This window comes from Stenotrophomonas sp. STEN046 (genome assembly GCF_056759755.1).
In genome coordinates, this window is sequence record NZ_JBRRDR010000003.1 from 55,188 (window position 1) to 112,858 (window position 57,671).

A 57,671-nucleotide genomic window follows, 5' to 3' on the forward strand; every position below is an offset into this window, starting at 1 on the left:
TACAGGTGACCGGCGATGGCGTCGGAAATGCGTTGCAGCACGCGGTCGACGCCGTGGCAGCCAAGGCACCTACGGTCTGTGGCGAGCGGCTGCGCGGGGCGGCTGGCAGTGGCGGCGCTCTGGTGGCCATCGATGACTGAGATGAGCGCGCCGCCCATTCGCTACGGAATGCGTCGCTACGCATTGATTGACCGCGGCCAGGAAATGACCGTTGCCGAGGGACAGGCATGGACGCCGGTGGTGCCGCTCTGGCTTGCCGAGGTGGCCGCGCAGCTGCCGGTTCTGCTTGAGATCACGCGCCTGGAATCGCAGGCCAGCGTCGCGCTGGAATGCTGGACCGAACAGGCGCGGAAGTCCGATGGCGGCTGTGGCATCACCCTGCTGGACACTGCGGTGTCGGGCGAGGTGCTGCTGGAACATCTGTGCGGCAACCTGCTCTGGCCCGGTGCCGATGGGCGCCGGCACCTGCTGCGGTACTTCGATGCACGCGTGATGGCACAGCTGGAATGGCTGTTGACGGGCAGCGCGCTGGATCGCCTGCTGGGTCCCATCTGCGAATGGCATCTCGCCCTGGATGGTGGCTGGCACACGATTGCCGCCGAGGGCAGCCGGCCCTACGTGCCTCCTCCGTCAGGAATGGACACCTGCACGGCGCTGGCTTGGATGGATGTCATCACGCCAGCGATTGCCGAGGCCGGGCCCACGAACGTGAAACAGCGCCAGCGGATGGCGCAGCGGGCGTATGAACTGCTGTGGACGGCGCAGCGCCGTTTCGGTCTTCGCGACCGGATGGACCTGTCGCTGTTCGTGCAGCACGGCCTGTGCCTGCACCCGCAGTTTCATGACCATCCGCTGGTGCGGCGCCCACTCGAGCAACAGCACGGCAGCGACTTCTGCTACCGCCTGATCGCTGCGCAGTGGGGCGCTGATGCGCTGCAATGTGTCCGCGCCGACCTGATCCATCTTCGAGGAGAGTTGCAATGACCGCCGCCGCCACGGAAGACAGCCTGCGCCTGTGCCCGGAAACCTGCCCGCACCACCGCGTGGGCCTGCCGATCTACCCGGTGCGCTACGCGGTGATGCCCGGTGATCTGCCCGTGCCAGCAATGGATGCCGCGTTCAAGGACGCCAACACCGCCGTGGATGTCGGCCCGGCGCGCTATGCGCTGCGCAAGCTGCGGGAAGGCTATCTGTATGTGTATGACGAAGCACTGGACGCGTTCGAAAGCTACGTTGTGGACGTGAATGGCGTGCTGTACCGGGCTGGCCCGACAGCGCCACGCAGGCAGCATGCGTTGAGTGAGCCCTGCAGTCAGGCCGGCCACCGTGCTGCGGCCATGTGCATCACGCTGCCGTTGGCACGACATGCTACCCGGGTATGGGTGGCCTACTCCGAATCGCCATGGACCCCTGCGGTGTGCCGGACGCACAAGGAAGATGCCACATTGCGCAAGCGCAGCATGCGCTGCCTGGATGTGAAGCAGTGGCTGGCGTCGCAGAGCCATCCGGCAGCATTGCCGGTTTCGCGGGTGGGCGAGCAGGTGGCCGAGTACGCCGTCTACGGGCCCAAGAAGCGAAACTGGTTGAAACAGGACAGCGACTGGTTCACCTGGAGCACGGCCGAACCGACGCGGGTGGACAGCGCAGCCGGCATCCTGCAGGTCGCCGAGCATCTGATGCCCGGCAAAGGGGTGATGCTGGCACTGCCAGACCCGGTTGGGGTGCTGCGCGATCTGGCGGCGCTGGCGACGCTGCGCAAGCGCAGATTCTACGAACATCCTGCAATCAAGCGGCAGGCGGCGGTGTCCTCGGCGATCGTGATGATCAAGTCGGCGGTGATCAATCAGTTCGAGCTGGAGGAGTCTGCAGCGTCGGAAACAATGATCAACGATCTGCGCTATGGCGGGCCGACGTTGCAGGACCATATGGGCCAGGGCGATGCCCGGGCGGCGGAGGCGCTGCGACGTGTGGTGGAGGTCCCCGGTCGCCTGGAACAGGCGGCCGAACGACGTTGGGGCACCTATACCGCCAAGTACGACGAACCTGCGCGCGCCGAATGGCAACGTGCCATTGATGCGAAGTGGCAGTCGTTCCACACGGCGCAGATCCAGCCGCTGGCCGAGGCGCATGCGCGGTGGCTGCAAAGCCCGCTGTTGGGCGAACTGCTGGATGCACATCATGATCGCGACAATGCTCGCAGCGGCCTGGACTATGCACAGCAGGTGCTGGGCTGCATCGCCGGGATGCAGGAACATCCCAGCTGCTTTGATGCCATGCAGGCACAGCTGTTGCGCAACAACCCCGATGAGGCGGGCAGCGTGCTGCTGCGTGCGCTGTACTTCAACCAGCGCAAAGTATCGGCCCAGATGCGTGCGGCATTGGACAGCGGTCTGGACCTGCGCAGCCTGCCGTGGGATGGCCCGATTGGCGCCTACGCCTCGGTGGTCGAGGCGCTGGGAGAGGGGGCCAGCGGCGCGGCAGCAAAGCTGATCGAGCAGCTGATGGGGCCACTGCTGAGGACGCTCAACTCGGCCTTCGATGGCAGTGCCCAAGCCGCGATGCTGGCGCTGGGGCAGATTGCCGGAAGGGCCTTGGTACCGGTGGAGGTGTCTGGCCCGAAGTGGCGGTTTCGCGAACGGGTAATCCGCGAACTGCTGGAGCGCAGCGACGTGCCGCTGCGGCGGCATGACGTGGAAAAGGCCGTCAACGCGGAGATGCGCCGGCTGAAGCTGAAAGGCATCGAGCTGGACGGCCGCGGCCGGGCCCGCTGGATGGCGCTGCTGGACCCACAGAAGGCGCGTGCCGGCGAACTGAAAGGGCTGCTGAGCCTGGAGCAGGCCGAAACAGTGGAGCTGAAGAAGTGGCGCAGCACGATCAACGTCAATGTGCGGCTGGGCACGGTGGGCGGAGTGCTGCAGGTGGCGGCGTTGACCAAGCTGTGGTCGGACGTGGACGAATCGATGGAACACGAGCGGATGGAAGCGAAGCTGCGGCTGTCGGCGGGGATTGGAGCGCTGGCCGGGACGACGGCGGAGACGGTGGGGAGGGCGTTGGAGAATTACTTCAAGGCGAATTCTAAGATGGCTTCGCGAGGAGCATTTTTGGCGGGGGGAGGAAGGTTTGCTTCTGTCGCAGCGGGCGTGGTGATGGCGATGGTAGATCTGACCAAAGCGCTGGTTGAGCGATCAGAGGGCAACTATGTGATGTTCTCTCTCTACTCGACATCGGCAGCAATAGGGGGATTTCTTGCAGTTGCCTCTTACGCTGGCGCATTTCCTGTATGGGGGTGGGTTGCTGCGGTTCTTCTGATTGCGGTGGCGATTACAATCGAAGTGCTGAAGGACAACAAAATTCAGGATTGGCTGGAACGCTGCTACTGGGGAAGACTGGATTCCAAGAAGAAATACCTCCATCTGGAAAGCGAGATGCGTGAATTGCACGTCGCCATCGGGAGGCAAGCATGAGCCTCCTGGGGCTTATCAAGAAGTTTCCCGTGAACAGAAATTTAACTCAAGGGGAAAGGGCACTTCGCTTGGAGAGGCACCGTAAGCTAGAGAGGGAGCCACTCGCACAACTCAGTGTGATAAGTATCAATTCTTCTTGTCTTGAAGTGGTTGATAAATTCCACGTTGGGAAGGGATTCGCAACGTTCTGTTCTGTTGCAATTATTATTCTTTCTGTCTTGGCGGTTGTCGCCGTAGGGGTCCAGGGCGAAGAGCTTAGAGCGAGCGTGTACAGGGATAAAGAATACATGCTCCTTGTAGAACTAGCTTTTGTGGCGATGCTCGCGATTGGCGTTTCCTTAATTCCTGTGGTGTGCATTTGGCAGGAGGCTCTCAACTACACCCATTATCCGATCCGACTCAATCGGATGAGCCGGATGCTGTATGTGCATCGTGTCGATGGCTCAATACTACGGATGCCGTGGGATGAGGTTTACTTCACATTGGTGAAAGAGCCTGTTTTTCCCTCGGGTATGGGGGCGAACTGGGCAATCCACGGTCACGTTCTGGACGCGGATGGTGTGACCGTCCGGGAGACCTTCGCCTTCAGCGAGGTAGAGATTCCAGAGATCGTTACCGCGCACTGGGAGTTCCTGCGCCGGTATATGGAGGAGGGGCCAGAGGCGGTGGTTGGCTGCATCAACTACTACATTCCGGTCAGCACATGCGCGCGGCGGGAAAGCCTACGCGAAGGATTGCGTCTCCTGCGTATGCGTTATGGCCAGTTCGCGGGTGTTGCACTGATCTACTTCCCGTTCGACTTCGCCAGCGCGTGTGCGCGCTGGGTCGCCATGCGCACAGGAAAGGTCCCTGTCTGGCCAGAGGACGTGGAGGCCGCGTGCGCTGTGGCCGATGACGATCCGTGGGTGCGCGATGCGCGCAATAACCCGGCCAAGTATCGATGACTCACGCGTGCGTCGACGCGGAGATGCGCCGACTGAAGCTGAAAGGAATCGAGCTGGACGGCCACGGCCGGGCGCGCTGGATGGCGCTGCTGGACCCACAGAAGGCGCGTGCCGGCGAACTGAAAGGGCTGCTGAGCCTGGAGCAGGCCGAAACAGTGGAACTGAAGAAGTGGCGCAGCACGATCAGCGTCAATGTGCGGCTGGGCACGGTGGGCGGAGTGCTGCAGGTGGCCGCGTTGACCAAGCTGTGGTCGGACGTGAATGAATCGATGGAGCACGAACGGATGGAAGCCAAGCTGCGGCTGTCGGCGGGGATTGGAGCGCTGGCCGGGACGACGGCGGAGACGGTGGGGAGGTCGTTGGACAACTATTTTTCGCAGAGGCCAGGAGGCCTGTCTGCCGCCAATCGACTGGTGATGGTGGGAAGGGTCTCGTCTGTTGCAGCGGGTGTGGTGATGGCGGGAATGGACGCGGCAAGGGGTGCCCAGGAGTTTCAAGAGGGAAATCATGCCGTAGCCGCCCTCTACTTCATATCGGCGGGGTTGGGTGCCGCAGTTCTGTACCTCGCTGGTGCTTCATCGACTCTGCCCGGCGCTGGATGGATCGCGGCGGTTCTGCTGATCGGAGTTGCAGTTCTGATAGAGCTACTGAAGGACAACAAGCTTCAGGACTGGTTGGAGAGGTGCCTTTGGGGAAATCTCAGCGCTGAGAAGCGGTACCTCCATGTGGAGACGGAAATGAAAGAGCTACAGGTCGCGCTTGGATATGAGCAATGAGCTTATTGGGTTTGACGGCGAAGTTCAGGGTAAATCGCATTCTTACTGGACGAGATAAGAAGTTGCGTCTAGATCAGGGCAGGCGATCAAGCGCGAGCCCACTAGCCCAGATAAGCGTCATCTCGATCAACTCCTCCTGCTTGGAGCTGGTCGACAAGTATTTTGTAGAGAAAGGTCTCTGCACGCTTGTCGCTGCAGTCGGTTCGGCGCTTTCGATTGGCTCAATGATTGCGGCCCCTATCGCAGGCCTTAGCCACAGGACCAGGGTTCAGGATCATAATGACCTCTCGCTAGCGTTGGCATTGACGGTGACGTCGCTGGTGATGGGAGCGACAGCCTACTGGGGTTTATGGCTCTTACGTCAAGAAGCCTTTCGCTACACCCACTACCCGATCCGGCTCAATCGGCTGAACCGCATGGTCTACGTGCATCGTACTGATGGCACGATCCTGCGTATTCCCTGGGATGCGGTGTACTTCACCTTGGCCAAGGAGCCGATGTTTCCCTCGGGCATGGGCGCCAACTGGGCCATCCACGGCCATGTCCTAGATGCGGACGGTGAAACGGTGCGTGAGACCTTTGCCTTCTCCGTGGTCGAGATCCCCGAGATCGTCACTGGGCACTGGGAGTTCCTGCGCCGGTACATGGAAGAAGGCCCGCAGGCCGTAGAGGAGCACATCGAGTACTACGTCCAGGTAAGTACGCAGGAAAAGCGCGAGACCTTCAGGCATAGCATGAGGTTTTCCCTTTGGCGCTACGGTGGCTTCTCACTGGCGCTGCTGCCACTGCTTCCCATCGACTTTCTTGTCGCGTGTGCGCGCTGGGTCGCCATGCGCACGGGAAAGATCCCTGTCTGGCCAGAGGACGTGGAGGCCGCGTGCGCTGTGGCCGATGACGATCCGTGGGTGCGCGATGCGCGCAACAACCCGGCCAAGTATCGATGACTCTCGCGTGCGTCAACGCGGAGATGCGCCGACTGAAGCTGAAAGGCATCGAGCTGGACGGCCATGGCCGGGCGCGCTGGATGGCGCTGCTGGACCCACAGAAGGCGCGTGCCGGCGAACTGAAAGGGCTGCTGAGCCTGGAACAGGCCGAAACAGTGGAACTGAAGAAGTGGCGCAGCACGATCAACGTCAATGTGCGGCTGGGCACGGTGGGCGGAGTGCTGCAGGTGGCGGCGTTGACCAAGCTGTGGTCGGACGTGGACGAATCGATGGAGCACGAGCGGATGGAAGCCAAGCTGCGGCTGTCGGCGGGGATTGGAGCGCTGGCCGGGACGACGGCGGAGACGGTGGGGAGAGCGTTGGACAACTATTTTTCGCAGAGGCCAGGAGGCCTGTCTGCCGCCAATCGACTGGTGATGGTGGGAAGGGTCTCGTCTGTTGCAGCGGGTGTGGTGATGGCGGGGATGGATGTAGTGAAGGCGCTCGATGAGCGATCAGAGGGCAACTACGGAGCATTTCTTCTCTACTCCGTATCCGCAGGGCTGGGTACGTTCGTGACCATTGCAGCCTATACCGGTGCATTGCCCATATGGGGATGGATAGCGGCGGTGCTCCTGATTGCAGTGGCTGTTGCAATCGAGCTCTTGAAGGACAACAAGATCCAGGATTGGCTGGAGCGATGCTATTGGGGAAAACTGGATTATGAAAAGAGATATCTCCACCATGAAAGTGAGATGAGAGAGCTGCATGTCGCCCTCGGGAGATCGACATGAGCCTGCTGGGGCTTATCAAGAAGTTCCCCGTGGATCGAGCGCTCACTCACAGGGACAGGGGGCGTAGCCTTGACCCGCATCGCAAGCTGGACAAAAGTCCACTTGCGCAACTCAGTGTGATCAATATCAACTCTTCGCACGTCAATCTGGTTGATAAGTTTTACATCGAGAAGGGCTTTGTGACCTTCTGCTCTGTGCTAATTCTCAGCTTGGCGATAGTGGCCGTTGTGGCGGTCGCGTTACAGGGGGAAGCCTTAAAGGCGAGCGTCTACAAAGGCAAGGAGCACGTGCCGCTGCTCGAGCTCGGGTTCGTGGCCATGATCGCGCTGGCTACGTCTGTTGTTCCTGTGTTCTGTATACGTCAAGAAGCCTTCCGTTACACCCATTACCCGATCCGGCTCAATCGGCTGAACCGCATGGTCTACGTCCACCGCATCGACGGAACCATCCTGCGCATTCCCTGGGATGAGGCGTACTTCACGCTTGTGCAGGAGCCGATGTTCCCCTCCGGCATGGGTGCCAACTGGGCCATCCATGGGCATGTGCTGGACGCCGACGGCGAGACGGTGCGCGAGACGTTTGCCTTCTCCGTGGTCGAGATCCCTGAGATCGTCATCGGACACTGGGAATTCCTTCGTCGCTATATGGAGGAAGGCCCACAGGCTGTTGAGAAGTACATCGAGTACTACGTTCAAGTGAGCACGCGGGAAAAGCGGGAACCCTTTAGGCACAGCATGCGGTTCTCGCTTTGGCGCTACGGAGGCTTCTCACTGGCGCTGCTCCCACTGCTTCCCATCGACTTTCTTGTTGCGTGTGCGCGCTGGGTCGCCATGCGCACAGGAAAGATCCCTGTCTGGCCAGAGGACGTAGAGGCCGCGTGCGCTGTGGCGGATGACGATCCGTGGGTGCGCGATGCGCGCAATAACCCGGCCAAGTATCGATGACTCACGCGTGCGTCAACGCGGAGATGCGCCGGCTGAAGCTGAAAGGCATCGAGCTGGACGGCCACCGCCGGGCCCGCTGGATGCCGCTGCTGGACCCACAGAAGGCGCGTGCCGGCGAACTGAAAGGGCTGCTGAGCCTGGAGCAGGCCGAAACAGTGGAGCTGAAGAAGTGGCGCAGCACGATCAACGTCAATGTGCGGCTGGGCACGGTGGGCGGAGTGCTGCAGGTGGCGGCGTTGACCAAGCTGTGGTCGGACGTGGACGAATCGATGGAGCACGAGCGGATGGAAGCGAAGCTGCGGCTGTCGGCGGGAATTGGAGCGCTGGCCGGGACGACGGCGGAGACGGCGGGGAGGGCGTTGGACAACTATTTTTCGCAGAGGCCAGGAGGCCTGTCTGCCGCCAATCGACTGGTGATGGTGGGAAGGGCCGCTTCTGTTGCAGCGGGCGTGGTGATGGCGGGGATGGATCTGGTGAAGGGGGTGCGGGAAGGATTAGAAGGGAATCTCTTCGTCTCTTCTCTATATTTGGCCTCGGCCATACTCGGCGGTTCGATTATTTACCTCGCTTTGGCATCGTCGACATTTCCTGTTCTTGGATGGATAGCGGCAGTGCTGCTGATTGGAATCGCTGTCCTTATCGAACTAGTGAAAGACAACAAGCTGCAAGACTGGCTTGAGCGCTGTTACTGGGGAAATTTCAATGAAGCTGAGCGGTACACGCACCTAGAGACCGAAATGAGGGAGCTCAATATTGCTCTGGGTGATGGGCGATGAGCTTGATGGGACTTACATCAAAATTCAAAGTAAATCGCGCCCTGACTACTCGTGATGTGCAGCTTCGTCTGGATCAGAGAGCGTGTCTTGATGCGCGTCCGCTCGCCCAAATCAGCGCTATTCGGATGAACTCGTGCTTTATCGAGCTTGTGGACAATTTTTTCGCAGAAAAGGGTTTTTGTAGCGTATTTTCATTCATTGGTTTTTCAATGTTCACTGTGGCGATGGTTGCAATGCCGATTGCCGCTCTGTCTCATCGAAATCGCGTCCAAAGCAGCGATGACGTTTCTCTGGCTATCTGGATCATATTTGTAGTGGCAATCGCCGGTGCAGCAGCCTATTGGGGCCTGTGGCTCTTACGGCAGGAGGCCTTTCGTTACACCCATTACCCGATCCGTCTCAACCGGCTCAATCGCATGGTGTACGTGCACCGTATCGATGGCACGATCCTGCGCATCCCGTGGGATGAGGTGTTCTTCACTCTGGTCCAGGAGCCGATGTTTCCCTCGGGCATGGGCGCCAACTGGGCCATCCACGGCCATGTGCTGGATGCGGACGGTGAAACCGTGCGCGAGACCTTTGCCTTCACCGAAGTAGAGATCCCCGAGATCGTCACTGGACATTGGGAGTTCCTGCGCCGGTACATGGAAGAGGGGCCAGAGGCCGTTGTCGATTGCATCAAGTACTACGTTCCGGTCAGTACATGTGCGCGGCGGGAAAGCATGCGCGAAGGGTTGCGTCACCTGCGCATGCGTTATGGCCAGTTCGCGGGCGTCGCACTGATCTATTTCCCGTTCGACTTGGCCAGCGCGTGTGCGCGCTGGGTCGCCATGCGCACAGGAAAGATCCCTGTCTGGCCGGAGGACGTAGAGGCCGCGTGCGCTGTGGCCGATGACGATCCGTGGGTGCGCGATGCGCGCAACAACCCGGCAAGGTATCGATGACGACCACCGATAGCAGAGAGACCTACACGATGCGCAGGCTCCCCAAAACCCGAATGCGATTGGCAGTCAAGAATCTCGCACAGTTGGCGATAGGCAACAGTCATTACCACGTGTTTGATGCCCTTGGTGGCAGCGTGGGCAGCAGCGAGGTGTGCTCGTGGCGCCTGCAGGCACCTGGGCACAGGATTGCTCCGTTGCATGTAGAAATCGGCTACCAGGACGGAGCCTACGTAGTGCTTGACGCCTGCGGCGCGACCTATGTCAACGGAGACAGCCGGCCATTGGGCCGAGGGCGGATAGTATGCGTATCCAGCGGCTTCTTCCTTCAGGTTGGCCCATACGAGCTCAGCGTAACGGTCTTCGATGGCGAAGATCTGGAACAGGCCGATCCGACGCACCCGCATGAAGATATCGACACGCTTCTGGAGCGATGGTCGAAGATGGGTGTGAGCGACCTCGGGGCACAGTTCGGAGACCTCCTCGGAAAGTCGTGAGGGCTGAATCCGGGGGGCGAACGGGAGGCTGCCAGCTCCACCAATTGACAGATCCCCCCGCAGCGCCTGAATCTGCGCCGCTATGCGCGGGTTACGCGCTTTACCGGCAAGTCACATGCAGCGGGAAGGGAAGCAGGCAATGCAGAGACGAAACAGGATGATCGGCGCCGCGCTCTGTGGCTGGATGCTGGCGGCCACCGCACACGCACAGGCCTTTGATCCGGGCGCGCACAAGGGCCCGCAGCAGGGCGTACAGAATGAGGTTGCGGTGCTGGGCACCACGCATCTTTCGGGCATGCCGAAGACGTTCGATCCTTCAACGCTCGGCGCCCTGATCGACCGCCTTGCCGCGTGGCAGCCGAAGGCCATCGCGATCGAGGTGGTATCGGGCCTGCAGTGCGACACCCTGCGGCGTTACCCCTCGCGCTATCGCTTCAACATAAGCGACTACTGCCCCGATACAGCGGTGGCCGGGAAGGCTACCGGGCTGGACGTGCCGGCGGCCAACGCTGCGGCCGAAGCGATGCTGGCCACCTGGCCTGTGCACCCGACGGCGGTACAGCGGCGTGCACTGGCTGCCACCTTCCTGGCGGCCGGCGAGCGTGATTCTGCGCTGGTGCAATGGTTGCGCCTTGCCGAGGCGGATCGGCATGCAGATGAAGGCCTGGACCAGGCCCTGGTGGATGCGCTGGAAGCGCTGCGCGTGAGCCGCAACGAGACGACCTTGGTCGCTGCGCCTCTTGCTGCGCGACTGGGGCATGAGCGGCTGTGGCCGATGGATGATCACAGTGCAGACCGCTACGGCCCTGACCCCAAAGCCTATGTGGCAGCCATCAGGAAGGCGTGGGACAACCCGGCCACCAAGCAGCGCGGCACGATGTTCGGCGAACTGGAAGCACAGGCGGATACGCCGGAGAAGATGCTGGCCCTGTACCGCCGCTACAACGCGGGCGATCTGGCGGCAATCGCCTTCGAAAGTGACTATGGCGCTGCACTGGAAGAACCCTCGGCGCAGGGCTATGGACGCCTCTATGTCACCTCGTGGGAAACGCGCAACCTGCGCATGGCCGCCAACATCCGCGATCTGATGGGGCCGACACCGGGCATGCGCACGCTGGTGATTGTCGGCGCATCGCACAAGGCGTATCTGGATGCGTATCTGAAGCAGATGCACGATGTGCGGATCGTGGATGTGCAGCCCCTGCTGAAGTGATGGGCCAGCACCAGGCATACAGGGATGGGACAGCATGACCCACATGCCTGAGGAGGCGGTTTACGGCTTCGTCTACGTGGGCGATGACGAACAGGGGCCGATGTCGGCCGCCGCACCAGGTGCCCGCATCGGCGACCGGGTGGACCGGCGGCCCTGGATCGTCGTTGACCACCATCCCTGCTCGGTGACACTTGCCACCTGGCCGGGCCGGTTGTGGAGGGTCCGCATCATTCACAAGGCATCAGAGCAGCCGGCAGCCTATGCCGGCTACACGCGGGCGACCGCCGTGGATGTACTGGATGAGGCGCCCCTGTCGGAGCTGTTCGGCGCTGGCGGCGAGGCGGTGGTGGATCTGCTGCGCAGTATTGCGCATCTGCCGCTTGCAGTGATCGACGCGCTTTCCCTGTCCAACGACGAACAGGCCGCACGCTGCTGCAACGCCGTGTGGGACCGATGGCTTGCAGACGTCGATCCCGATTCGCCTTTTCTGGGCGATGACCATGCAGGGATACTCGCAATGGGGCCGACGGTGCCGCGATCACCGGTAGGTGCTGCGCCGAGCGTGCTGCATGCCGAGCTGCGCAAGCGTGCGCTCGCGCTCGTCGGCGGCGCCGCGTTCGTGGTGGACGATGAGGAGGAGGGTTTCAATGCGGCGTGGTCACGTGCTGCCGCCTCCCTGCAGCATGCGCTGTTCGCGCTCGGCGCCGACGCGCGCTACGTCAGCGCTGCAGAGCGGGAGCAACTCCAGTGCGCATGGCAGGCGGCTGCAGCCATCGGCTGAGCTGGCACGTTGGCAGGCGGCTGACGGCCGGCACGCGACGGCGCACTGGCTTATGATCGCCGCATTCCCCGGCACCGGCATCATGGACAGATCCCGTATGCACCCCACGCGGCAAGCGCGCTCCCTGGCCAGGACCGTGACATTCACGCTGCTGCTCTGCGTCGCGCCCTCGTTCGCGCAGACGGCACGCAAGCCCTCGCCCTATGAATACCGCCCGGGCACCGAACAGCCCCCGCCGCCGCCATCGGCGGGCCCCGACGCGCTGGCGCGGATCGACAGCCGCGAACAGTTCATGCAGCTGGCCCGTGTCTACAACGCCGGCACCCCGCTGGAAATGCCGCACCTGATCTTCGTGATCGATCGGCACGATGCCGGGCGCATCTACTACATCAACACTCCCCGCCATGCGCTGCACGAACAGTTCGTGCGCCAGCGGCTGGGGCGGTCGATGGACAAGGCCACGCTCAACGCGCAGTACCGCGACCCGCAGCGGCGGTTCCTGTTCGGCACCTTGGCGTGGCAGCGGGATCTGCCGGGCTACACCTACGAGTTCTGGGAAGGCGACAGGATCAGCGCTGCATTGCTGCGGCAGACCGATGACATCGTGCGGAGCTCGTTCTACGATCCCATCCGCTTCAAGACCAACGCCACCGGCCATGAGCAGGTGGCCAGGGCCATGGGCCTGGCGTATGTCAGCCAGGAGGCCCTGCTGCGCGAGCAGCGTTTCCTGCCGTTGAACACAGGCCGCGCCGAGGGACGGCTGCGGATCGTCCGCTCGGACGCACAGCTGCGTACGTTGTCGCCCACTGATATTCCGGTGCTGGATGAGGTGCCCATCGCGCTGGCACCGGTGGCCGGCCTGGTGACACAGCGGCCTTCGACCTTGCTGTCCCATGTGAACCTGCTGGCCAAGGGCTGGGGCATTCCCAATGCCTACGTGCGCGACGCACAGACCGCGCTGCGCCAGTACGACGGGCGCTGGGTGGCGCTGGAGGTCAGCAGCAACGACTACCGGGTGACCCCCATTGCGCGCCCGGCGCGGACCCCATCGGCCACGGCCGCGCGCCCGGTGCAGCGCAATCTGCCACGGCCGGACCTTTCGGTGGTGGCGCTCAAGCCGTTGGCGGCGCTGCGTGCGCGCGACAGCAGCCACTGTGGCGTGAAGGCAGCCAACCTCGGCACGCTGAAGGCAGTACTGCCTCCGGCTGCACGGGTACCGGACGGCTTCTGCGTTCCGTTCTCGCACTACCAGGCCATGCGGCAGCGGCTGAAGATCCCCGAACGCCTGCGCGCACTGCAGCAGCGCCCGGGCTTCGGCACCGATCCAGAGGTCCGCCGCGCTGCGCTGGCCGGGCTGCGCGCGGAGATCACCAACGCAGCGCCCGATGCTGCCTTCGTGCGGTCGCTGCAGGCGCAATGGCAAGGTCAACTGAAAGGCGCTGGGGTATTCGTTCGCAGTTCGTCCAACTCCGAGGATCTGCCGGGATTCAGTGGTGCGGGGCTGTACACCACCGTCCCCAACGTGACCCGCGCCGATGCCGTCGCGAAGGCGGTGCAGACGGTATGGGCATCGATCTACAACTTCGAGGCCTACGAGGCGCGCACGGCCGCAGGCCTGCAGCAGGATGCGGTGGCGATGGCGGTTCTGGTGCAGGTGGCCGCGCCGTCGGACAGTTCCGGGGTGATGATCACCCGCGACCCGTTCGATCGTGCGCGCCAGCATGTGACCTACATCTCGGCCAAGCGCGGGCTGGGTATCCGTGTGGTGGAAGGCAAGCGCCAGGCCGAGCAGGTGATGTACTCGAACTGGTCCAAGGCGGTGCAGGTGCTGAGCCGGTCGGCGGAAGACACCCAGCTGGTGGCCAAGGCCGGCGGTGGCGTGCGTGAGGTGCCCATCACCGGTTCGCGGCAGGTATTGACCGATGCGCTTGTCGCGCGGCTTGCGAAGATCGGTGCGGCCACCCGACAGGCGCTGGGGGGTGTGGACCAGGACATCGAGTGGGCGGTGGTGGGTGACGAGGTGCTGGTCCTGCAGTCGCGGCCGTATGTGGATGGCAGCGCGCGCTAGCGGGTTCCCGATGCGCAGGTGCTGTGTTCACCGATGGGCGGCAAGCGGCCGCAGCGCGATGCTGGGGTATGCGCGTTGCATCGTTCTGCCTCTCTGCCGTGTCGCTGCAGGCGATGTTCCGCCTGCTGCTGCCCTTGCGTTGCCTGGTCTGCAATGCGCCCGGTCACGATGAGCTCGACCTCTGTGCAGCCTGCCTGGCCGAGCTGCCGTGGGCCGGCCGGGCCTGCTTGCGCTGCGCGCTGCCACTTCCCGCGGATGCCCTGCCCATTTGTGGCACCTGCCGCGATGAGCCGCCGCCGCAGACGGCCACCCACGCGAGCCTGCTGTACCTGCCGCCGGTGGATCAGCTGCTGGTGCGCTACAAGTTCCACCAGGACCTGGCCGCTGGGCGCCTGCTTGCGCAGTTGATGCTGCGCAGTCCGCCGCCGTGGTCCTGCCTGCCGCTGGTGCCGGTGCCGTTGCATCGCCGGCGGTTGCGCCAGCGTGGCTACGACCAGGCGGCCGAGTTGTGTCGCCTGCTGCGAATGCCGATGTGGCGCGGCCTCTACCGTCGCCGTTACACCGCGCCGCAGTCCGAGCGCAGTGCCGAGCAGCGTCGCGAAAACCTGTTCGACGCCTTTGATGTGCGTGGTGCGGTACCGCCGCAGCTGACCGTGGTGGACGATGTGATGACCACCGGCAGTACGGTGCTGGAGATTGCCGACACGCTGCGCCTGGTGGGTGCAGAAGAGGTGCGGGTGTGGGTATGCGCACGGGTGCCGTGATCGCAGCCTTCATGCCCGGGGATTACGATGAGCGTGATACCGGATCGAAGGAGTGGCCATGAATTCCCCCCTGTCTCCCCTGTTGTCGGCCGTTGGGCGCAGCTGGTGGATCCTGCTGCTGTACGGGCTGGTGGCGCTGGGCTTTGGCATCGTTGCCATCGGTTGGCCGATGTCGGCGGCCATGGCGCTGGCGTGGACGCTGGGCGTGATGGCGATCGTGGAAGGCGTCATCAGCCTGCTTGCGCTGATCAATGGCGGCAGTGGTGCCTCGCGCGGCTGGCTGCTGCTGTACGCGCTGGCCTCGCTGGGCTTTGGCGTGCTGGCGGTGATCAATCCGCTGGCCACGGCCAGCGTGCTGGTGGTGTTGCTGGCCGCCTGGCTGCTGGTGGCGGGCATCTACCGCATCGTGTTCGCCCTGCGCGTGCGCAAGCAGATCCAGGGCGAGTGGCTGCTGATACTCAGCGGTGTACTGGCCATCGTGCTGGGGCTGCTGTTTGCGGCCAACCCGTATGCGGGCGTGGCGGTGACCACGTTGTGGATCGGCATCGGCAGCCTGCTGTACGGGGCGCTGCAGGTACTGGTGGCGTTCAAGCTCAGAAAGCTGCGCTGAGGGCGGCGCTGCCGCGACGGCACCGAGGATGGAGTCGACGGTCAGTCGACTCCCGCGCCGGACGTTCGCCGGCGCGGGAGTTCGCGGTCTCAGCCGCGCTTGCGCGCAAAGCCGGCCTCGATCTCTTCCAGTGAGCGGCCCTTGGTTTCCGGCAGCCAGAGCGCGGCCACCAGGAAGAACACGAACGTGCACCCGGCCCAGAACAGGAACATGCTGGCGTAGCCGTAATGCCCCACCGTGGGCAGGAAGATCGCGGCGATGGTGGTGGACACGAACTGGTTGATCAGCAGCGCGATGCTCATGCCGTTGGAGCGGATGCGGTTGGGCATCAGCTCCGACAGTGCCAACCACACGCACACGCCCGGACCGACCGCGAAGAAGGCCACGAACACCAGGATGCAGGCGGCCACTGCCCAGCCATGCGCGGGTGGCGGGATGGGCCCGATGCGCGCCTGTTCGATGCGCAGCGGTGCCTGCGCGGCACTGGCCGGATTGGCGAAGGGATTGAGGTGGATGGTGCGGAAGAACGCGCCGATCACGCTGTCCGGCCGCACTGTGCCGTCGCGTTCGATGCGCAGCTCGCGGTCGCTCAGGTTGTCGCTGCGCAGCGCGCGCACGTTGGTGAAGTCACCATAGGCGTAGGACACGGTGAGCTGCAGTGGGCGGCCTTCGCTGTCCACGCTGCCGGCCAGGCGTTGCCACTGGGTCTGGTCCAGCACCAGGTGCAGGCCGTCGCCGGTTACCGACGCCTGCAGTTGCGGCTGCACGTCGGTACGGCCCCGCTCGGCCTGGAAGAACAGCGTCGCCGCTGCCAGCAGGGCCACGCAGATGCCGCCGCTGCCGAGCATCAGCAGGAACTTGCGGCCCTTGCGGTCGACCAGCAGCAGCGCGACCACGGTCATTACCGCGTTGAGCAGCTTGATCGCCACATCGGCGCCGTTGGCCACCGAACCGGAAAGGCCCGCCTGGTTGAGGATGTTCACCGCATAGGCCAGCACCGAGTTGATGCCGGTAGCCTGGGTGCAGGCCAGCACCACGCAGGCCAGTACGAACGGCACCACATAGCGGCGGCTGAGCAGCGGGTCGCGCTTGCCGCCGCTGCTGCTCGATTCCGGTGCCTGGATCTGTGCCAGCGTGGGCTCCACATCGGCGGCGGGCAGCACACGCTGCAGGCTGCGGCGGGCATCATCGATGCGACCGCGACGCACCAGCCAACGCGGCGATTCGGACAGCCAGAAGATGCCGGCGCAGAACAGCAGGCCCGGCGCCAGGCAGGTCCAGAAGATGGTGCGCCAGGCGTGGTCCTTCACTGCGAACAGCTCCTGCGCCTGCTGCGCGACCGGCAGCGAGCGCACCGCTTCGGTGGCCGCATCCACGGCATGGGCGTGGTAGAGGCCGATCAATGCCGCCAGCACCAGGCCGACGGTCAGCAGCAGCTGGAACATCGCCGCGCCACGTCCGCGCCGTTCCGGGCTGAGCACTTCGGCCAGGTACAGCGGAATGACCACGCCGATCAGGCCGCCACTGACGCCCTGCAGAAGGCGACCCAGCAGCAGCGGGGTGTAACCCGAGGCCAGCGCCATGATCGGGATGGAGGCGGTGAACAGGACACCTGCCAGCAGCATTGCACCGCGACGACCGATGAGGTCGGCGATCATGCCGGCGAACAGCGAAGACAGCACGCTGCCGAGCAGGACTGCAGCCACAACGAAGCCGAGCTGCTGGCTGCTGAGCTGCCAGGCATGGCTGGCGGTGGCCTCAAGGTAGGGCAGGGCGCCGGCGATGATGCCGATATCGATGCCGTAGAGCAGGCCGCCAAGGCCGCCGATGAAGAGCAGGTAGCGTACGGGCCAGCGCGGAGCGGTGGAAGCGGGTACGGCAGGTGCAGTGGCTGCGGTCATCGGCGTATTCCTGGAATAACGGGGATGGTGCGTGGCTGAGGCGTTGCGCTTGCGCGTCACATGTAGAGCCGAAGGCAATGGCTCCTGCCATTGCCTTCGGCTCCACAGGAAGTGCATGCGGCATCCGGGCCGCATCGTGTGTGTCAGTCCAGATCGATCAATCGACCGCCCACCACGACCTGCTGCAGGCGCAGCTCGGCATCGAGCACCACCAGGTCGGCACGGGCGTCAGGCGCAATGCGGCCGCGATCGTCCATGCCGAGGTAGTCGGCGGGGAAGGTGGAAACGCGCCGGGACGCATCGGCCAGCTCCAGCCCCACCTGCACCAGGTTGCGCAGTGCCTGGTCCATGGTCAGCGCGCTGCCGGCCAGCGAGCCGGTGGCCAGGCGTACACAGCCGCCACACTTGTGCACGCGCTGTTCGCCCAGTGCGTATTCGCCGTCGGGCATGCCGGTGGCGGCAGTCGCGTCGGTCACCGCGTACAGGCGTGGAATCGCGCGCGCGGCCAGGCGGATCACACCCGGGTGGATGTGCTGCAGGTCGGGAATGATTTCGGCGTACTGCGCATGTGCCAGCGCAGCAGCGGCGATGCCCGGGCGATAGTGGTCGACGCCGGTCATGCCGTTGAACAGATGGGTGAAGCCGGAGGCGCCGGCCTGCAGTGCGGCCACGCCTTCCTCGTAGGTGCCGGCACTGTGGCCGAGCTGCACGCGGATGCCGAGTGCCGACAGCGCAGGAATCAGCGCGGTGTGCTCGCCGATCTCCGGCGCCAGCGTCATCACCTTGATCGGCGCCAGCGCGTGCAGCTGCTGCACCAGTGCGATGGTTGCCTCGAGGGTGCGGTTGGGCTGCGCGCCCAGGCGCTGCGGGCTGATGAACGGGCCCTCCAGATGCACGCCGGCAATGCACGCCGCATCGGCATCGGGTGTGGCCATCGTTGCGGCCACGCCCCGCAGCGCGTGCTCGATCTCCTCCAGGCCGGCGGTCATGGTGGTCGCCAGCAGGGTGGTGGTGCCGAAGCGCGCGTGGGTGCGGGCGATGGTGCGGGCGACGTCACCGCCCTGCATCAGGTCCACGCCGGCCGCGCCGTGCACGTGCAGATCGATGAATCCCGGCAGGATTACCGGCAGCTGCGGGTCGTCGCCACCACTGTGGTCATCCACCTGCAGCTGGCGCACGTGCGAATCGAAGTGGATCTGGCCGCGACGCCACCCCAGTGGGGTGAGGATGCGGCCGTGCAGGGTGCGGATCTCGGTCATGCGGGCGGCTCGGCGATGATCACTTCGATGCCCAGCCGCTGCAGCCCCTCGCGGGTTGCCTCGTCGATGCCGGCGTCGGTGATGATGGCGTGGATCTGATCGAGGCGTGCGATGCGGTGCAGGCTGACGCGGCCGAACTTGGAGGCGTCGGTAAGCACTACGATGCGCCGCGCACGTTCGACCATGCGGTGGTTGAGGCGGGCTTCGGCCTCGTCGTGCGTGGTCAGCCCGAACTGCAGGTCCAGCCCGTCCACGCCCAGGAACAGGGTGTCGAAGCTGTAGGAGTTGAGGCTGGCCTCGGCCTGGCTGCCCTGCAGCGACAGCGACTGCTGGCGCAGCAGGCCACCGGTCAGCAGCACGTTCACACCGGTGGCATTGGCCAGTTCCCAGGCGATGTTCAGGCCGTTGGTCATCACCGTCACATCGCGGTGCCCGCGCAGATGGCGGGCCAGGGTCATCGTGGTCGAGCCGGAGTCGATGATGATGTTGTCACCGGCCTGTACCAGGCGCGCGGCCGCCGTGCCGATGGAATCCTTCAGCGGCAGGTTCAGTGCATCTTTTTCGTGGATGTCCTGTTCCTGCGGCGGCGTGCGCACCAGGGTGGCGCCGCCATGGGTGCGCGTGGCCAGCCCCTGCGACTCGAAGTGGGTGAGATCGGCACGGATGGTCACCGCCGACACGCCGAAGCGCTCGACCAGATCGGCCACCTGCACCGAGCCGTGCTCGATCAGCAGCTGCAGAATCTGTTGCCGGCGGGAGCGGGTATTGCGCATGGCCATTCTCGGTTTCGCGGGGAAAGGTAGAGATTAGCCGTTCGCAAGAACGGTGGCAGGCGAACTTGCGTTCTGCTTGCGGGTTCCGGCCTGGTTGCCGCTGCAGGCGCGGGCGTACTCGCCCAGGCACAGGCCGACGCGATGCTGCACCAGCGCGCCTGGCGTATTGGCCAGGGTGCCTTCGCGCACGGCGCGGTACTGCTCCGGCAGGAACTGGCTGAGCAGCACCAGCGGTGGCGCATGCTGTTCCAGATTGGCAAACAGGGTCTGCACGGCCTGGGCCAGTGCGGGTTCGCCCCAGTAGTAGCGGCAGCGGTCGCTGAAGGAATAGCTGCGCAACAGGCGCAGGGTTGCCTCGTCGCCCTGGTAGTAGGACTGCCAGGATTTCGGATTGGCCAGCATCACCTCGTCCAGTACCTGCGGCAGGCGCGAGCACTGCGCGGCCGGCAACAGCTCGGCTTCGATCGCCGCCAATGCAAACAGCGCTTCGCGGTAGGCGAAGGTCGCCGCCGGGCCGACCTTGAGGATGGCGAAGTGGTCACGCACCAGCGCGTGCAGGCCACTCTCGCGCTGGTAATCGGTGGAGTGCGCCTCGAACACGATGCGTGGTTGCTGTTCCAGGAAATCGGCGAGCGCACCGGCAGCGGCCGCATCGTATTCGTGCACGCTGCTGTGGTCGAAATCCACGCCCGGCTGCACCACCATCGCGATCACACGCTGCCACGCATCGCGCAGCTGCGGCGTATCGAAGGCCTGCTGGTGGATGGCCAGGGTCTGCGCGGCCGCGGCCGGGGTGGTGACCTGCAGGCCGCCCGCCAGCGAGGCTTCGCCGCCGGGAATCGGCACTTCGGTACCGATGACGTACACCGGTGGCGGCAGGCCGTGTCCGGCGGCAGTGCGCTCGGCGATTTCGGCCAGCTCGGCCGACCGCGCAGCGACGATGGCGTCCGGCAACGGCACCGGGTCATCGGCGCAGGACATGCTGCAGTCCAGGTGGATCTTGTGGAAACCGGCAGCGACGTAGGCTTCGATCAGCACGCGCGCGTGGGTCATTGCTTCGGCGGCGGGGCGCCTCTGCCAGGCATTCGGACCAAGGTGGTCGCCGCCCAGGATCAGCCGTTCGCGCGGGAAGCCTTCCTCATCGGCCAGGCTGCCGACGTAATCGCGGTACTGCGGCGGGGTCATGCCGGTGTAACCGCCGAACTGGTCGACCTGGTTGGAGGTGGCCTCGATCAGCAGCACGGTGCCATGTGCCAGCGCCACGTGCATGGCTGCGCGCAGCACCTGCTCGTTGCTGCAGCAGACGCTGTACAGGCCGACGTTGGCGCCGGCGCGGTGGGAAGCAAGCAGGGTCTGCAACGGGGACATGGTCAAGCTCCGGACATCAGGAAAACGAGGGTTGGCAGGCGAGCAGGGCGGCACCGCGGGCGCCACCGGCATCGCCGAAGCGTGGCGGCACGATGGGCGGTACCTGCACGCCGTTGAACAGATGCGCGGCGATGGCCGCAGGCAACTGCTGGTACAGCGGTGCGTACTGCGAAAGACCACCGCCGAGCACGATCACGTGCGGGTCCAGGGCCAGCACCAGCGCAGCCAGGCTGTGACCGAGCAGGTCGCGGTGGATATCCAGTGCCTGGCGTGCACGTGCATCGCCGGCTTCGGCCAATGCGATCACCGCGCTGGCGTCGGCGGCAGTACCACCGAGGTGGCGTTCGATCATCGCCACGCCGCTGCCGGACACATAGCGCTCCACGCAGCCCTGCAGGCCACAGGCGCAGTCGATCAGGGGCAGGCCGTGGCGCTGCAGCAGGTGGCCGGGAACGCTCCAGTGGCCCCACTCGCCGGCCAGGCCGTTGAAGCCGGACAGCAGGCGGCCCTGCAGGCAGAAACCACCACCGGCACCGGTGCCGAGGATGGCGCCGAACATGCTGGGATAGCCGTCGGCAGCACCGCCGTGTGCTTCAGACAGGGCAAAGCACTGCAGGTCGTTGCCGAACTGCAGCGGACGCTGCAGGCGTGCCTGCAGGTCGGCCGCAACACTGTGGCCGGTCAGTGCGGGAACATTCGCGCTGAGCTGGCGGCCGCTGCGGCGGTCGCGCACGCCGGGCAGGGCGATGCCAATGGCGGCATCGGTGCGGCCGAGCGCCGCATCGGCCTCGGCCACCAGTTCCACCACCGCCTGCAGGAAACCGTCGTAGTCGCCCTGCGGGGTCGCGACGCGGCGGCGCCAGCTGACCTGCATCGCCGCATCGCAGGCCACCAGCTCGATCTTGGTGCCGCCGATGTCGATGCCGTAGCAGGCGTGGGCGATCAGCTCAGCCATGGTGGATGGTGACGCCCTTGACGACGCGGTTGACGGTGCCGTCCGGGAACGGGTTGTCCGGGGTCAGGCCGAGTGCGGCCGAACGCTGCAGCGCGTAAAGCTGCGCAAAGCCCAGCCACACCGGCGCCAGCCAGGGGTCGTCCAGGGCAGGAACGGTGAGGGTGTAGTCATCGTCGGCACCGATGTCGGCGTGCGGTCCCATCGACAGTACCTGGCCGGCCACGCCATCGCGGCGCAGTTCTTCCAGCAGGTCCTGTTCGTAGCGTCGTGCCAACGGCTGCACGCTGCGCAGCATCACCACCAGGGTGGACCCGTCCAGCGTGGACTTGGGACCGTGGCGGAAGCCGAGCGGGGTGTTGGCCAGCGCCAGCACGCGGCCGGCGGTCAGCTCCAGCACCTTCAGCGCCGCTTCGCGTGCCAGCGCTTCCAGCGGGCCGCTGGCGAGGTAGATCACCCGGTTGAAGGGGCGCTGTGCGAGCGCGGCAACCGGTGCATCCCATTGCGCCTGCCCTTCGCGGGCCAGGCCGGCCACCTGCTTCAGGCGCGCGATGCGGGCGTCCCAGGGTGAACGGTCGAACACGGTCAACGCCGCCAGCAGCATGCAGGTCAGGCTGCTGGTCATGGCGAAGGCGCGATCGCAGCTGGCCATCGGCATCAGCAGGGTGCAGGTGTCGGCGCGGCCGGCGCCACGGCGGGCCAGTTCGCCATCGGCATTGCAGGTGATATCGAGGAAGCGTGCGTCGTCCACGTCGCTGCGCACGCGGTCCACGGCGGCAACACTTTCCGGGCTGGACCCGCTGCGACCGAACGACACCAGCAGGGTGGGGCGATGGCGCTGCAGGTACAGGTCCGGGTGGGTCAGCAGGCTGGTGGTGTGCACCACGCGCACCTCGGCCGGCCACTGCGCGTTGATGGCGTCGGCCACCATTTCGGCAATGAAGCCGGAGCTGCCGGCGCCGGTGAACAGCACGCGCTGGTTGGGATCGTTGAGGCTGTCGCCGAGGAAGGCCTGCAGGCGGTCGCGGGCACGCGACAGATCCTGTGCAAGGACTTCCCACAGCGCAGGCTGCTGCGCGATTTCGGTAGCGGTATCGGCTCCGCCTCGGCGCTGCCAGGCGGACACATCGGAAAGCAGGGTGACGTCCATTCGGAGGTTCCAGTTGGGCCAGCGCACCATCTGCGTTTTCTTTCGAAATGTCAAATACCGAAAGTAAAAAGAAAGATATTGCTGTGTTGACTTTCCCTGCGGCGATGGCCGGTTGAAACGAAAGAATGCGCCGAATGCCGTATCGCACAATGCTTAACAGGGGCCTGCAAGCGGTTACACAAAGTATTGCAGCGCAACAACTTTCGTTTCATCTAAATATATCTTCCTTTTTCCTTTCAATTTGTTGACATCTTTCGAATCGCTGCCCTAGAGTCGGCCCAACCGCTTTCGAAACGCCCGGTGAACGGGTTGGGAGTACGTGTGGAAATCTGCGTTCGTCGCTCACCACTGCTGCTGGCCCTGTTGCCGGCCTTGATGCTGGCGACCACCACTGCCCAGGCTGCACCGGTTGGCAACCTGCGCTCGGTCAGTGCCAGCGCTGGCAGCGAGGGCGTGCAGGGCTGGGACCTGCAGACCGACAACGGCGCACGCATCCGCATCGAACTGCCGGCCGCCGACATCATCCGCGTACAGGCCGGCCGCAACGGCAAGCTGACCGGCGCCGGCGACAAGGCCGCGCCGATCGTGCTGCCGCAGCCGAAGGCCAACGTGCGTGCGCAGCTGGAAGAAGACGCGCAGGAAATCCGCGTGCGCACCGACGCACTGGTGCTGCATGTGCAACGGCAGCCGTTGCGCATGCGCCTGGAGCGGCTGGACAACGGCCAGCCCACCGCGTTGTGGCAGGAGCTGCAGCCGCTGGATCTGGATGCCGCGCAGAGCGTGCAGGTGTTGTCCTCGCAGGCCGACGAAGGCTACTACGGTGGCGGCCAGCAGAACGGCCGTTACCAGTTCAAGGGCCGCGAACTGGAAGTGTCCTATTCCGGCGGTTGGGAAGAGGGCGACCGCCCCAGCCCGGCCCCGATGCTGCTGAGCAGCCGCGGCTGGGGCATGCTGCGCAACACCTGGAGCGATGGCAGCTACGACCTGCGCGAGGCCGACCAGGCCACGCTGCTGCACCGCGAAGACCGCTTCGATGCGTACTACTTCGTCGGCGCCGACCTGCCGAAACTGATCGAACGCTACACCCAGCTGACCGGCCGCCCGAACATGGTCGCGCGCTGGGCGCTGTCCTACGGCGATGCCGATTGCTACAACGATGGTGACAACAGCAAGAAGCCCGGCACCGTACCCGAGGGCTGGAGCGATGGCCCGACCGGCACCACGCCGGATGTGATCGACAGCGTGGCCAAGCAGTACCGGGCCAATGACATGCCCGGTGGCTGGATCCTGCCCAATGACGGCTACGGCTGCGGTTACAAGCAGCTGCCGGAAACGGTGAAGGGCCTGGCCAACTACGGTTTCCGCACCGGCCTGTGGACCGAGAACGGCGTGGACAAGATCGCCTGGGAAGTGGGCAAGGCCGGCAGCCGCGTGCAGAAGCTGGACGTGGCCTGGACCGGCAAGGGCTACCAGTTCGCGATGGATGCCAACCGTCAGGCATTCAACGGCATCCTCGACAATTCCGATTCGCGCCCGTTCCTGTGGACGGTGATGGGCTGGGCCGGCATCCAGCGCTATGCGGTGGCCTGGACCGGCGACCAGAGCAGCAGCTGGGATTACATCCGCTGGCACGTGCCGACCCTGGTCGGGTCGGGCCTGTCCGGCATGGCCTATGCCAGCGGCGATGTCGATGCGATCTTCGGCGGCAGCGCCGAGACCTTCACCCGCGACCTGCAGTGGAAGGCGTTCACGCCGGTACTGATGGGCATGAGCGGCTGGTCGTCGAACGCGCGCAAGCATCCGTGGTGGTACGACGAGCCCTACCGCAGCATCAACCGCGACTACCTGAAGTTGAAGATGCGCCTGACCCCGTACATGTACGGGCTGGTGCACGAGGCCGCGCAGACCGGCGCGCCGCCGGTGCGTGGCCTGATGTGGGACAACCCGCGCGATCCGCACGCGCAGGATGAAACCTACAAGTACCAGTTCCTGCTCGGCCGCGACCTGCTGGTGGCGCCGGTGTACCGCAGCCAGGCCGCGAGCCGTGGCTGGCGCCGCGACATCCATCTGCCCGCGGGTGGCTGGATCGACTACTGGGATGGCCGCCGCGTGCAGGCCGCTGCCGACGGCCGCCAGCTGGACCGCCAGGTGGACCTGGCCACGCTGCCGGTGTTCGTGCGCGCCGGTGCGATCCTGCCGATGTATCCGTCGATGTTGTTCGACGGCGAAAAACCCCTCGATGAAGTGACGTTCGACCTGTATCCGCAGGGCGAATCGCAGTACACGCTGTACGAAGACGACGGCAACACCCGCCGCTACCAGCAGGGCGAGTCGAGCACGCAGCTGATCCGCGTGCAGGCACCGGCGCAGGGCAGTGGCCCGGTGCAGGTGCAGATCGACGCAGTGCAGGGAACCTACAAGGGCCAGCTGGCGCAGCGTCGTTACGGCCTGCGCGTGCTGAGCCGGCAGGCGCCACGTACGGTGCAGGCCGCAGGTCGCGCGCTGCCGGCCCTGGCCGATGCCGCTGCATTCAACAGCGCCAGCGAAGGCTGGTACTTCGACGCCGGTGAACGCCGCGGCACGCTGCATGTGCGCACCGCCAGCCAGGACATCCGCCAACCGCTGCAGCTGCAGCTGGACTTCGCAGTCGCCGCCGCTGCCGCCGACGATGCCTACCCGGCCGCGCCGGTGCTGGGCCGCGAACTGCCGGCCGACAGCCTGCTGGTGGTCAACCGGCCGGCCGAAGAGCCTGGCCATGCGCTGGAAAACGCCTTCGACGATGACCCGGGTACCTGGTTCCGCAGCGTGCGCAACCAGGCCGTGCGCACCGGTGCCCACGAATGGGTGATTGGATTCGGCGAACGCAGGATGATCGACGGCATCGAGATCGCGCCACGCAATGACAAGAACTGGAAGCATGGCCAGGTGCGCGACTACGAGGTGTACCTGGGCGACAGCAACGGCGAGTGGGGCGAGCCCATCGCCCGCGGCCACCTGCAGCTGAAGGAGGGCGTGCAGCGCATCGACTTCCCGGCCCATGCCGGCCGGCTGCTGCGCTTCCGCGTACTGAGCGTGCAGAACCCCGAAGGCGACGGCGCCAGCAGCACCGATCCGATGGTGACGGCGGCGCAGGGCGCTGCGCGTGCATTCGATGCGCTGCAGCCGCGCGACGTCGGCCCGATCGCGCTGTCCACCTTCCACATTCTCGAACACCAGGAACCGGAGCGTCCGGCCCGGCAGCGCTATCTCTCCGAGCTGCCGGTGCCGGCCGCGCTGGCCAGCCAGGTGCGTGCCGACAAGGCCTTCAGCGGCGATGCCGGCATGCGCATGAACGGCCTGCAGTTCCGCCGTGGCCTGGGTGTTGCTGCCAACAGCCGCATCGACCTGCGCCTGCAGGGTGGCTGGCGCCTGCTGCGCGCCGACCTGGGCGTGGACGATGCCTGCCGCAGCGCCGGCGGCCTGCAGTTCCAGGTCTGGGGTGACAACCGGCTGCTGTACGACAGCGGCCTGGTGAAGGCACCCGGCGTGGTCAAGCCGGAGCTGGACATCCGTGGCCTTTCCACCCTGAGCCTGCGCACGCTGGGTGCGCAGGGCAGCCAACCCGCCCAGGTCTGCGCCAACTGGGCCAACGCCGTGCTGATCGGCCAGGAGGGCGACACCGCCAGCTTCGTCGCCCCATGACCCCCTCGTAACACCGCTCCTCCCCCGCCCATTCCGACCACGGCTTTCGAGCCGTGGCCCGGGAGCGTTTTGCCCGCCAATCGCTTTCGTGCTGCCTTCCGCGCCGCCACCCCTGCCAGGAGAGAACCCCGATGTTGCCCGCACGCCACCACCGCCCCCCCTGTCGTTCCATCGCCCCGCTGTCGCTGGCCATCGCCGGCGTGCTGCTGTCGGTCGCCGCCCCCGCCTTCGCCCAGGACAGCAAGGACAAGGACAAGGCCACCGACCTGGCCCGCATCGAGGTCACCGGTTCCAACATCCGCCGCACCGACGTTGAAACCGCCTCGCCGGTACAGGTGATCAGCAAGCAGGACATCCAGAACATGGGTGCGCGCACGCTGCTGCAGGTGCTGGACAACCTGCCGGCCGCGCGGCCGGCGCAGCAGGATGCGCGCTCGCTGTTCACCGGTTCCGACGGCGCATCGCAGGCCAACCTGCGCGGCCTCGGCGCACAGGGCACGCTGGTGCTGCTGAATGGCCGTCGCCTGTCGTACTACGGCGCACCGGCGGGCTTCCAGACCCAGTTCGTCAACATCGATGCGATTCCGGCTGCGGCCATCGAGCGCATGGAAGTGCTGACCGACGGCGCTTCGGCCGTGTACGGCACCGACGCGGTGGCCGGCGTGATCAACGTGATCACCAAGCGCAACTTCCAGGGTGCGGAGATCAGCTTCAGCAATGACACCTCCTCGCGCATCGACTCCTACGGCGAGCGCCAAGCCAGCATCACCGCCGGCTTCGGCGACCTGACCGAAAACCGCTTCAACATCTACGGCGCAGTCAACATGTACCGCCGGGATGCGATTCCGCTGGCCGACTTCTATGACAAGCGCCCGGACCAGTACTACGTCAACAACCCCAACTACCTGAACAACCTGCGCCTGGGCGTGGGCAGCAAGCCGGGCCAGTTCAACCCGGGCAGCTACTTCGCCTTCGACCCGGTCACCGGCCGCCGCGTGCAGGAAGCCGCACCGGGTTGCCAGAACGTGCTGCAGGGTGAAGCGGCCGGCCCGCGTTGCGTCTGGGAAACCTGGATGAACAACGAGATCGATGCCGGCGCCAAGTCCGAGCGCAACACCGCCTACCTCAATGGCACCTTCCTGGTGGGCGACAGCACCGAGATCTTCGCCGAGGCGACCTACACCGACATCGACCTGCGCGCCAACGGCGGCACGCCGCGCAGCTACGGCACCACCACCGGCAACCCGACCAGCTGGTTCTCGCGCGATACCGGCACCAACGTCAACCAGTTCCTGTATCCGTTCCTGGGCCCGAACAACGAATACAACCATGCCAGCCCGGAACTGAAGGCGATGATGGGAGGTGTGGTCGGCCTGCAGTACCTGCTGCAGGATGCCGGCGCCAACTACTTCGGCCAGCGCAACACCGACAAGAGCTACCGCGTGCTGACCGGCGCGCGTGGCAACGTCGGTGACTGGAACTGGGAAACCGCGTTCGCCACCGCCGGCACCCACTCGACCACCTACCAGACCATCAACGTCAACGTGAAGGGCTTCGAGAAGGCCTTCGGTCCGTACAGCATCGATCCGGGTACCGGCCGGGTGATCATCTCCGACCACCCGGCGTACAAGTTCGGCGAAATCAGCGAAGCCAACGGTGCCCTGATCCGTGAGGCCTTCCCGACCTTCGACATCCAGTCGTGGACCCGCCTGCACACTCTGGACGGCAAGATCGAAGGGCCGCTGTTCCAGCTGCCGGCCGGTGAGATGCGCGCCGCCTTCGGCTTCAATGCCAGCCGCGAAACCTTCTATACCCCCGGCAACGCCGATGCGGCGGCGGGCCTGATCACCCAGCAGGGTGGTTCGTGGTTCGACGGTGCACGCAACACCTATGCGCTGTTCACCGAAACCGTTGCACCGATCACCGACAAGCTGGAGCTGGATGCCGCGCTGCGCGTGGACAAGTACCCCAACTTCAGTGCCAACGTCGCCCCGAAGATCGGCTTCAAGTACCAGGCCTTCGAGCAGCTGATGCTGCGCGGCACCTACTCCACCGGCTTCCGCGCCCCCAGCCTGGCCGAGTCCGGCAACGGCGGCGTGTTCGCCCAGCTGGGTGGCTACCGCGATGAAGTGCGCTGCGCCGAGACCAATGCGATTGCCAACCTGCTGCTGAAGTCTGCACGTGGCGGCGATGTCGACCTGGGCAAGAGCCTGCTGAACGTGGACTGCAGCCGCACCGTGGCCCGCATGACCCAGCCGAACAAGGACCTGAAGCCGGAGAAGGCCAAGATCACCACGCTCGGCTTCGTCTACGAGCCGGCCAGCTGGCTGTCGGTGTCGGCCGATTACTGGTTCATCTATCGCGACAACGAGATTGTTGCGCCGGACTACCGCCGCGCCGAGGACATCATCTCGTCCACCCGCTCGCCGATCACCGACAGCGACCGCGCCAACCTGGCCGCGCTGGCGGCGATGTGCGGCGATCCGGCCAGCGGCGTCAGCTGCCCGGGCGCGCTGCCCGGCTACAGCGTGGGCAACGTATCCAGCGTTGTGGGCCAGTACAAGAACCGTGGCAAGACCCTCATCGATGGCTTCGACATCGACGCCCGCAGCCGCTTCTCGCTGGGTGAGTGGGGCGGGCTGAACATCGGCCTGGCCGCCACCATCGCCAACCGCAACCGTTTCTACATGGACGAGCAGAACGGCTGGTACTACGGCGACGTGGTGGGTTACTACAACAACCCGCGCCTGCGTGCGACGCTGAACGCCGATTGGACCTACAAGCAGGTGACCACCAGCATGTTTGTCAACTATGTGGGCGGCACCAAGTGGGCCACCGACCAGATCGACGCAGAAAGCAACAACAAGGAAACCTGCACCGGCGGCTACCTGGCCCTGCAGGAAAGCAAGTGCGACGGTGCGCCGTCGTGGTGGACCGCCAACATGAGCGTCACCTGGCGCCCGGATGATGCCTGGAACCTGAGCTTCACCGTCAAGAACCTGTTCAACCGCCTGCCGTTCTACGATCCGAACAGCTTCCTGGGTGACTCCAGTGACTACGCCACCATCTTCGGTCGTGGTTACAGTGTGACCATCGGCTACCGGTTCAAGTAATTCCGTTTGCGTGAACTGGCGCACCGGCCAAGGCCGGTGCGCCTTCAAGAGGAGAGTGTTTGCCATGAAGCGTAGGGAATTCATCGCGGCCAGTGCCGCTGTTGCCGCCAGCAGCCTGCTGCCACAGACGCCTGCCTGGGCCCGTGGCCGCACGATCCGCCTGGCGGTGATCGGCACCGGCATGCGTGGCCTGGTGCTGCTGAAGGAGCTGGTGCGCCGCGACGACGTGGAGGTCGTTGCCCTGTGCGATATCGAGCCGATCATGCTCGGCCGCGCCGTGGAGATGGTGACCAAGGCTGGAAAGCCCGCGCCGAAGACCTACGGCCAGGATCGCGACACCCATGCCTGGAAGCGCCTGCTGGAACAGAAGGGCATCGATGGCGTGATCATCGCCACCCCATGGGAATACCACGCGCCGATGGCGATTGCCGCGATGCAGGCCGGCGTGGCGGTGGGCTGTGAAGTGGTGGCCGGTATTACCCTGCAGGACCATTGGGACGTACTGAAGACCCAGCTGAGCACCGGCACCCCGTACATGCTGCTGGAAAACGTCTGCTACCGCCGCGATGTGATGGCCGCGCTGCAGATGGTGCGGCAGGGCCTGTTCGGCGAACTGGTGCACCTGCAGGCCGGTTACCAGCACGACCTGCGCGGCGTGAAATTCAATTCCGGCGACCCGAAACAGCCCTACGACAGTGGCGTGGAGTTCGGGCCCAAGGGCTGGAGCGAAGCACGCTGGCGCACCGAGCATTCGGTGGAGCGCAATGGTGAGCTGTACCCCAGCCACGGCATCGGCCCGTGCGCGATGTACACCGGCATCAACCGTGGCAACCGCTTCACCCACATCAATGCATTCGCGACCAAGGCGCGCGGCCTGCACGAGTACACCGTGGCCAAGAGCGGCGGCACCACCCACCCGAGCACCAAGGTGAAGTTCAAGCTCGGCGACATCGTGACCACCACGCTGGCCTGCGAGAACGGCGAAACCATCCTGCTGCAGCACGACACCTCGTTGCCGCGCCCGTACTCGATGGGCTTCCGCGTGCAGGGCACCAAGGGCCTGTGGATGGATGTGAACCATTCGATCCACATCGAGGGCCGCAGCCCGCCGCACCAGTGGGAAGAGTTCAAGACCTACCAGGACCAGTACGAACATCCGCTGTGGAAGCAGAATGCCGACACCGCCGCGAGTGCCGGTCATGGCGGCATGGACTGGTTCGTGATCCACGCATTCGTGGAAGCGCTGAAGGCCAAGGCGCCGATGCCGATCGATATCTACGATGCGGTGACGTGGAGTGCGATTACGCCGTTGAGCGAGCAGTCGATCGCCAACAGTTTCCAGACGCTGGAATTCCCGGATTTCACTGCCGGTGCGTGGAAGCAGCGCAAGCCTATTTTTGCGTTTGATGGAAAGTACTGAGTTCTGAAACCCCTTCCATGCTGTAACGGTAGCGCCGGGCCATGCCCGGCGTTGCTGTTTGTGGAAGGCTGACTGGCCGACGCGGGTTGGGCTAGTCTGTGAGGCCTGTGGATCTGTAGCGAGCCGATGGGCATGAACTACAGCAATGACAATGATGAGGTCTGCGCCGTGCGTGCAGGGCCATGACCACCATCGATCCTCTACCAGCCGAACCGCTTTCCCGGCTCCGTGTCGACACGGGCTCTGGTGATGCGAGGCTGATCAGGCACGTACGTGGCCCGATCATCCGGGCTACGCCGGATTCCAGCCCATGATCCGGTTGGTCATTCTCATCCTGGCCGCGGGCCTGACCGCGTGCGCATCGTACCCGACCGCTGCCGTGCATTGGCCCCAGGTCGCGATCAGCTACATCGGCAGTGAAACCTTGGATGGCGTGGCCCAGGGCCGCTTTCAGATCACAACGGAGGGGCCGCAGTCACTGCGGTTGCCACTGGCCAACGTGGATCGCCAGCTGTATGCACACGCGGCAACGACCGATATCCGCAAGGAAAGCGGGGCGAACTGGCACCCCTTCAGTGCGGTTCTGGAGGAGGTCAAACCGCCCGTTGCGTATCTGGTAGTGGCACCCGGTGAAGTGGAGACCTTCCTGTACGACGGCACAGGCGCTTTCCTGCCCGGTGCCGTGCACCAAGGGCAGGAGTTGTCCATCGTCGTTCGCGATCTTCAGGCCTGTGTGCATCGCTCGTCGTCGTTCGCTCCTTATCGACGTTGATCTGCAAACGCAAGCGATCGGTGATGCGATGGAACCCGCCACGTTCAGCACGATCGGAACACAGTGGGTCTTTGCGTGTGCTGAAAAGGAGCAGACCGGCTGGTTCCATGTGTGGAGCAAGTAGCTCTGGTTTCACCTTCGTGGCACCACAGGTGCAGGCGGTGGCGACTGCGGGCGTTGCGGCCGCGTTGAAACACCAAAGCTGTTCCCCATCCGCTGCTGCGTAGCCGCACGGTGGGCCACGCCGAGCGCGGTTGGCGCCTGCCGCACCCGCTGCTCGGAAGCCGGCATCTCCGGCATGGGCTTGCGCGACGCGGGCGCCAGCCGTTCGCTCATGCATACGTAGTCCGGGATGCGCTCGCCGTTGACCTCCACCTCGATGCAGGCAGTGTCGGCCGGCGCAGGCGCAGCCTTTGCCGGGCCGCCCCACGCGTACGGCGGCAGCAGCAGAAAGACGCCTGTAACAAGCCAGCGCAGGAGATGCATGGGTGTCACCAGGTTGCAATGAAGCCGACCTAACGTGACCGGCTTGGCGTTGTGATGCTGGCGTGTCTTGCATGCAGTTTGATGACACCGGAGCGCAGGACGGGGGGCCGGCAATGCGGGCGGGAAGGCGTGATCGCTGCATCCGCAGTGTTGCCTGGCTGTTGTGCCTCGCGTGGATGCTGGCGCCGGCTCTGCTGGCTTGGGCCGGCACGGTTGCTGCGCCCGAGGCGTCTACCCACCTGTTCGACATTCCAGCCCAACCGTTGCCACAGGCGTTGCAGTTGTACGGGGAGACCACGGGGGTGGCGGTACTGATCGATGCCCGCATGCTGGGCGGCCTGCGCTCGACGGCAGTCAGTGGACGCCATGCGCCATTGCCGGCGCTGCAGATGCTGCTGCAGGGCACGGGCTTGACCCCTCGCTTTGTCGACGGTGGCGGGTTCACGCTGGTAGCGGGTGAGACCCCGGCGTCCAGTGGTGCAGGCCCGGCCAATGCCGGTACACCCTCTGCAACAGACCCCGCTGGGTCCCAGCGCCGAGCTGCGCGTGTCATCCAGCATTCACTGGAGACAGCACTGTGCGGCACGCGCTCAACCCGCCCGGGCGGCTACCGGGTGGTGCTGCAGCTGTGGATGGACCCCACCAAGCATCGGGTGAGCCGTGCCGAGGTGCGGGAAAGCAGCGGCGACCCACGCCGTGATGCCGCGATTGTCCGGCGGCTGAGTGACCTGGCAATGCCCGGGCTTCCGGCGGACCTGCCGCAGCCGGTGACGCTGCTGTTGCTGCCACATACAGCAGGCCGCACGCCACCCTGCAGGGCCGAGCGATGACGGCGCTGCGCGGGCTGTTCCTCGATCACTATGAAGCCTTCCGCAAGCGTCTGCGCCGCCGCTTGGGCTCGGACGACCTGGCGCTGGACGCGTTGCAGGAAACCTGGCTGCGCGTGGAACGGATGGGCAACATCGTGCCGCAGCGCAGCCCGGTGGCTTATCTGTTCCGCATGTCGATCAACGCCGCCAGCGACCAGCGACAGGCCCACGCACGGATGCTGACCGGCACCGAGCTGGATGCGCTGATGGACGAGACCGCCGACCACCTGGATCCGGCCACGGTGACGTTCGGCCAGGTGGAAATGGCGCAGCTGGAGCTGGCGCTGCGCGAGCTGCCCGAGCGCCAGCGCGCGATCCTGGTGGCCGCGCGCATCGAGCAGCTGCCGATCGAGACCATCGCCCTGCAGCATGGGGTATCGGCGCGGATGATCGGCAAGGAACTGAAGAAGGCCCTGCAGCACTGCGCGGGCCGGCTGGACCGGCCGTTGGTGCAGCGGTTCGGTCCTGGCGCCGGAAAACCGTCATGACTGATATGAAGACGAATATGGCCTCCCCACCGCCGGCGGACGTACAGCAGCAGGCCCAGGACTGGCTGCTGCGCCTGCACGGTGCGGCAGTGAGCGAAGCCGACGCCGATGCCTTCCGTAGATGGCGGGGGCTGGACCCGCGCCACGCGGCGGCATTCGCACGTGCGCATGCGCTGTGGAAGGCGCTGGGCCCGGCGCTGCAGGCGGTCGGCGCGCAGCCGCAACAGACGCCCACCGCCGACGCAGCGCAGCCGGTGGCGAGCCTGCCGGCAACGATCCACACCGACAGCCACGCCCGGCCACGCAGTCGCGCACGGATGGGGCGCAGGGCGTTCCTGGGTGGCGCGGTCGCGGCGGCAGCCGGCGGCTGCTGGCTGGTGGCCAGTTCGCCGCTGGGGTTGTGGCCAGAGCTGGGTGCATTGGGCGCCGATTACCGCACCGCCACCGGTGAGCGCCGCGAGCTGGAGATCCAGGGCGTGACGGTGGCGATGGGCACGCGTACCAGCCTGCGACGGTCCGTCGAGCACGCCCGCAGCCTGCAGTTGAGCCAGGGCGAGGCGCAGTTCGCACTGCCTGCGTGGGCACGGCGCAGCTTCGAGATCCAGGTGGAGGGCGCGCGGGTGACGCTGGACCCCGGGACGCGGGTGAACGTGCGTTGCGTGGGTGCGGATGTGCGTGTGACCTGCCTGGCCGGTGTGGCTGCGCTCGTTCATGGTGCGCGCACGCTGGCGCTGCAGCCGGGCTGGCAGGCACGGCTGGACAGTGACCGCATTGCCTCGGTGGGGCAGGTCCCTGCCGAGCGCGTCGACGCGTGGCGGCACGGCTGGCTGATGTTCGTCGACCAGCCTCTTTCGGAAGTGGTTGAAGAGATCAACCGCTACCGCACCGGCCGCATCGTCATCGCAGACAACGCGTTGTCGCAGCGCCGGGTGCAGGCGCGTATCTCATTGCAACGCATCGATACCTTCATCGACCTGGTGCGCGACGCCTATGGCGCACGCGTTGTCAGCATGCCCGGCGACGTGGTGTTGCTGGGCTGAGCATCCGCACCCTGCGGGCGCGCGATTCAAGCACGCGTGCATGACGTTGCGATGACATTGGCGCGGTTGTTCGACAGTGCGTCATCTGCAGATGAAATTTTTGTTGCAGCGGTTCAGTCGCTGCCATCCAGCCCGGTCTTATCCACCGTAACAAGCGCAACGCAATGCAACGTCAGGCTGCCCCTGTTCCCGGGGACATGCCGATGCGGTGCGGCGGCGGCACGCGCTTGCCCTTATCAGCGAACGATATTGCGACGGGTGATGGCGATGGTGAAGCAGCAGAACGATCCGGGTATGCGCGCAACTGCACAGGCACCGCAGGTGCAGCCGCTGGCGCAGGCCATCACCCTGTTGTTGATGGCCGGCGGCATGGTGGGGGCGGCATCGGCGCAGCAGGCCTTCAGCCCCGCGTGGTTCGCCAGCAAGGGCGTGCAGCAGCAGAATGCGGCGCAGAGCGGGCGCCTGCCCAACGGCATGCCATCCAACCTGGTGCGTACCGACGCGCAGGCGCAGAAAGCGCGTGAGACGCTGCAGACTTCGCTGGATAACCTCGGCACCGCCGCGCAGGCCATCGCGATGCAGCAGCGCCTGCAGCAGAGCGCCCGCGATGCGGCGCGCCTGCGCGCCAGCCAGGTGCCCGATGGCCTGGGCCAGGGTGGCCTGAAGGTCGACGACGATGCGCTGACCAAAGGCTGGTCCAACGCCAGCGGGCCGGTGCAGAGCAGCAAGGATGGAACCACCACGGTCAGCATCGCGCAGACCGCCGACAAGGCCATCCTCAACTGGGAAACCTTCAACGTCGGCCGCAATACCGTGGTCGACTTCGACCAGCAGGCGGGCTGGTCACTGCTGAACCGCATCAATGATCCGTCCGCGCGGCCCTCGCAGATCCTCGGCCGCATCCAGGGCCAGGGCACGGTGATGCTGGTCAACCGCAACGGCGTGGTGTTCGACGGCAACAGCCAGGTGAACGTGCGCAACCTCGCCGCTTCGGCGGTGAACATCAGTGATGCGCAGTTCCGCAAGGGGCTGTACAGCGATGCGCAGGGCACGGCCTTCATTCCCACCTTCGGCAACGAACTGAGCACCAGCACCAACAGCTTCGCGCATGCGGCGGCCACCGGCGATGTGGTGGTCGAGCGCGGTGCGCAGATCACCACGCATGCGCCGACCACCGTGACCGAAGGCGGCGGCTACGTGCTGCTGCTCGGCAGGCAGGTCAGCAACCACGGCCAGATCAGCAGCGCCAACGGGCAGACCGTGCTGGCCGCCGGCGATGCGTTCGTGATCCGCAAGGGCCTGGGCACCGAGCAGAACCTGACCTCCACCACCCGCGGCAACGTGGTGACCGCACTGCGCGCGCCCGCAGCCGCCGGCATGCCGGTCGATGCTGCGGCAGGCGTGGTCAGCAACACCGGCCTGGTGCAGGCCAGTACCGGTGACATCACCCTGGTCGGCCACGATGTGCAGCAGCACGGCACGCTGGTGGCCACCAGTTCGGTGCATACGCGCGGCACCATCCATCTGCGCAATGAGCGCAACGATGCCGAGGGCAGCATCCAGCTGGGGCAGGGCAGCACCACCGCCATCGTGCTGGATGACTCGGCCACCACCGCGCTGGACGTGCAGCGCGAAACGCTGTTGCTTGATTCGGACAAGGCCGGTGATGGCATCCAGCACCGCCGCGACCAGTCGCTGGTGCAGATCGATACAGCCGGCAATGTCAGCTTCGAGAAGAACAGCCTGACGCTGGCCACCGGCGGGCAGGTCTACGTGGATGCACGCAGCACGGAGCTGCAGCAGGGCGCGCGTATCGATGTGTCCGGCCATGTCGGCGTCAAGATCGCGATGGAAGCCAACAACGTCCAGATCAATGTGCAAGGCAACGAACAGCGTGATGCGCCGGTCAACCGCCTTGGCGAGAAGCTCAACAGCAACAACGTCTGGCTGGACCGGCGCGACCTGACCCTGGTGCCGGCGGGCACCAATGGCTACGAGACCGACCGCTGGTACACCGCCGGCGGCTTGCTGGAAGTGAGCGGCTACCTGGGCGTTACCGGTCACGGTATCGGCGAATGGTCGGCGCAGGGTGGCACCGTGCAGTTCAGTGGCGGCAACCTGCAGACGCGCGCGGGTTCACAGATCAACCTGTCCGGCGGCACCCTGGATGTGCAGACCGGCTACATCCAGCAGACCCACCTGAAGGGGGCCGATGGCCGTCTGTACAACGCCTCCACCGCACCGGGCGACCTGCTCTACACCGGACTCTACAAGGGCTTTGAGAGCAGCCATGCACGCTGGGGAACCACCGAGTACCACTACAACCCGTTGATCGGTGCGCGCCAGCGCCTGGAGAACGGCTATGTGGTGGGCCGCGATGCGGGCCGGGTGATCGTGGCCACGCAATCGGCGCAGCTGCAGGGCGACATCGAGACGGCAACGTTCCAGGGCGACCGCCAGATCAATGCCCGCCAGGCCGATCTGGATGGTTACCTGCAGGCGCAGACGGCCGTGGCCCGCAATGGCCAGCTGGTGATCGGCCAGCAGCGTGCGGTGCAGGACAAGGACCTGCACGGCCTGCGTTACACGCCTTCGGCGGTGACCGGTACGGTGCAGATCGGCGGTGCGCCGGTTGCAGAGGCTGACAGCAGCACCGGCATGCATCTGGATGCGTCGTGGCTGAATGGTCTGGCGCTGGGCGGCCTGCAGGTCTACGCACGCGATGCCGTGGTGGTGGACCAGGCGCTGCAGATGGCAGCGGGCGGTACGCTGGGGCTGCATGCCACCGAGGTGCAGGTGAATGCCGATCTTGTGGCCCGTGGCGGCGCGATCGCACTGGGCAACATCGTGCCCGGCTGGAATGAGAGTACCGGCTGGATCGATCGTGTACTGGTTCCGGTGGCCGCCAACGGCCGTGCGCGCACGGTGGTGGGCGAGGGCGTGCTGCTTGATACCCGTGGCCTGTGGAGCAACCTGCAGACCGATCCGCTTGGCATTGCGGGCATGCCGTACGTGGATGGTGGCAGCATCCAGCTGCGCAGCAGTCAGGATGTGCAGGTCGCGCGCGGCGCGCGCCTGGATGCGTCTTCGGGCGCGGCGTTGCAGGCCGACGACCGCCTGCGTGGCGGTCGTGGCGGCGACATCGGGCTGGTCGCCAGCGCGCTGGACGAAGCGCCGGTGGCCGGCGTGGCGGCGGGCCAGCTGAGCCTGCAGGGCGAACTGCGCGGCCATGGCGTCAAGGGCGGCGGCACGTTGCGCCTGCAATCGGGCAAGGCGGTGGTGATCGGTGGGCAGGTGGCCGGCAGCGATGGCCTGCTGCGTGCGGGTGAGCGCGCGCCGATCGATCTGCTTACCTCCGATACCTTCCAGGTGCTGGCGGGCAGCACGTTGCCGATCGACTATGCCTACACCCGCGTACAGGCCCAGCCCGGCGAGACGCTGGGCACGCAGCCAGTGGTGGATCCGGCCCGGCCGGAAACCCACCTCACCCTGGCCGCAAGCTGGACCCCGCCCAAGCCGGTGGCCAACGCCGACTCCTATGTGCTGCGCACGCTGGATGGGCGTGCCTTCACGGTGAACGTGTGGACGCCGCCGCCGATGCTGGCGGCCGGCACCGTCGTCACCCAGATCACCGGCTTCCAGGGCGGTTTCCCGATCAATTTCCTGGTGCCGGCCGACGTGTTCCCGCAGGGCATCCGGGTACTGCCGTCGGCGGCGACGTTGAAGGCCGGCAGCCTGGCGCCGAGCGATATCCGTTTCGCCGCCGGCACGCGCATCGCCGCCGGCAACGTGTTGGCCCAGGATGTGGCCGTGGAGCGCCAGCTGCAACTGGCCAGCGAAGTGTTCGAGCAAGGTTTCGCGCGCTATGAGGTGACTGGCCAGCAGAGTCTGGCCGTGGCGCCGGGCGCGCACCTGCGGGTGACCATGCCGGTACTGCAGCTGGATCTGGAACATGCACGCGCGCTGCGCAGCGGCAGTTCGCCCAGCGAGGCGTTGCAGGCATGGCTGGCGCCCGAGTTCAGCGCCGACACTGCCAAGGCGACGCTGCAGCAGCGCAAGGGCGCTGATCTGCAGCTGCGTGCGGGCAGCACGATGGGCCCGCTGGCGACACTGTCGGTCGGCCAGGGCGCGCACCTGCAGGTCGACAACGGCCGCAGCATCGGCCTGGCCGGCAATGGCCAGATCACCGTGGACGGCACAGTGCAGGCCAACAGCGGCCGCATCGACATCCTCGACATGGGGCTGGGCGAGATTGCCGCTTCGCCCAAGGGCCACGACCGCTCGCTGTGGATCGGCGACCACGCCGTGCTGGATGTTTCCGGCGTTGCGCAGGTGGAGCGTGATGCGCGCGGCCAGCGTTTCGGCCTGGCCGGCGATGGCGGACGCATCCAGGTGGGTGGCCGTTACGACGCCAACGCTACCAGCGTCGATGGCGTGGATGCGTTCGTGGTGGTGCGCCCAGGTGCACGCCTTGATGCCTCCGGTGCCAGTGCCACGTTCGACGTGCCGGGCCAGGGCGCCACCGATGTGGCGGGCGATGGTGGTGTGCTGCACCTGGCCAGCTTCAATGGCCTGTTCCTGGAGGGCAGCCTGCGTGCAGCTGCAGGTGGACATGGAGCGGCCGGCGGCACCCTGTCGGTTGCGCTGGAAGCGCCGAACTATCTGCTGGCCGGCAACCCGGACGACCGCGTGCGCTCGTTGCGCGAGTTCAACGTGACCCAGCAGCAGGCAGACAGTGGCCTGGCCACTGCGCTGCAACCCGGCCAGGCCGATCCAGCACTGGTCTATGGACGCGCCGCGATCGGGGTCGACCGCATCCAGGCCGGTGGCTTCGGCAATCTGGGGCTGCTGGTCAACGGTGTGATGAGCTTCAACCACGGTGTGGACCTGGCGATGCACCAGGGCCTGCGCCTGACCGCCAGCAATTTCAGCCTGGCAGAGCACAGCGAGGATGGCGCGCAGGTGGCGCTGGCCGCGCCATACGTGCGGCTGGCCGGCAATACCCGTGGCGCCAAGGATGCACACACCCTGCCGCTGCCGGAGATCCAGCGCCTGCCTTCGCTGCGCGATGCCTCCACGCTGCGCGTGGACGCGAGCGTGCTGGATGTGATCGAGTCGGTGGCCTTTGGCACCTCCGGCAGACTGGCACAGGGCGCCGGCACCGTCGACGTCCAGCGCGACGGCTTTGAAACCGTGGCGCTGCGCAGCAAGGGCGACCTGCGTCTTCTCAAATCGAAGGTGCGCGACCGCAGTTCGATCGATACGGTGGGCGACCTGGTGCTGGCTGCCAGCCAGATCTATCCCGCCACCCAGGCCGTGGGCGAGATCCGCGCCGGCAAGAAGGGTACCGTCGATGAGTGGGGCCAGTTCCAGGTGGTGTACGACCCGGCACGCTCGCTGCGCGCGGAACGCAGTGGCGATGCAGTGCCGGCTGCACCGCTGGCGGCGTTTGGCAGCTTGCGGTTGCTCTCGTCCAACATCGAACAGGGCGGCGTGGTGCGCGCGCCGCTGGGCGAACTGGTGATCGGCCAGTCCGAGGGCGGCAACTTCGCACTGGCCAGCCGCGTGCAGCTGTTGCCGGGCAGCGTGACCTCGGTCAGTGCTGCGGGCCTGCGCCTGCCCTACGGCGGCACCAAGGATGGGTTGACCTATGTGCATGACGGCCTGGATGCGGTCTACAAGGGTATCGGCGGCAGCGGCAACGAGTTCGGTGGTGTCATCCTGCGTGGCGACAGCATCGATGTGCAGGCCGGTGCGGTGCTGGACCTGTCCGGCGGCGGTGAGCTGAGTGGCGCGGCGTTCCTGGGCGGCCGTGGCGGTTCCACCGATGCACGGTTGAATCCGCTGGTGCAGATCGATGCCAACGGCGGCGGCTTCGTGCTGCCTGGCCTGTCCAGCAATCCGGTCTATGCGATCGTGCCGGGCGCGCAGGCCGATGCGGCGCCGATCGCCGCCGAGAAGGGAGCCGGCGATCCGGCCATCGGCCGCCAGATCCAGATCGGTGCGGGTGTGCCGGGCCTGCCGGCCGGAACCTACACCCTGCTGCCGTCCACCTACGCTTTGCTGCCGGGTGCGTTCCGGGTGGAACTCAATGGCCAGGCCAGCAGCCAGGCCGGTTTCGGCGCCAGCACGGCGATGCGCAATGGATCGTGGAGCACGGCGGCCCGGTTCAGCACGGCCGGCACCGGTATCCAGGATGCATTGACCTCGCAGGTGATCGTCACTGCCGCCGATACCCTGCGGCAGTACTCGCAATACAACGAAACCAGCTACGCGCAGTTCGGTCTGGCGTGGGCGCAGCGCGACGGCGCACCGCGGCCGAGGCTGGAACGTGATGCCGGCCGGCTGACGCTGGATCTTTCCAATCGCCAGGCCGGCACGCCCGGACTGCACGCGCTGGCAGTGGCGCCAGGCAGCGTCCGCGGCGCTGCGGCCAGCGGCGGCTACGGCAGTGACCTGGTCGTGCGCAGCCCCGGTGCGCTGGAAGTGCTGGCGCCGGGCAGTACCGCCACCGACGGCTTCAGTGGCCTGTCGGTGCATGCCGATGCGCTGAACGCGGTCGCTGCCAACACGATGACCATTGGTGGCTCGCCGACCTCGGTGTTCCAGGCCAACCGCATCACCCAGGACGCCTACAAGCTCGGCTTTGGCAGCAACGGGCAGGCATCCTCGCAGGTGGTGCTGCGCAGTGGCGCGGAACTGTCGGCGGCACAGGTGTTCCTGGTGGCCGGTGCGCGCGACGGCGGCATCACGGTGGAGCAGGGCGCATCCATCAACACGCTCGGCCGGGGTGCTGCGGCGTGGGATTCGACGGCGGGCTACATCTTCGACCCGGGTACCACGGCGGTACTGGCGGTATCCAACGGTTCGCTGGACATGCTGGCACCGGGAACCAGCACCGAGGCGCGCTATGGCCAGGGCGACATCCTGATTGGCGGCTGCGGCGCCGACCGCAGCTGCAGCGGTACCACCACGCTATATGCAGGCGGCACCCTCACCGCCGCCACCACGGCAGGCTTCGAACTGGCCGACAGTGCGCGTTACGGGGCCCGCAAACTGGTGCTGGCTGTCGGCAACATCAATGTTGGCAGCAGCGATGCGCTGGCCCGGATGGCTGCCGAAGGCCTGCTGCCGGCCGGGCTCACCCTCAACCAGCAGGTGCTGGACCGACTGCTGCGTGGAGACACAAGTACCGGTGCGCCGGCCTTGGAAAAGCTGGTACTGACCGCCGGCGATGCTGTGAACTTCTTCGATTCGGTGGAGCTGTCCACGCTCGATGCCAGCGGCAGGTCGACGCTGGGCGAACTGGTGCTGACCACGCCTGCCATCCGTGGCCAGGGCGGGGCCGATGCGGTGGCCCGCATCCGTACCGATACTCTTGTCTGGAATGGCAGCGCGCGCCCGGCTGGCAATGTCGTTGCCGGTGGCGCAGGAACCGGCAGTGGCCAGCTGCAGGTGGATGCGCGGCAGATCCTGTTCGGCTATGCCGAGCAGTCCCAGCCGGACACCGTGGCCGTGCACGACCGGCAGACGCTGGGCTTCGGCACGGTTGCACTGAATGCCAGCGAACGCGTCAGCGCCAACCACATCGGCAGCCTGTCGGTGCACCAGTCGCAGGGTGGCTGGAACCCGCAGGCCAAGGCATTCGACTACAGCGGTGGTGATCTGCTGATCAGCACGCCGCTGTTCACCGGTGCCGCCGGCTCGATCAACCGGATCAGTGCCGGCGGCCGCATCGCCGTGGTCGCCGCGCAGGGCGGCAACGCGGTCGTCAGCGATCCGGCAGCGGCACTGGGTGCCGAGCTTTCACTGCAGGCCGGCCGCGATCTGCTGCTGGATACCCGCGTGCAGCTGCCCAGTGGCAAGCTGCAGCTGGCCGCACAGGACGACGTGCGCCTGGGCGATGGCGCGCAGCTGGACCTCGCCGGGCGCCGCATCGACATGTTCGATGTCAGCCGCTACAGCTGGGGCGGTGATGTCACGCTGGATTCCAAGGCCGGCAACATCGTGCAGGCGGCAGGTTCACGCATCGACCTGTCGGCGGAAAACAACCGGGGTGGCCGTCTCAATGCGTTCGCACTGGGTGCAGACGCCGGCAATGTCGCGTTGGCCGGCCAGGTGCTGGGCGGCAGCAGTGGACGCTACGACACCGGCGGCACCTGGGTGCCTTACAGCAGCGCCTATCTTGATCTGCGCGCGCAGCATATCGACGACTTCGCCGCCCTCAACACGCGCCTCAACGCCGGGCAGGTCTTCGGTGGTCGCAGCTTCCAGTTGAAGCAGGGCGATCTGGTCATCAGTGATGGGCTGAAGGCACGCGAGGTGAACGTCTCGGTCGATGCCGGCCATCTGACCGTACAGGGCCGCATCGATGCGGCGGGCGAGCAGGTGGGCAGCATCCGCCTGGCGGCACGCGATGGCCTCAGCCTGGGCTCGGCTGCGGTGCTGGATGCGCATGGCAGCGTGCTGCGCCGGGACAGCTACGGCCAGGTGATCGAAGCACCGAACCGGGCAGTGATCGAACTGGATTCGGGCAACGGGCTGTTGGCGCTTGGCGCTGGCGCGCGCATGGATCTCGGTGTCGGCGGCGCACCTGCGGCGTACGGCAGTGTTGCGCTCAACGCGCCCCGGCTGGGAGGCGCGCGCGGCAATGATGTCGCCATTGATGCTTCGGCGCCGCTGCGCATCGATGGCGCCCGCGCGATCACCGTCAACGCTTTCCAGACCTACACCGACGCTGCCGCCGGCACCGATGCAACGGTGGATGGCCGCAGCTACCAGGCCATCAACCAGGCCTACCTGGACACGATCCACGGCGACAGTACGGCCTTCATCGACAATGCGCTGGGCAACCGTGCGCTGATCGACGGCAAGCTGGCCGGGTTGCGTGCCTATGGCGACCAGTTCCATCTGCGCCCGGGTGTGCAGATCAGCAGCAGTTCCGATGCGTCGGTCAATCGCGATGGTCATCTGCACGTGGATGGCGATATCGATCTGTCCGGCTATCGCTACGCCAGCCTCAACCCGCATCTGCAGAAGACCAGCCAGTACGGGTCCGGTGAAGCGGGCGCGCTGGTACTGCGCGCGGCGGGCGACCTGGTGGTGTTCGGCAGCATCAGCGACGGTTTCGATGGCTCGCGCCTGCTGATGGGCAGCACGCCGGACGACAAGGGCTGGCTGCTTCCGAACGGGCGTATTCCCTTCGGTGGTGAAGTGGTGATTCCGCAGGGCGGCGTGGTCACGCTGGACGTGGGAAGCGCGTTCCAGCCAGGCCGCACGCTCAATTTCGACGTGCCGGTGGCGGCGATGCAGTTGCCTTCAGGCACGCAGCTGCCATCGCGCATGACCCTGGCCGGTGAGCTGGCATTGCCGGCAGGCACCGTTCTGGGTGCGGCCATCCGCGATGGCAACGGGGTGCTGCTGCATGCAGCCGGCACGCTGCTGGCCAAGGCCACGACGCTGCCAGCTGGCACGCAGCTGGATGCCGGCTTCCGTGTTCCTGCGGCAACCCCGATGGCAGCCGGCATCTGGCCGGCCGGCGTTCCGCTGCCGGTGGGCATGAGCCTGGCGCAGCCGCTGCTGCTGGCCAAGGGCGCGATCCTGCCATCGGAAACCGACGTCAAGCTGCCCGGCGGCGCGGAGTCGATCAACCTGCGTCCGGCCGATGCCAACGGCAACCAGGGGCGTACCTGGGCGTTGGCACCGATGCTGGCCGGCGGCTCGCAGTCGTTTGACCTGCGCCTGGTGGCGGGCGCGGATCTGCAGGCGGCCGACACCCGCGCCGTTGCACGCAACGCCACCGGCACCGTGCGCCTGGCCGATACCCATTACGGCGTACTGGTGGAGAACGCACCGGTGCCGGGCACTGGCATTCCGGCGGAATACCGCTGGGCGGTGGACGTCGATGCCGATACCTGGAACTCGATCGGCCTGCCCAGCCAGGTGGTTGCCGGCGAAGTCATCACCCAGGACAACATCGACATGTTGATCCTGTTCGGGCTGATCATCTCCAGCCCGCTGGAGCTCAATGAGTGGGGCCTGGGCGCGCCCGTGCACGAGGCCAATCCGGGGGTGCCGCCGCAGTATGCCGACATCGCCCGGCCCGCCCGCGAGCAGGTGTTCAGCGTGCTGCGTACAGGCACCGGCGACCTCGACCTGGTGGCCGCCGGCGACCTGCAGATGCATTCGCCCTATGGCGTGTACACCGCAGGCACCGCAGCGGCATCGCTGGCCGCTGGCAACGGTGTTGACCCCTACAACCAGCCGCGCGGCGCGCTGAAGGATGGCAGCCTGCTGTGGAAGGACCAGGAGGCTGCGTTCCGGCCGCTGATCGACGGTGGTGCACAGAGTCTCTACAGCGCCTGGTATCCCGAGCACGGTGGCAATGTGCTGGTACGTGCCGGTGGCAACCTGGTCGGTGACCTGATCGGTGCCGGTGGCGAGACCCGCAACAACGTGTCCTTCGGCATGATGCGTGGGCAGATTGGGTCGGTGGCCCTCGGCAACTGGCTGTGGCGACAGGGCACCGGCAGCGTGACGCCGGGCAGCACCGGCACGCCTGCCGCGTGGTGGGTCAACTTCGGCACCTACGTGCCCGGTTCAGCCGATGGCACCTACCTGGCCAATTCCAACGCGCGTTATGCCAATGCTCCATTCCTGGCAGGCTTCACCGGCGTCGGCACGCTCGGCGGCGGCAACCTGGTGGTGGAAGCCGGCGGCGATGCCGGCATCCAGTCCGCCCGCGGCGACGCGCGCCTCAACCGCGGGGCGCAGAGTCTGGACAAGACACTGGTGCCGCGCAGCCAGGGCCTGAACCTGGCGGTCGGCAGCAGCGGGCGCATGACTGCGTCGGGCGATCTGGTACTGACCGGTGGCGGCGACCTCGACCTGCGCATCGGCGGCAGCCTGAACCCCAACGCGGAACTGCGCCGCAACGAACACGACCTCAACAGTACGCTGGTCAACCTGCGCGGCGCGCTGCGCGTGGAAGCCGGCACGCTGGGCGGTCTGCAACTGCGCTATGGAGTGCTGGACCACATCGATTCGCGCGGCGGCGATCCGTTTGCAGCGGGCCGTGCCTATGCCGGTGGCGGCCCGGTGCTGGTGCTGGGCGATTCGTCGGCGCGACTGGATACCCGGGGTGACCTGGTGCTGGGCGGCGTCGGCGATCCGGGCCGCACCAAACTGCTCAACGCCACACCGTTCACCTATGCCGGCCGCCAGCTGGCGGGCGAGGGCTGGAGCTCGTTCTCGCTGTGGACGCCTTCCACCAGCGTCGACCTGTTCAGTGCCGGTGGCAACCTGACCCCGACCACCGAGTGGGCCGGCGGTGCCAACAGCGAGGACATCGCCATTGACCGCCGCGGCAGCAATGCGTCGGGTACCCTGGATGGCGATTTCTATCCCTCCATCCTGCGTGCGGTGGCCGCCAACGGCAGCCTCTACTACGGCGTGGGCACCACCGCGCTGCGCAACAACTTCGGCAGCACGCCGCTGCGGGTACTGCGCGGACTTACGCTGGCACCCTCGCCGCAGGGCAGCCAGTTCATCAATGTCACCGGCAAGGGCGAGCTGGCCTTGCTGGCGGGCGACTCGATCTACGCCAGTGGCTATGCCATCACCGCATCCACCGCCGACCCCGCAGCGCTCAGCAGTCCGTTCAATCCGGCCTTCATGGGCATCACCTCGCAGACCGGCGGCGGGCCGCTCGGCCTGAACCCGACGCGCGTTCACAACGCGGCAGCGGCCAACATCGCGTTCAACGACTGGATCACCGATGGCAACGGCCGCATCAGCAACGCCTCGCTGCTCAACTTCGGCAGCCAGGCCACCTCCGGTTATGCGGCCGTGGGCCAGCAGCCGGCGCGCTACTACGCCGTGCAGGGTGACATCGTCGGCCTGCGCATGGGGCAGATCGCCGAGCTGGGGCTGAAGGCGCGCGATGGCTACCGCTATGACGGCTCGATTCCGGTGGCCATCCGCGCCGGCCGCGATATCAGCAACAGCGGTACCGGCCTGGGCCAGAAGGATACCGTCGGCGAAGGCCGCGGCAACCTGATCGCGCACGGCCACGCCGATGACATCTCGGTGGTGCAGGCCGGGCGTGACATCCGCTTCAGCACCTTCTATGTCACCGGCCCCGGCCTTCTGGATGTGAGTGCCGGGCGCAACGTGTACCTGGCCGACAAGGGCGAGATCAAATCGCTGGGCAACGTTGTCGAGGCAGGTTCCAGCGACCGCGGCAGCGGTGCAGGCATCGTGGTGGCCGCTGGCATGGGCGCCGGTGCGGACTGGAATGCATTTGCTGCGCGCTATCTGGATGCGATGAACCTGGCCGATCCGGAGCGGCCGCTGTCCGAGCAACCCGGCAAGGCCGCGTCGATCTACAGTGGCGAGCTGACGCTGCCGCAATGGTTGCAGCGCGAATTCGGATACAGCGGCGACGCCGCCGGCGCCAGCGCCTACCTGGACAGCAAGCAGGCCGAACTGGACCAGGCGCGCGCTGCATCACTGACCAGTGGCGGCAGTGTCGCCAACCGTTCGCTGGCGCGCGAGTTCCGCCTGCAGAGCCAGTTGCATCTGGTGAACTGGCTGAGCACCCGCTTCAGCGCTGACAACGGCCTGGGCCTGCACTTCGATGCCCGCACGATGGATGCGCGCGCGTTCTTCGCGGCCCTGCCCGCCGAGCAGCAGCATGCGTTCCTGCGTAATGTCTACTACGCCGAACTGAAGAGCGCCGGCCGCGAGTACAACGATGCCGATGGCAAGCGCTTTGGCAGCTACGTGCGCGGTCGTGAAGCGATCGCCACCCTGCTGCCCGGCGGTGACAACGGTGGCCGCTACAACGGCGATCTCACGCTGTTCAGCAGTGCGCTGTATGTGGACGAGTACATCAGCACCAACGGTGTCGGCAAGGATCGGCCGACACCGGGCAAGACCTACATCAGCAAGGCCGAGTGGCAGGCGATGGGCAGTCCGTCCTACGGCGTGGCGTACTACGAAGTGGTCGACGCCGGCATCCACACCCAGTTCGGCGGTGACGTGCAGATCATGACCCCGGGCGGACGCACGCTGGTCGGTATCGACGGTGGCTTCGTGCCGGGCGCAGGCTCGGGCGTGATGACCCAGGGCGAGGGGGACATCAGCATCTACGCGCGTGACAGCATCCTGCTCGGCCAGAGCCGTGTCTTCACCACCTTCGGCGGCAACATCCTGGCCTGGTCGGCCGGCGGTGACATCAACGCCGGACGTGGCAGCAAGACCACCGTGGTCTACACCCCGCAGCGCCGCGTCTACGACAGCGTGGGCAACGTCAGCCTGTCACCGAACACGCCCACCACCGGCGCCGGCATCGCCACCCTCAACCCGATTCCGGAGATCGCGCCGGGTGACATCGACCTGATCGCGCCGCTGGGCACCATCGACGCCGGTGAGGCCGGTATCCGGGTCTCCGGCAACGTCAACCTGGCCGCGCTGCAGGTACTGAACGCCGACAACATCCAGGTGCAGGGAAAGTCCGCTGGCATCCCGGTAGTGGCTGCGGTGAACGTCAATGCGCTGACCTCGGCCAGTACCGCTGCCAGCAGTGCCGTGCAGGCAGCGCAGGAGATGGTCAAGCGGCAGACCCATCAGGCCCAGCCGTCGACCATCAGCGTGCAGGTGCTCGGCTTTGGCGAGGCCACCAGCAGCACGCGTCCGGCGCGCGACGACGACCGCTACGACCCGGACAGCGTGGTGCAGGTGGTCGGCATGGGCGAATTGACCGCCGAACAGCGTGCACGCATGGCCACTTCTGCGGCCAAGCGGCAATGACGATGCCACCGCGCGACCCATCTGCATCGCCTTCCCATTTTTCCGCATTGAGACGCCACTGATGTTCTTCCCGACCAAGGCAGGGGCCTGGGCGCCCCTGCCGCTGTGCCTGATGTGCGTGATTCCGCTGGCCGCTGCACAGGAGCCGGCCCCGACCACTGCGCCGGCCGCCGCGCGCATCAACATCAACGAATACCTCGTGCGTGGCAACAGCGTGCTGGACGCACGCGCGATCGAACGTGCGGTCACCCCGTACCTGGGCCCGGACCGCACCTTGCAGGATGTCGAAGCGGCACGGCTGGCCCTGCAGACGGCCTACCAGGGCAAGGGCTACCAGTCGGTGTATGTCGAACTGCCCGAGCAGCAGGTCAGCGGTGGCGTGGTGATCCTGCAGGTCAGCGAGACCCGCGTCGGCGAGGTCAAGGTGGTTGGCGCGCAGCACAATGATCCGCAGCGCCTGCGCGACCGCGTTCCGGCCCTGCAGGCCGGCGTGGTGCCGGACTTCGCCCTGGCCCAGGCACAGCTGACCGAACTCAACCGCAACGGCAAGCGGCAGGTCATCCCGCTGGTCAAGCCCGGCGCGGATGGCCGCATGGATGTCGAACTCAAGGTGGATGACGCATCGCCATGGCGGTTCAGCGCCAGCGTCAACAACGACCACAGCGTCGATACCGAGCCGTTGCGCAGCACCCTCAGCATCGGCAATGACAACCTGTGGCAGCGCGACCACACCGCTTCGCTCACCTTCTTTGCCGCCCCGCAGGATCTGGACCAGGCCAACGTGCTGTCGGCATCCTATGGCCTGCCGCTGGCCGGCCCGGACTGGATGCTGGAGTTTTCCGGCTACCGCTCCGACAGCAACGTGGTTTCCAGCGGCCAGACCAACGTGACCGGCAAGGGCCACGCATTGGGCCTGAAGCTCAATCACACCCTGCCGATGACCGGCGCGTGGTGGCACCAGCTGTCCGCCGGCATCGACTTCAAGGACCTGGATGAATCGGTGGCGATGGTCGGCCAGGCCTCCGATTTCGCGCCGCTCAAGTACGCCCCCATCACCTTCGCCTACAGCGGCTTCCGCCAAGGCGAAAAACATCAGCTGAGCGTCAGCCTGCAAGCAGTATTCGGCACACGCAGTCTGCTTGGCTATGGCAGCTCCGGTGATGAATTCGACTGGAAGCGCGCCTACGCCGATCCAAGTTTCTTCGCGGTCAAGTTCGACATCAGCGATACCTACACCCTGGACAGCGGTGCGCAGTGGTTTGCCCGTGTTTCGGCGCAGATGACCGACCAGCCCCTGGTGTCGGGCGAGCAGTTCGCTGCGGGCGGCATGTACACCACGCGTGGCTACCGCTCGGCCGAAGGCATCGGCGACTACGGTGCACTGGCCACGCTGGAATGGCGCACGCGCCCCTTCAGCGTGTGGGGCCTGCAGGAATGGCGCTTCTACAGCTTCGTGGATGGCGCCTGGCTGGGCCTGCGCCGGCCATTGCCCGAACAGACCGACAGCAACTGGATGTCGGCCATCGGCGTTGGCAGCAGCCTGCGCATCACCGACCACTTCAACCTGCGCCTGGATTACGGCCGCACGCTCAGCGATGGGCCGACCACCACCAAGGGCGCCAATCGCCTGCATCTCAGCCTCGGCGCCAGCTACTGAGCCCGGCGCTTCCGAATTCCCTGGAGATCTTCCCATGCAACGCTTTCTTGCCCTGTTGTTGTTCTGCCTGAGCCTGTCCGTGCTCGGCACTGCCCGCGCCGATACGCCGTGGTGGCAGGCGGAATGGAAGTACCGCAAATCGATCACGTTGGACGCTGGCCCGGGCGGTGCTGCGCTCGGCGGCAATCTTGGGCGCACCCCCGTGCTGGTACGCCTGCACACCGGCAACTTCGCCTTCGACGGGGTGGCCGAAGGTGGCAAGGACATCCGTTTCGTCGGTGCCGATGGACACACCGTGTTGAACCACCAGATCGAGCAGTACGACGCAGGCCTGGGCATGGCGCTGATCTGGGTGGATGTGCCCAGCCTCAGCGGCACCGCGCCGCAGACGGTATGGATGTACTACGGCAACGCCAATGCGCCGGCCACCAGCAATGGCCAGCGCGTGTTCGATCCGGACTACAGCGCGGTGCTGCACTTCGCCGACAACGGCAATGAGGCACGCGACACCACCGCCTACGCCAATCCGGCCAGCGGCACGTTCACCGCCGCCGAAGGCGCCATCATCGGCCGCGGTGCGCGCCTGTCCGGCACGCCGCTGCAGCTGCCGGGCTCGCCATCACTGGCGATTGCCGCCGGCGGCGCGATGACCTTCTCGGCATGGATCAAGCCGGCCCAGTTTGGCCCCGACCAGGCCCTCTATGCGCGCCGTGAAGGCGCCAGCGTGGTGATCGTCGGCCTCGACAACGGCGTTCCCTACGTGCGCGTCAACGATCAGCGCAGCCAGGCCGTACCGGCGCTGGTGGCAGGGCAGTGGACGCACCTGGCTGTGACGGCCAGCGAAGGCACGGTGGTGCTGTGGGTTGGCGGTCATGAAGCAAGCCGGATCGATGCGGCATTGCCGGCGCTGGCAGGCCAGGCCCTGATCGGTGCCGACAGCGCACCTGCCGCCGGCGATGCAGATGCGATCGCCATGGCGCAGCCGTTCCTGGGTGACATCGACGAAGTACGCGTGTCCAAGGTCGCGCGCCCGGCCACGCTGCTGCTCGCCGACGCGACCGCGCAGGGCGCCGAATCGCGCCTGCTGGCCTTTGGTGAGGACGAGCAGTCGGCCGGCGTCAGCCACTTCGGCTTCATCCTCAAGGCGATGCCGGTGGATGCATGGGTGGTGGTGGTGATCCTGGGCCTGATGATGCTGCTGTCGTGGTCGATCATGATTGCCAAGAGCCGCTATTTCAGTACCGTCGCCCGTGCCAACGTGGCGTTCTCCGAGCAGTACCGCAAGGTGGCCGGCGCGCCGGTGGCCGCCCTGCAGCAGGTCGAACGCAGCGGCGTGCTGGCGCCGCAGGTGCGCGACAACTCCACCCTGTGGAAGCTGTACCGCATCGCGATGGAGGAAATGGACGGGCGTGGCTCGCACCATCATGGCCTGACCGCCGCAGCGATCACCTCGATCCGTGCGTCGATGGATGCCGAAGTGACCCGCGAAAGCGAGCGCATGTCCAAGCGCATGAACTGGCTGTCCACCACCATCGAGGGCGCACCGTATGTGGGCCTGTTCGGCACCGTGATCGGCATCATGCTGGTGTTCGTGGTGGCCGCGATGGCGGGCGCGGTGGACATCAACTCGGTGGCACCTGGCATGGCCGCCGCGCTGCTGTGTACTGCCGCCGGCCTTGGCGTCGCCATCCCGGCGCTGTTTGGCTACAACTGGCTGGCATCGCGCGCCGAAGCGATCGCTGCCGACATGTCGGTGTTCGTCGATGAATTCACCGCGCGGCTGGCCGAAGAATTCGACCGCAGCGCACCGGCCGCCATCGCGCGTCCGGTCCTGGCCTGAGGGGCACTGCCATGGCCAGGGCAAAGCGATTCGGCATCAAGAAGCGCGAGAAGGGCATCAATGTCACGCCTTTCGTGGACGTGCTGCTGGTGGTGCTGGTGATCTTCATCCTCACCAGCAACGCCTCCATTCCAGGCATCCAGGTGAACCTGCCCAAGGCCAGTTCCAGCATGGCCCTGGAAAAACCCAAGACCAAGGCAATCACCGTGGACAACAACGGCCAGGTGTTCCTGGACGCCTATCCGGTGAGCCTGGCCGAACTGGAAGACCGGTTGCGCACCGAGAAGGCGCTGACCCCGGATTTCCCGGTGATCGTGCGCGGCGATGCACAGGTGCAGTACGCCCGCGTGGTCGAGGTGCTGGATCTGTTGCGTCGCATCGACCTGAGCCAGGTGGGCCTGGTCACCGGAAAAGTGCAGGGGTGAACACGTGACGCCACTCCATTCCCACGCTGCCCGCGCGGTTCCCGCATGGCGGCGCTGGTGGCCCTTGCTGGTGGTGCCCGCCGTTGTCGCGCTGTTGGCGCTGCTGGTGTGGCTGCTGCTGTTCAAGAACACCGCCAGCACGCGGCGGCCTGTGGCTGAGGTGCCGATGGTGATGTTGCCACCCCCGCCGCCGCCACCGCCGCCGGAACCTGAGCCCGAGCCGGAAGCCAAGCCGGAAGAGGTGATGCCCGAACCGGAGCCGCTGGACGAAGTCCCCAAGCCGACCGAAGAAGCGCCCACCCCGGACACCGCTGACCCGGTGACCATGGACGCCGACGCGCAGGCCGGTGGCGACAGCTTCGGTATCCAGTCCGGCAGCGGCGGTGGCCGCAGTGGCACCGGCAGCGGTGGCGCCGGCAACGCCAGCTATGGCCGCTATCTGGGCTATGTGCTGCAGCAGGCGGTCGCGCGCGACGAGCAGGTGCGGCGGTTGGCGTTCCAGCTGACGGTCAACATCTGGCTGGACGCCGACGGCGCGGTAAGCCGAGTCGAACTGCTGCGTGGCAGCGGCAATGCCGACGCCGATGACCGCGTCCTGCAGGCGATCCGCGCGGTCGGCCGCATCGACGAGCGCCCACCGGCATCGCTGGATTTCCCTGCGCGTGTGCTGGTACAGGGCCGCCGCCCAGGCGGCTGAACACCGCCATGAGCTCTTCCCATCGAATTTCCCTTTTCTGCGAGCAAGCCGATGACCCGTTCCAACTCTTATTCCGTGCTGCGGCACCTGCGTCGCTCTGCGGTGGCCACCGGCATCGTGCTGGTGCTGGCCAGCGGCGGCGTCCATGCCCAGCAGGGCGGTGCTGAAAGCACCCTGATCAAGCTGATCCGCGGCCTGATGGACAGCGGCGCACTGACCCAGGAAGCCGGCCAGGCCCTGTTGCTGGAAGCACAGCGCGATGCGGGTGCCGTCCCCGTGGCCAGCACGGCCGGTGGCACCGCGCAGGCCGGCGATGTGCGCGTGCCGTACATCCCGCAGACCGTGCGCGATGAGATCCGCGACGAACTGAAGGCCAGCGTGATGGCCGAAGCCAAGGCCAGTGGCTGGGCTGCACCGGACCAGGTGCCGGAGTGGACCCAGCGCCTGCGCGTGCAGGGGGATGTGCGCGTGCGCAACGAGAGCCGCCTGTATTCCGAGCGCAACAGCGACATCGAAGTGGATTGGGCGCGCATCAACGCCGGCAACGGCTACGACGTCAACGGCAATACCCATCTGGGCCTGCCGCCGCTGCGCAACAACCGGCAGGACCGCAACAATTCCTGGCGCATCCGCGCGCGGCTGGGCGTGGTGGCCGATCTGGGCGAACACACCCGCGCCGGCGTGCGCCTGGCCACCGGCAACGACAATGGCCCGGTGTCCTCCACCCAGACCCTTGGCGGCGGCCTGGCCAAGAAGGATGTCTGGCTGGACCAGGCCTGGCTGTCATGGGCGCCGGTGCAGGGACTGGAAGTGATCGGTGGCCGCTTCGGCAATCCTTACTGGTCCACCGACACCCTGTTCTCCAACGACCTCAATTTCGATGGCGTGGCGTTCAAGTACCGCCAGGCGTTGGGCGATGACGGCCTCTCGTTGTTCGCAACGCTGGGCCTGACCCCGCTGGAGTATTCCTCCGACGGTTTCCCCAATACCAGCCAGAGCAAGATGAAGAGCGAGAACAAGTGGCTCAATGGCCTGCAGGTGGGCGCGGACTGGCAGTTCGGCAACGAGCAGAGGCTGCGCGCGGCCGTCGGTTACTTTGATTTCCGCAACATCGCCGGTGAGTACTCGCAGCCCTGCGCGCTGTATGCCGGTGCCGATTTCTGCAGCAGCGACTGGTCACGACCCGCGTTCATGCAGAAGGGCAACACCCTGATGCTGCTGCGTAACATCGCGTTGAACCCGCTGGACCCGGCCAATACACCGATGCCGCAGTACGTGGGCCTGGCATCGGAGTTCGAGCTGCTGGACCTCAACCTGGCCTGGGAAACGCCGCTGTTCGCCGGCTACGCATTGCGTCTGGAAGGCCATGGCATCAAGAACCTGGCCTTCGATCGCAACGCCATGTGGCGGCGCGCACAGGGCGGTGTGGTCACCAACCTGGCCACGGCCGCCAACGGCGTTGCCGGGCCGCAGGACATCGACAGCGGCGACATGGCCTACATGGCGCAGGCCACCTTCGGCCATCTTGCGTTGAAGCAGGCCGGCGACTGGAACCTGTGGCTGGGCTACAAGCGGCTGGAGGCCGATGCGCTTCCCGATGCGTACAACGATTCCAACTTCCATCTCGGCGGCACCAATGCCAAGGGCTACTACCTGGGCAGCTCGTACATGTTCGACAAGAACGTGTCGTTGACCGGACGCTGGATGGCGGCCAAGGAAATCACCGGTGCGCCGCAGTCCATCGATGTGTTCCAGCTGGAAGTGAACGCCGGCTTCTGATGTGTTGGCCGGCGTCTGCGCCGGTCATTTTCCCCGCACTCTGGATGCAAACTGAAATGATCGAAGACTCCCCACTGTCTGTTGCCGAGGGTTCTGCCGCGGAAGCACTGCTCACGCAGGAAGGGGCCCCCCCGCTGCACCCGCCGCTGTACCGCGCGCCGGTCATGCTGTCGTCGCGCGACCACGCAGGCTGGCGTCTGTTGCCCGGCGATGCCGCCTTCGCTGCGGCCAGCCATGCCGTGCCACTGGTGCTGGGCGAATTTGCCGCTGCTGCCCGTTGCTATCCCCTGGTGTTTGTTGGCGAAGAAGCCGCGCCGATGGCAGTACTGGGGCTGGAGGCCGAGCACAATCGGTTCGTGGTGGCCGACCGATGGCAGAGTGGCGCCTATGTTCCGGCCTACGTGCGCCGCTATCCGTTCGTGTTCGCGCGTACCACCCAACCCGATGGCTACGCATTGGCCATCGATGCCGACGCCGCGATGCTGCGTACCGGGGGTGACGAAGGCCAGCCACTGTTCGAGGCCGATGGCCAGCCCAGCGAGCTGACCCGCCAGGCGTTGCAGTTCTGCGAAACCTTCACCGGCGAAGCCACCGCGACCGCCGCCTTCAGTGCGCAGCTGCTGGCTTCGGGGGTACTGGTGGAGCGCCAGGCCGATGTGGCGCATGCCGATGGTCGAACCTCCAGCCTGCTCGGCTTCCAGGTGGTCGACGGCGAACGTTTCGCCGCGCTGCCCGAGGCGACCGTGCTGGCGTGGCATCGCCAGGGGTGGTTGGCGGCGGTGCACTTCCACATGGCCTCGCTGGCGCGCTTCAAGGATCTGCTCGAGGGCTGACTTCTTCCAACGGGCGACTGGACAGGACAACGACACGGACGTCGTGGGCCGCGCATGCCGCGCGGCCTGTTGCCGCGCCATGGCAGGTGGGAAGACCTCGCCCTGGCCACCGCGGCTGCCTGTCCGGTGCCCGACCTTTGTGTGGCGCAGCGTCGAGCCATGCTCGACTGACATCAACACGAATGCAGAACGCTGCCTGGCATCGCGGTCACCCGCTAACGCGTCATCTTGATCTGGGTCAGCCGTCCGCCAGACGCCCGGGCATGCGGAACGCGGAACAGGGCCCCGGGTTGGATCAGTTCTGCCTGCTGCATCATCTTGGGCCACCACTCCAGCAGTCGCGCGGCACGATCATAGTGGCTCAGGGTGTTCCATCCTTTGGCCAGCACAAACACTGTCAGTCCGAGGCGTGAAATGGCTTCACGTTCCGCGGGTCTGCGCTGGTGATGATCCTGGGTAACGTGAACGCGGATGTCGCGCTGTATGGCCGCCTCGAACAATTCCAGATCGGTTGTGCCTGGCTCCACGAATTCCCTTACGTGGAAAACCTCGTGATCCTCACTGCGTGCAATCGCGTCGATGGCCCGCGCCAGCCCAGGCGGAAGGTTCTCGTCGATCTGCGCTTTCAAGGTGCCGTCCCGCGTTCAAACGTGAGTGCTTTGCGGACTGCTGCAAGCGGCAGGTCATACAGGCGGGCGACCCGCCGCTCGTCGCCGCCTTCAGCGTGCAGCGCCTCGACGATGGCGATCGTTGGCACACCCGATTCGGAGAGTATGGGCTGACCGAAGCTGCGCTTTGGATCAAACACCACCGCCCGGGATCCCTTGAGGGGAAACCAGCGCTCGGCGCGATCATCGATACCCAACTCGATGCCGTCGCGCAGTGATGGCGCGATGACCTTGCGCATGACGTCCTGGCGCTTTACCACGTCGACCAGCGCCGCATCACCGCTTTCATCCAGAAGTTCCATGAAAATCCGGCGGCCGTCGGTCTTGAAGCTGGTGCTGGTGAAGGGATACTCCTTGCCCAGGCGCTCATGCAGTTCGCCGATGGTGCGCCGGATCAGATTGAGCGGGACGCCACATGCCACGAAGGTACGGACGAAGCGGAGTTCAATCAGATCGCGAAAACCGATTCCGTCGATGTCTGAGCCCGCCCACTGCGACGACCAGAGCGGTGGATGGGTCTCACGCTGGCCTTGCCGGCGGCTCTCATACCCCTTCACCCATCGTCGAAGCTCGGATGGCTTGCCGCCAATGAAGCGCGCGGCGTCGGCATACGAATAGAGGCCGACGCCAAGACTGTCCCGTGCGGGCAAGGCAATTCCCATGCTGGCGAGTCTACTCAATGTCCGGGAGCGGCGAGCGAAGGTCCTGATCGTGCGGTGCAGATGTCTCCACCGATGAGACAGGGCGCACGCTTCGACCATTCCAGTCAGGAAGCGACCAGGTCGAAATCGTCACAGGGAGATGGCGCGCCCGGAGGGATTCGAACCCCCGACCAATGGCTTCGGAAGCCACTACTCTATCCGGCTGAGCTACGAGCGCGTGGTGGAACCGCCGCGCCACCGACCAGTGCCGGGGCGGGCATCGCAGCGCCATGAGGCGGTGCGGGATGGGCATTCTATCCAGTTTCGCCGCACAAATCTCCCCCCACGGCAAAGTCGGCCTGAAGGCACAGGAGTATCCTAGTGCCATGGCTGATACCCCCCTTACTGCGCCGCACTCGCCGGCGACGCCGCGCTGGCGGCATTACTGGACGCTGATGCGCGCCGATCGCCCGATCGGGACCCTGCTGCTGCTGTGGCCGACCTGGTGGGCGCTGTGGCTGGCCGCCGGTGGCCTGCCGCCGCTGTGGACCC

General features: G+C 66.0%; 40 protein-coding genes and 1 tRNA gene (2 of these 41 cut by a window edge). 31 read left to right on the top strand and 10 right to left on the bottom strand.

Annotated features, from left to right (window positions below; translation table 11 throughout):
- The 16 genes from ACVOLJ_RS02570 to ACVOLJ_RS02645 form a co-directional block, all read left to right on the top strand.
- Positions 1-140, top strand: partial view of a type VI secretion system Vgr family protein gene (locus tag ACVOLJ_RS02570; RefSeq protein WP_481563376.1) — the final stretch only. Its footprint begins 1,978 nt before the window's first position; the window shows 140 of its 2,118 coding nt (coding positions 1,979-2,118); its start codon lies beyond the left edge, outside the window; its stop codon occupies positions 138-140.
- Positions 133-984 carry a DUF4123 domain-containing protein gene (locus ACVOLJ_RS02575; RefSeq protein ID WP_481563377.1) on the top strand — a complete coding sequence of 284 codons (852 nt, stop codon included), beginning with the start codon at positions 133-135 and terminating at the stop codon, positions 982-984. Before ACVOLJ_RS02570 ends, ACVOLJ_RS02575 begins: the two co-directional genes overlap by 8 nt.
- Entirely contained in the window at positions 981-3,464 is a 2,484-nt protein-coding gene (locus ACVOLJ_RS02580; RefSeq protein ID WP_481563378.1) for a T6SS effector BTH_I2691 family protein, read from the top strand. The genes ACVOLJ_RS02575 and ACVOLJ_RS02580 overlap by 4 nt, the downstream gene beginning before the upstream one ends.
- Positions 3,461-4,408 carry a DUF6708 domain-containing protein gene (locus tag ACVOLJ_RS02585; RefSeq protein WP_481563379.1) on the top strand — a complete coding sequence of 316 codons (948 nt, stop codon included), beginning with the start codon at positions 3,461-3,463 and terminating at the stop codon, positions 4,406-4,408. Before ACVOLJ_RS02580 ends, ACVOLJ_RS02585 begins: the two co-directional genes overlap by 4 nt.
- Positions 4,409-4,431: 23 nt before the next feature.
- Positions 4,432-5,184 (top strand): hypothetical protein, encoded by a 753-nt coding sequence (locus ACVOLJ_RS02590; RefSeq protein ID WP_481563380.1) that lies wholly within the window; start codon positions 4,432-4,434, stop codon positions 5,182-5,184.
- On the top strand, positions 5,181-6,128 hold the full coding sequence (locus ACVOLJ_RS02595; protein WP_481563381.1) for a DUF6708 domain-containing protein: 948 nt from the start codon (positions 5,181-5,183) through the stop codon (positions 6,126-6,128). The genes ACVOLJ_RS02590 and ACVOLJ_RS02595 overlap by 4 nt, the downstream gene beginning before the upstream one ends.
- Before the next feature lie 23 nt (positions 6,129-6,151).
- Positions 6,152-6,901, top strand: coding sequence for a hypothetical protein (locus tag ACVOLJ_RS02600; protein ID WP_481563382.1), 750 nt, complete (start codon positions 6,152-6,154; stop codon positions 6,899-6,901).
- Positions 6,898-7,845: a DUF6708 domain-containing protein gene (locus ACVOLJ_RS02605; RefSeq protein ID WP_481563383.1), complete on the top strand. Its 948-nt coding sequence runs from the start codon at positions 6,898-6,900 to the stop codon at positions 7,843-7,845. The genes ACVOLJ_RS02600 and ACVOLJ_RS02605 overlap by 4 nt, the downstream gene beginning before the upstream one ends.
- A 23-nt stretch (positions 7,846-7,868) precedes the next feature.
- Positions 7,869-8,621: a hypothetical protein gene (locus ACVOLJ_RS02610; RefSeq protein WP_481563384.1), complete on the top strand. Its 753-nt coding sequence runs from the start codon at positions 7,869-7,871 to the stop codon at positions 8,619-8,621.
- Positions 8,618-9,565 (top strand): DUF6708 domain-containing protein, encoded by a 948-nt coding sequence (locus ACVOLJ_RS02615; protein ID WP_481563385.1) that lies wholly within the window; start codon positions 8,618-8,620, stop codon positions 9,563-9,565. The genes ACVOLJ_RS02610 and ACVOLJ_RS02615 overlap by 4 nt, the downstream gene beginning before the upstream one ends.
- Positions 9,562-10,059: a hypothetical protein gene (locus tag ACVOLJ_RS02620; protein ID WP_481563386.1), complete on the top strand. Its 498-nt coding sequence runs from the start codon at positions 9,562-9,564 to the stop codon at positions 10,057-10,059. Before ACVOLJ_RS02615 ends, ACVOLJ_RS02620 begins: the two co-directional genes overlap by 4 nt.
- A 139-nt stretch (positions 10,060-10,198) precedes the next feature.
- The gene (locus ACVOLJ_RS02625) at positions 10,199-11,272 is read left to right on the top strand and encodes a DUF5694 domain-containing protein (RefSeq protein ID WP_481563387.1); all 1,074 of its coding nucleotides are present in this window, start codon (positions 10,199-10,201) and stop codon (positions 11,270-11,272) included.
- Between the two features lie 34 nt (positions 11,273-11,306).
- Positions 11,307-12,053 (top strand): hypothetical protein, encoded by a 747-nt coding sequence (locus ACVOLJ_RS02630; protein ID WP_481563388.1) that lies wholly within the window; start codon positions 11,307-11,309, stop codon positions 12,051-12,053.
- A gap of 136 nt (positions 12,054-12,189) precedes the next feature.
- A complete protein-coding gene (locus ACVOLJ_RS02635) occupies positions 12,190-14,121 on the top strand; it encodes a PEP/pyruvate-binding domain-containing protein (protein WP_481563389.1) in 1,932 nt (643 codons plus the stop codon).
- 68 nt (positions 14,122-14,189) lie between these two features.
- A complete protein-coding gene (locus tag ACVOLJ_RS02640; protein ID WP_481563390.1) occupies positions 14,190-14,885 on the top strand; it encodes a ComF family protein in 696 nt (231 codons plus the stop codon).
- 58 nt (positions 14,886-14,943) lie between these two features.
- A complete protein-coding gene (locus tag ACVOLJ_RS02645; protein ID WP_475278679.1) occupies positions 14,944-15,495 on the top strand; it encodes an HdeD family acid-resistance protein in 552 nt (183 codons plus the stop codon).
- Positions 15,496-15,584: 89 nt separating this feature from the next.
- On the opposite strand, the gene ACVOLJ_RS02650 is transcribed toward ACVOLJ_RS02645, so the two are convergent.
- The 6 genes from ACVOLJ_RS02650 to ACVOLJ_RS02675 all read right to left on the bottom strand — a co-directional run bounded on the left by ACVOLJ_RS02650 (position 15,585) and on the right by ACVOLJ_RS02675 (position 22,898).
- Positions 15,585-17,396 (bottom strand): MFS transporter, encoded by a 1,812-nt coding sequence (locus tag ACVOLJ_RS02650; protein ID WP_481563391.1) that lies wholly within the window; start codon positions 17,394-17,396, stop codon positions 15,585-15,587.
- A 143-nt stretch (positions 17,397-17,539) separates the two neighbouring features.
- Complete coding sequence (nagA, locus tag ACVOLJ_RS02655) at positions 17,540-18,655, bottom strand: N-acetylglucosamine-6-phosphate deacetylase (RefSeq protein ID WP_481563392.1); 1,116 nt, start codon at positions 18,653-18,655, stop codon at positions 17,540-17,542.
- Entirely contained in the window at positions 18,652-19,428 is a 777-nt protein-coding gene (locus ACVOLJ_RS02660) for a DeoR family transcriptional regulator (protein WP_481563393.1), read from the bottom strand. Before ACVOLJ_RS02660 ends, nagA begins: the two co-directional genes overlap by 4 nt.
- 33 nt (positions 19,429-19,461) lie before the next feature.
- A complete protein-coding gene (locus ACVOLJ_RS02665; protein WP_481563394.1) occupies positions 19,462-20,796 on the bottom strand; it encodes a D-tagatose-bisphosphate aldolase, class II, non-catalytic subunit in 1,335 nt (444 codons plus the stop codon).
- A gap of 16 nt (positions 20,797-20,812) precedes the next feature.
- The gene (locus tag ACVOLJ_RS02670; RefSeq protein ID WP_475278674.1) at positions 20,813-21,751 is read right to left on the bottom strand and encodes an ROK family protein; all 939 of its coding nucleotides are present in this window, start codon (positions 21,749-21,751) and stop codon (positions 20,813-20,815) included.
- Positions 21,744-22,898 carry an SIS domain-containing protein gene (locus ACVOLJ_RS02675; protein WP_481563395.1) on the bottom strand — a complete coding sequence of 385 codons (1,155 nt, stop codon included), beginning with the start codon at positions 22,896-22,898 and terminating at the stop codon, positions 21,744-21,746. Before ACVOLJ_RS02675 ends, ACVOLJ_RS02670 begins: the two co-directional genes overlap by 8 nt.
- 321 nt (positions 22,899-23,219) lie before the next feature.
- Between ACVOLJ_RS02675 and ACVOLJ_RS02680 the strand changes: the two genes are divergently transcribed.
- The 4 genes from ACVOLJ_RS02680 (at position 23,220) to ACVOLJ_RS02695 (ending at position 31,884) form a co-directional block, all read left to right on the top strand.
- The gene (locus ACVOLJ_RS02680; RefSeq protein WP_481563437.1) at positions 23,220-26,579 is read left to right on the top strand and encodes a TIM-barrel domain-containing protein; all 3,360 of its coding nucleotides are present in this window, start codon (positions 23,220-23,222) and stop codon (positions 26,577-26,579) included.
- Positions 26,580-26,710: 131 nt separating this feature from the next.
- The gene (locus ACVOLJ_RS02685) at positions 26,711-29,692 is read left to right on the top strand and encodes a TonB-dependent receptor domain-containing protein (protein ID WP_475278672.1); all 2,982 of its coding nucleotides are present in this window, start codon (positions 26,711-26,713) and stop codon (positions 29,690-29,692) included.
- A gap of 64 nt (positions 29,693-29,756) precedes the next feature.
- A complete protein-coding gene (locus tag ACVOLJ_RS02690) occupies positions 29,757-31,112 on the top strand; it encodes a Gfo/Idh/MocA family protein (RefSeq protein WP_481563396.1) in 1,356 nt (451 codons plus the stop codon).
- Positions 31,113-31,422: 310 nt separating this feature from the next.
- Positions 31,423-31,884 (top strand): adhesin, encoded by a 462-nt coding sequence (locus tag ACVOLJ_RS02695; RefSeq protein WP_481563397.1) that lies wholly within the window; start codon positions 31,423-31,425, stop codon positions 31,882-31,884.
- A gap of 132 nt (positions 31,885-32,016) precedes the next feature.
- Here ACVOLJ_RS02695 and ACVOLJ_RS02700 read toward each other — a convergent pair whose 3' ends face one another.
- Positions 32,017-32,370, bottom strand: coding sequence for a hypothetical protein (locus tag ACVOLJ_RS02700; RefSeq protein WP_481563398.1), 354 nt, complete (start codon positions 32,368-32,370; stop codon positions 32,017-32,019).
- Between the two features lie 176 nt (positions 32,371-32,546).
- Between ACVOLJ_RS02700 and ACVOLJ_RS02705 the strand changes: the two genes are divergently transcribed.
- The 10 genes from ACVOLJ_RS02705 to ACVOLJ_RS02750 all read left to right on the top strand — a co-directional run bounded on the left by ACVOLJ_RS02705 (position 32,547) and on the right by ACVOLJ_RS02750 (position 55,810).
- Positions 32,547-33,200: an STN domain-containing protein gene (locus tag ACVOLJ_RS02705; protein WP_481563399.1), complete on the top strand. Its 654-nt coding sequence runs from the start codon at positions 32,547-32,549 to the stop codon at positions 33,198-33,200.
- Entirely contained in the window at positions 33,197-33,727 is a 531-nt protein-coding gene (locus tag ACVOLJ_RS02710; protein WP_176022236.1) for an RNA polymerase sigma factor, read from the top strand. The genes ACVOLJ_RS02705 and ACVOLJ_RS02710 overlap by 4 nt, the downstream gene beginning before the upstream one ends.
- On the top strand, positions 33,724-34,767 hold the full coding sequence (locus ACVOLJ_RS02715; protein ID WP_481563400.1) for a FecR family protein: 1,044 nt from the start codon (positions 33,724-33,726) through the stop codon (positions 34,765-34,767). The genes ACVOLJ_RS02710 and ACVOLJ_RS02715 overlap by 4 nt, the downstream gene beginning before the upstream one ends.
- 294 nt (positions 34,768-35,061) lie before the next feature.
- On the top strand, positions 35,062-48,579 hold the full coding sequence (locus ACVOLJ_RS02720) for a filamentous haemagglutinin family protein (protein WP_481563401.1): 13,518 nt from the start codon (positions 35,062-35,064) through the stop codon (positions 48,577-48,579).
- A gap of 61 nt (positions 48,580-48,640) precedes the next feature.
- Positions 48,641-50,236 (top strand): ShlB/FhaC/HecB family hemolysin secretion/activation protein, encoded by a 1,596-nt coding sequence (locus ACVOLJ_RS02725; RefSeq protein ID WP_481563402.1) that lies wholly within the window; start codon positions 48,641-48,643, stop codon positions 50,234-50,236.
- Positions 50,237-50,270: 34 nt separating this feature from the next.
- Positions 50,271-52,076, top strand: coding sequence for a DUF2341 domain-containing protein (locus ACVOLJ_RS02730; RefSeq protein ID WP_475278664.1), 1,806 nt, complete (start codon positions 50,271-50,273; stop codon positions 52,074-52,076).
- Between the two features lie 11 nt (positions 52,077-52,087).
- Positions 52,088-52,501 (top strand): ExbD/TolR family protein, encoded by a 414-nt coding sequence (locus tag ACVOLJ_RS02735; protein WP_475278663.1) that lies wholly within the window; start codon positions 52,088-52,090, stop codon positions 52,499-52,501.
- A 4-nt stretch (positions 52,502-52,505) separates the two neighbouring features.
- A complete protein-coding gene (locus tag ACVOLJ_RS02740; protein WP_475278662.1) occupies positions 52,506-53,198 on the top strand; it encodes a TonB family protein in 693 nt (230 codons plus the stop codon).
- A gap of 51 nt (positions 53,199-53,249) precedes the next feature.
- Entirely contained in the window at positions 53,250-54,977 is a 1,728-nt protein-coding gene (locus ACVOLJ_RS02745; RefSeq protein WP_475278661.1) for a putative porin, read from the top strand.
- A 56-nt stretch (positions 54,978-55,033) separates the two neighbouring features.
- A complete protein-coding gene (locus tag ACVOLJ_RS02750; protein ID WP_475278660.1) occupies positions 55,034-55,810 on the top strand; it encodes a SapC family protein in 777 nt (258 codons plus the stop codon).
- Between the two features lie 215 nt (positions 55,811-56,025).
- On the opposite strand, the gene ACVOLJ_RS02755 is transcribed toward ACVOLJ_RS02750, so the two are convergent.
- From ACVOLJ_RS02755 to ACVOLJ_RS02765, 3 genes are all read right to left on the bottom strand, one after another.
- Positions 56,026-56,439, bottom strand: a complete 414-nt coding sequence (locus ACVOLJ_RS02755; RefSeq protein ID WP_475278659.1) for a DUF5615 family PIN-like protein — start codon at positions 56,437-56,439, stop codon at positions 56,026-56,028.
- A complete protein-coding gene (locus tag ACVOLJ_RS02760) occupies positions 56,436-57,140 on the bottom strand; it encodes a DUF433 domain-containing protein (RefSeq protein WP_475278658.1) in 705 nt (234 codons plus the stop codon). Before ACVOLJ_RS02760 ends, ACVOLJ_RS02755 begins: the two co-directional genes overlap by 4 nt.
- Positions 57,141-57,280: 140 nt before the next feature.
- Positions 57,281-57,357, bottom strand: a tRNA-Arg gene (locus tag ACVOLJ_RS02765).
- Between the two features lie 97 nt (positions 57,358-57,454).
- Between ACVOLJ_RS02765 and ubiA the strand changes: the two genes are divergently transcribed.
- Positions 57,455-57,671: the start of a 4-hydroxybenzoate octaprenyltransferase gene (gene ubiA / locus ACVOLJ_RS02770; RefSeq protein WP_481563438.1), read on the top strand. Its footprint extends 728 nt past the window's final position; only the first 217 of its 945 coding nucleotides appear in the window; it begins with the start codon at positions 57,455-57,457; its stop codon lies beyond the right edge, outside the window.

Coding starts and splice junctions, on each gene's coding strand:
- ACVOLJ_RS02605 (WP_481563383.1), top strand. CDS start 6,898: ATGAGCCTGCTGGGGCTTATCAAGAAGTTCCCCGTGGATCGAGCGCTC.
- ACVOLJ_RS02675 (WP_481563395.1), bottom strand. CDS start 22,898: ATGGACGTCACCCTGCTTTCCGATGTGTCCGCCTGGCAGCGCCGAGGC.
- ACVOLJ_RS02760 (WP_475278658.1), bottom strand. CDS start 57,140: ATGGGAATTGCCTTGCCCGCACGGGACAGTCTTGGCGTCGGCCTCTAT.
- ACVOLJ_RS02695 (WP_481563397.1), top strand. CDS start 31,423: ATGATCCGGTTGGTCATTCTCATCCTGGCCGCGGGCCTGACCGCGTGC.
- ACVOLJ_RS02730 (WP_475278664.1), top strand. CDS start 50,271: ATGCAACGCTTTCTTGCCCTGTTGTTGTTCTGCCTGAGCCTGTCCGTG.
- ACVOLJ_RS02665 (WP_481563394.1), bottom strand. CDS start 20,796: ATGTCCCCGTTGCAGACCCTGCTTGCTTCCCACCGCGCCGGCGCCAAC.
- ACVOLJ_RS02600 (WP_481563382.1), top strand. CDS start 6,152: ATGCGCCGACTGAAGCTGAAAGGCATCGAGCTGGACGGCCATGGCCGG.
- ACVOLJ_RS02650 (WP_481563391.1), bottom strand. CDS start 17,396: ATGACCGCAGCCACTGCACCTGCCGTACCCGCTTCCACCGCTCCGCGC.
- ACVOLJ_RS02750 (WP_475278660.1), top strand. CDS start 55,034: ATGATCGAAGACTCCCCACTGTCTGTTGCCGAGGGTTCTGCCGCGGAA.
- ACVOLJ_RS02690 (WP_481563396.1), top strand. CDS start 29,757: ATGAAGCGTAGGGAATTCATCGCGGCCAGTGCCGCTGTTGCCGCCAGC.
- ACVOLJ_RS02700 (WP_481563398.1), bottom strand. CDS start 32,370: ATGCATCTCCTGCGCTGGCTTGTTACAGGCGTCTTTCTGCTGCTGCCG.
- ACVOLJ_RS02725 (WP_481563402.1), top strand. CDS start 48,641: ATGTTCTTCCCGACCAAGGCAGGGGCCTGGGCGCCCCTGCCGCTGTGC.
- ACVOLJ_RS02585 (WP_481563379.1), top strand. CDS start 3,461: ATGAGCCTCCTGGGGCTTATCAAGAAGTTTCCCGTGAACAGAAATTTA.
- nagA (WP_481563392.1), bottom strand. CDS start 18,655: ATGACCGAGATCCGCACCCTGCACGGCCGCATCCTCACCCCACTGGGG.
- ACVOLJ_RS02660 (WP_481563393.1), bottom strand. CDS start 19,428: ATGCGCAATACCCGCTCCCGCCGGCAACAGATTCTGCAGCTGCTGATC.
- ACVOLJ_RS02640 (WP_481563390.1), top strand. CDS start 14,190: ATGCGCGTTGCATCGTTCTGCCTCTCTGCCGTGTCGCTGCAGGCGATG.
- ACVOLJ_RS02745 (WP_475278661.1), top strand. CDS start 53,250: ATGACCCGTTCCAACTCTTATTCCGTGCTGCGGCACCTGCGTCGCTCT.
- ACVOLJ_RS02625 (WP_481563387.1), top strand. CDS start 10,199: ATGCAGAGACGAAACAGGATGATCGGCGCCGCGCTCTGTGGCTGGATG.
- ACVOLJ_RS02715 (WP_481563400.1), top strand. CDS start 33,724: ATGACTGATATGAAGACGAATATGGCCTCCCCACCGCCGGCGGACGTA.
- ACVOLJ_RS02705 (WP_481563399.1), top strand. CDS start 32,547: ATGCTGGCGCCGGCTCTGCTGGCTTGGGCCGGCACGGTTGCTGCGCCC.
- ACVOLJ_RS02630 (WP_481563388.1), top strand. CDS start 11,307: ATGACCCACATGCCTGAGGAGGCGGTTTACGGCTTCGTCTACGTGGGC.
- ACVOLJ_RS02615 (WP_481563385.1), top strand. CDS start 8,618: ATGAGCTTGATGGGACTTACATCAAAATTCAAAGTAAATCGCGCCCTG.
- ACVOLJ_RS02575 (WP_481563377.1), top strand. CDS start 133: ATGACTGAGATGAGCGCGCCGCCCATTCGCTACGGAATGCGTCGCTAC.
- ACVOLJ_RS02645 (WP_475278679.1), top strand. CDS start 14,944: ATGAATTCCCCCCTGTCTCCCCTGTTGTCGGCCGTTGGGCGCAGCTGG.
- ACVOLJ_RS02685 (WP_475278672.1), top strand. CDS start 26,711: ATGTTGCCCGCACGCCACCACCGCCCCCCCTGTCGTTCCATCGCCCCG.
- ACVOLJ_RS02610 (WP_481563384.1), top strand. CDS start 7,869: ATGCGCCGGCTGAAGCTGAAAGGCATCGAGCTGGACGGCCACCGCCGG.
- ACVOLJ_RS02670 (WP_475278674.1), bottom strand. CDS start 21,751: ATGGCTGAGCTGATCGCCCACGCCTGCTACGGCATCGACATCGGCGGC.
- ACVOLJ_RS02620 (WP_481563386.1), top strand. CDS start 9,562: ATGACGACCACCGATAGCAGAGAGACCTACACGATGCGCAGGCTCCCC.
- ACVOLJ_RS02580 (WP_481563378.1), top strand. CDS start 981: ATGACCGCCGCCGCCACGGAAGACAGCCTGCGCCTGTGCCCGGAAACC.
- ACVOLJ_RS02710 (WP_176022236.1), top strand. CDS start 33,197: ATGACGGCGCTGCGCGGGCTGTTCCTCGATCACTATGAAGCCTTCCGC.
- ACVOLJ_RS02595 (WP_481563381.1), top strand. CDS start 5,181: ATGAGCTTATTGGGTTTGACGGCGAAGTTCAGGGTAAATCGCATTCTT.
- ACVOLJ_RS02590 (WP_481563380.1), top strand. CDS start 4,432: ATGCGCCGACTGAAGCTGAAAGGAATCGAGCTGGACGGCCACGGCCGG.
- ACVOLJ_RS02735 (WP_475278663.1), top strand. CDS start 52,088: ATGGCCAGGGCAAAGCGATTCGGCATCAAGAAGCGCGAGAAGGGCATC.
- ACVOLJ_RS02720 (WP_481563401.1), top strand. CDS start 35,062: ATGCGCGCAACTGCACAGGCACCGCAGGTGCAGCCGCTGGCGCAGGCC.